This window comes from Mesorhizobium sp. AR07 (assembly GCF_024746815.1).
In the GTDB taxonomy this organism is placed as follows: domain Bacteria; phylum Pseudomonadota; class Alphaproteobacteria; order Rhizobiales; family Rhizobiaceae; genus Mesorhizobium.
Map to the genome: position 1 here is coordinate 332,312 of NZ_CP080525.1, position 53,808 is coordinate 386,119.

Sequence of the window (53,808 nt, forward strand, 5' to 3'; positions counted from 1 at the left end):
CTCAAGCCGTTCACGCTGGAGAGCGGCCTCTCCTGGCAGGATTCAGCCGACCGCACCTTCACCCGGTCGCGCGAGGAACTGGCCGAATGGATCGGCGCCCGTGCGTCCGCCGGCCGCATGGTGCCCAAGGGGTTCCCGAGGACGGGGAAGTTTGGGTGAAGCTTCCGATCTCCCCCCTCGAGGGGGAGATGCCCGGCAGGGCAGAGGGGGCGCTGTCCCTCAACCAATCATAACTAGGTATTTCTCCGAGTTCTCGGCTCCTCGCAGTCAACACCCAAGGCCGGCATTCCTTCGCGTCCCCCTCTGGCCTGCCGGCCATCTCCCCCTCGAGGGGGGAGATCGCAGCTTCACCATCACCATTTGGACTATCGTCACGATTGCTGCACTATATCAGTGCATAAGCAGGAAAGGTGTTTGGGAGAATTGGGCGTTTGAAGGAAACAACGATCCAGAAACCGGAACGGCAGCAGCGCCTGTTCGGCCTGTCGACGCCGCTGCGGTCGGCCGTCATTCCGCCGCTCTCGGCGGCGCGCTGGCTGCTGGTGCTGATCGTCGCCGCCGGCGTCTATTTCTTCCACGGCTTCCTGTTCCCGGTGCTGGCGGCGCTCGTCATCGCCTTCGCCAGCTGGCCGCTCTACCGGCGCCTGCTTGTCGCGGTTGGCGGCAACCGCACCATCGGCGCGACCTTTGCCATCCTGTTCATCCTCGCCTTCCTGGTGGTGCCGATCGCGCTCGCCGGCACCTACGCCATCAACGAGGTGCGCGAGTGGGTCGGCTGGGCGATCGAGACCAACCGGCACGGTGCCGTGACACCGCACTGGATCGCCACGATGCCTGTCGTCGGTGACTGGTTGAACGAGCAATGGACGACCAATTTTGGCCATCCCGGCGGCATTGGCGAACTGATCCAGCTGGTCAGCGGCGCCAACATCGGCAGCATCTATCGCGGTGTCCTGGCCGCCGGCGGCAGCGCTTTCGGCCTGCTCCTGACGCTGCTGTTCATGATGATCGCGCTGTTCTTCGCCTATCGCGACGGCGAGCACTTTGCCGGCCAGATCGATCGTCTCGGCGAACGCATCCTGCCGACCAGATGGGAGCGGATTTCGCGCGTCGTGCCGGCGACGATCTCTTCGACCGTGACCGGCATGACCGTCATCGCCATTGGCGAAGGCCTGGTGCTCGGCATTGCCTACTGGCTGGCCGGCGTGCCGTCGCCGGTGACGCTTGGCGCGCTGACCGGCGTCATGGCGCTTATCCCCGGCGGCGCACCGCTGTCCTTCACCCTGGTCTCGATCTATCTCGCTGCCAGCGGGTCGCCGATGGCCGGCCTGGCTCTGTTTATCTGGGGCGCGGTCGAACTGTTCATCGTCGACAAGACATTGCGCCCGAAGCTGGTCGGCGGGCCGATAAAGCTACCCTTCCTGCCGACCTTTTTCGGCCTGATCGGCGGCGTCAAGACCATGGGCTTTCTCGGCCTGTTCATCGGCCCGGTGCTGATGGCGCTGCTGGTCGCGATCTGGCGCGAATGGCTGCGCGAGGTGGAACTGACCGATGACATCGTGCCGGGCTCGCCGGCCGAAATCGAAGCCGGTCCGCAGATCGAGGTTCTGCCAGAACCCAGCGTGGGGAAGAAAGCCAACGCCTGATGTGCTGCCGTTTGCGAGCTGGCATCACCTGAATATCGAGATAGCTTAGACTGGATGATGCACCGCGAGGTCGGTGCGGCGCTTGCGTCCCTCGTGCAACTGCCAAAGCGAGTGCGCGATCAGCGTGACGATGAGGATCGCGCCGCCGATCAGACTGTTGCGGGTCGTTGTCTCGGCAAAGATCATCCAGACCCAGACCGGCGCCAGCACGGTTTCGAGCAGGTAGAACATCGCCACCTCCGGCCCTGAAATGTATTTCGGACCGTTGGCGAGACAGAAGAACGAGATCGGCATGATGACGGCGCCGTTGAAGATGATCCACCATGGCGCGTTGACATGGAAACCCTCGCCGGTGACCATGAAGGCCGCCAGTGCGAGCGGCAGAAGGACGCCGACCAGGGCCGTGAACCCCATATCCTTGCCGCTGGCGCGCGAGATGGTGATGGCCACGGCGACGAAGAAAGCCGAGCACAGCGCCATGAAATCGCCGAACAGGTGCCCGGTGCCGACCGAGCCGCCGACGATGACCAGCACGCCGAGGATCATGATCAGCATCGCCACGATCGTCACCAGCCGCGGTCTTTCCCCTAGGAATATCCAAGACAGCAACGCTGCGAACACGGTGTTGAAGGCCAGGATGAACACCAGGTTCGCGGTTGAAGTGTGATAGACGGCGGTGACGAAGGTGATCCCTGTCAGCCCATAGCATATCGCCACGACAAGGCCGGCCCAGCCGGGAATGAGCTGCGGGGCGTTCCGGCTCAGCGCGCGCCAGATCGACCAGATGATCATGGCCGCGAAGAAGGTGGTGCCGGTGCGCAGCAACATGATCGTCCATGCGCCACCGTCGGCAAGCCGGATCAGCGGAATGTCGACGGTCAGCGTCAGGCCGCCAATGGCGGTTATCAGAAGGCCCTTCTGGTGGTCGTGGTGGGAGGACATGCGGCTACTTTCGCAATGAACGCAGGTGGACCGGCGCAATGGCGCACTCTCCAGCCACACGGCCGAAAGACCAGCATCCCCTGCCTTGAAACAGTTTAAGCGTGGATCGTAGAAAAACTCAGCGTGAAACCGCTTCGTTGGTGTAGCGCTCCCAGCCTTTCGGGCCGAGATGCTCCTGCGGCATGAAGCGCATCTTATAATTCATCTTGCGCGAGCCGTTGACCCAGTAGCCGAGGTAGACATGGGGCAGGCCCATCGCCCGGGCCCGCGCGATGTGATCGAGGATCATGAACGTGCCGAGCGACCGTTCATCGAAATCGGGGTTGAAGTAGGAATAGACCATCGACAGGCCGTCGGCCATCTTGTCGGTGAGCGCCACCGCGATCAGTTCGCCCTGTCCCTTGCCGGTGATGAAAGTGTCGGGGCCGCGCCGCCGGTACTCGATCACCTTGGTGTCGACATGGGTATCCTCGACCATCATGGCGTAGTCGAGCACCGTCATGTCGGACATGCCGCCACGGCGGTGGCGAGCATCGAGGTAGCTGCGAAACAGCGAATATTGTTCGGTCGAGGGCTCGGCATTGTGCATGTAGCCGACGAGGTCGGAATTGTGCTGCAGCACCCGTTTCATGTTGCGGCTGGCAGCGAACTCCTGGGCGAGGATGCGTACCGAAACACAGGCGCGGCAGGTCTCGCATGCCGGCCTGTAGGCGATGTTCTGCGAGCGCCGGAAGCCACCTTGCGTCAACAGGTCGTTCATCTCCGCCGCCTTGTCGCCAACCAGGTGCGTGAACACCTTGCGCTCGAACTGGCCGTCGAGATAGGGGCACGGCGACGGCGCGGTCAGGAAGAACTGCGGCGACTGGGTCGGATGCTGCGTCATCGAGCCTTGGAAACACTCCTTCGAATCGCTCTACCTTTGGCGCGGACGGCGAAAAATTCAACAGGATTGTGCAGGCGTGGTTCACTCGACGCCTTCACATTTGCACTCGATCGGCTGTGACTGCCCCTGAGGGTGCCGTTTCAGCGGCCGGTGCGGCTGACGACCGTACCGAGCAGAAGGTCGTGCAGCGTGCGCTTGCGGTCGGAAAACAGCGTCACCAGCAGGACCAGTGGCGACAGGATGACGTTGCCGGCCCAGAACAGCACCGAATGGACGACGGCGGTGAGACCGTCGATCGGCCTGCCGTCGAGCCGGTCGAGCCGGATGCCCATCATCTTCATGCCCGTGGTGGCCTGGCGGGTACTGCCAAGCGTGTTCCAGATGTAGAGGATGGCGACGGCCGGCACCAGGACGCCGAACAGCATCCAGCCAAGACCGAGGGTCAACAGGCCGAGGAAGAACACCAGAATGGCGAAGGGAATCGTCAGCACTGCGACGATGATGTAGTCGATCACGAAGGCCAGGATGCGCCGCGTGCGCACGCCGTCATAGGCCCTGACATCGTCGAGCCTGGTGGTGATGATTTCGCCGTCGAGAACGCGCGCGTTCATGTCATTTCCTCGCAACAGCGCCCGACATAGGGTGCGGGCCGCTCAGCAATGAAATGGTGAAGGCCCGCGCCGGATTCAAGATCGGGCTCTTTGCGGCACGCAAGGCTCGAGCCGCGCGAGGCCTAATCCGAATCGGTTGAATTTGCGGTGTGGATGGCATTAGCTTGCTGCGGCGCAACAAAGCGCCCAGGGGCAGAGGGACGGGGCACTATGGACTACGACATGCTGGTCATCGGCAGCGGCCCCTCCGGCCGCCGCGCCGCGGTGCAGTCGGCCAAGCTCGGCAAATCGGCGCTGGTGGTCGACCGCGGGCGGCGTCTGGGCGGCGTTTCGGTGCATACCGGCACCATTCCGTCAAAAACGCTGCGCGAAACCGTGCTCAACCTCTCCGGCTGGCGCGAGCGCGGCTTTTATGGGCGCGGTTACCGGGTCAAGCAGGATATTTCCGTCGGCGATCTGGTCGAGCGCCTGCACAAGACGCTCGACCACGAGGTCGAGGTGCTGCAGCACCAGTTCATGCGCAACACGGTCAAGAGCGCGCGCGCCGACGTGAAGTTTCTTGGTCCCAACAAGGTCAGCCTGACGACGGACACCGGCGACTATAGCGAGGTCGGTTTTGCCAATGCGCTGATCGCGGTCGGCACAAGGCCACACCGGCCGCACGACGTGCCGTTCGACAAGACCCGGGTCTTCGACAGCGACGAGATGCTGGAACTCGACCGTCTGCCACGCACGCTGACGGTGATCGGCGCCGGCGTCATCGGGGTCGAATATGCGACGATCTTTTCCGCGCTCGACGTGCCGGTGACGCTGGTCGAGCCGCGCAACTCCATCCTCGATTTCGTCGACCGCGAGATCGTCGATGATTTCATCCACCAGATGCGCGATCGCGGCATGACGATCAGGCTCGGCAGCGCGGTGAAGGAAATCCGCTCCAAGCCGGAGGCCGCCGAGGTCGAACTGGCCGATGGCCGCACCATTCGCTCCGAGGTGGTGCTCTACGCCGCCGGTCGAACCGGCAATGTCGGCAGCCTGGGGCTGGATGTCGTCGGCATCGACGCCGACTCCCGAGGGCGTATCAAGGTCGATCCGCACACGTTCCAGACCAGCGTGCCCAACATCTACGCCGCAGGCGACGTCATCGGCTTTCCGAGCCTCGCCTCGACCTCGATGGAGCAGGGCAGGGTGGCCGCCTGCCACGCCTTCGGCGTGCCCCTGCCGCCGCCGCCGGAAACCTTTCCCTACGGCATCTATGCGGTGCCGGAGATTTCGACAGTCGGCCAGTCCGAGGAGCAGGTGCGTGAGAGTGGGGCAGCCTATGAGGTCGGCGTGGCGCGTTTTCGCGAGACCTCGCGCGGCCATATCATGGGCGTCAACACCGGCTTCCTGAAGCTGTTGTTCTCGATCGAGACGCGCCGCCTGCTCGGCGCGCATATCATCGGCGAGGGCGCCACCGAGCTCATCCACATCGGCCAGGCGGTGATCAATCTCGGCGGCACCGTCGACTTCTTCGTCAACAACACCTTCAACTACCCGACGCTGGCCGAAGCCTACAAGATCGCCGGGCTCGATGCCTGGAACCGGATGGGGCGAGGTTAGGCTAGTTGTTTGTTTCGCCGCAATTCCGAACGGAAAACCGTTTCACACTTTTCCTGGAATTGCTTCAGCCTTCCATCTGGCGAGCAGCGCCAGCATCATATCGGCGGAAGGCATCCGCAGCGCCGCCTCGAGACCGGCCAGATTGGCTGGGAATCGGCGCGGTGGACAAGTTCATTCGGCAGGTGCCGGCACCGCCTTCAGCCATTGCCTGACGATTGCCGCGTCCGCGCCACCGAATTCATGGCCCGAGGGAACGATCCGGGCGTCGAGTTCGGCTCGGTGCTGGCTGAGCAGCGTCACCAGCGCTGGAGCGAAGGGCGCATAGGTCAGGTCGGCGGCGCCGGCGATGATCAACACCCGCGCATTTGACAGATCCGTCGCCGGCACGTCATCGAGCACTGGCATCGGTCGCAGCAGCGCGGCGCGTTCGACAAGGCCCGGATGCAGCAGCATCAGGCTCGAGACGAGATTGGCGCCGTTCGAATAGCCGAGGAACGCCGTGCGGGAGAGATCGAGCCCGTGACGTGTCGTGGCGTCGGCGATGAAGCCTGCAAAGGCATCGGTTTCAGTGCGGATGCTCTGCTGTTCGAAGCGCGTCGGCGTGATGCGCGCGAACCAGCGGAAACCATCCTCCTGGACGAGGCGGCCGCGCACGGCGATCAACACGGCGCGCGGCGCGATCTCCCGTGCGAGCGGCACCAATGTCGTTTCGTCAACTCCAGATCCATGCAGCAGGAAGACGCATTCGCCGGTTGAAGCCGCCGGACTGAAAAGGCGGTAACGGAAGGCGAGATCACGCTGTAACGCACCATCTTGTGAGGTCTCTTCGGTCATGGCCTCATCCTTTTGATTTCATGGCGCTTCCGGTCATTTTTCTGGCTTCAAAACGCAATATTTTCAAGCTCCGCGAAAGTTGATCGAACCAAGCGCACTACAGCCCGTTTCTTCGCCGATATCATTCCGTGGGAGGAATCGAAGCGGTGCGCCGGGGGTCGCATTGCCAGCATGAACAACCAGCTTTGAGGCCTTTTGTCGATGACCACCCCAATTTCTCCCGATCGCGGCACGCGTATCGCGGACCGCGATACGCGCATCGACGTATTCCGCGCCCTCGCTTTGCTGACCATCTATGTCGACCACGTGCCGGGCACCGCCTTCGAATATCTGACCTACAAGAATTTCGGTTTTTCGGACGCGGCGGAGGTCTTCGTGCTGATCTCCGGCATCTCGGTCGCGCTTGCCTATGGCAAGAAGTTCCAGCCCGGAAGCCGGCTGCTGGCAACCTTGAAGATGTGGCGGCGCGCCAGCGTGCTCTATGCCGCCCACATCGTCACCACCATGGTGGTGATGGCGATCTTCTGCGCGGCCGCGGTGTTCGCCAGGCGACCGGAGCTCTTGACGATGATCAACATAGAGCCGTTGATCAAGGACACGCCGCAGGTGCTGATCGGCATCGTGACGCTCGGCCACCAGCTCGGCTACAACAACATCCTGCCGGTCTATGCGGTGCTGCTGTTGTTGGCGCCGGTCTTCCTGCTCTTCGTCAGCTACCGGCCACTGCCGACGCTGGCCGCATCCGGCGCGCTGTGGCTGATCGCCGGGATCTACCAGATCGCGCCGCCGAACTATCCCGAGCCCGGCTTCTGGTTTCTCAATCCGCTGTCGTGGCAGTTCCTCTTCAACATAGGCCTGGCCGGCGCACTGCATGTGCGTCGCGGCGGCGCCATCCCGGTCAATCGCTGGCTGGTTGGCGCGGCCCTGGCCTACACCGCTGCGGCGCTGGTCTGGGTGCATAGCCCGCTCTGGGGGCAGATCTCCTGGTTGGGTTTGCCGCCCGTGCTGACCGGCTTCGACAAGACGTTCCTGGCCCTGCCGAGGCTGCTGCATATCCTGGCGGTGAGCTACCTGGTCGTGGCGTTCCCGGCCATCTCGAACCTGTTTCGCACCGGGCGCGATCATCCGCTTGCCATATTGGGCAAACGATCGCTGCCGGTTTTCATTGCCGGCACGGTGCTGGCGCTGACGGCGCAAGTGCTGAAGCTGATCAATCCAGGCGGATTTGCCTATGACAGCCTGTTGATATCGGCCGGCATCGCCATACAGTTCGCGCTTGCCTACTATCTCGAATGGCTTTCGGGCCTGGGCTGGTCCGGGAAAAGCAGGCCGGTGCAAAACGCGGCACCCGCCGCCCGGGCATCCTTCGGCATATCGCCGATGACGGCACGAGCGAGCCGATGATGGGCGCGCCGCCGTCAGGCGGTTCAGGCGGGCGCGGGGCCGGATGAGGCCCGCACCACGAGGTCGACCGGCAGCAATCGCTGGCTGAGCGAACCGTCATTTTCGAGGATCGCCTTGACGGCAAGGCGGCCCATTTCGGCGATCGGCTGGGCGACCGTGGTCAGCGGCGGTTCGCAGACCTCGCCCTCCGGGACACCGTCGAAGCCGACGATCGAAACGTCGCCCGGGACAGCGATCTCATGCTGGCGCAGCCAGTCCAGCGCATGCAGGGCGATCCTGTCCGACATTGCCAGGATGGCGGTCGGCGTCTCAGCGCCAGCAAAAATATGATCGAGGCCGGCCCGGACACTTTTCTCGTCATTGAGGGTTTCATAGACCGGCACCTTCGAGACGTCGATGCCGAAGCGGGAGAGTTCCGCGAAGTAGCCACGCAGGCGGTCGCGCGTACCGGAGTAAAGGGCCTTCTCGACTTGCGCCTGCGTGGTCGGACCGAAGCCGGCGTCGGCGCAGGGCAGGGCAAGCACGGCAAAGCGACGATGCCCGAGCCCAGCCAGATGGCGCGCCGCCAGCCCTGCGCCGGCGATGTTGTCGACGCCGATCGCCGCGACCGCCTCGTCGTCCGAATCGAGATCGAGCGCGACAAAGGGCAGTTTGCGTTCGCGGGCCAGTTCGACCAGCCTTGAGCCGCCTTCGATGCAGAACACAATGAAGCCATCGACCAGCGCACTCTGGATGTTCCAGGCGAGCTGTTCATTGTTGGCGGCGGAGACCAGCGAGATCCCCGCACCGGTCGCGTCACAAGCCCTGGAGATGCTGGCCATCATTACCCGGGCGAAAGGGTCGTCGAAGAAATAGGACAAGGGTTCCGCGGTCGCGACACCGATGGCGTTGACCTTGCCGGCGCGCAGCAGCCGACCTTTGGGGTCTGGCCCGCCATATCCCATCGCCTCGGCTGCCGCCTTGACCCGTTCGCGGACCTCCTCGCGCACGATCTCCGGACGGGCGAACACGTTGGACGCGGTGCCGTGCGAGACTCCGGCCGCTTTGGCAATGTCTGCCAGCCGGACCGGTCTTGTCTTTCCAGAGCTCAATGGCGCCATCTTCGTCTCCTGAATTCATCCCATCTAACACTTTCGTTGGATCGGTTCAAATTTCGTCTTGATCGAAGGCCCGATGAGGTGTATCTTTGAATCGATCCAAGGGAATAACAGCCCCAATGATTGGATCGATTCAATCTTTGGAAAGGGAGATATGCCATGCATCCCGTCAATTATCTCTTCCAGGACGTTTATCGCAACGACTGGAGCATCGGTTCGACCATCGCGACGCAGAGGCGCCGCGACAGGATCAGCCCATGGGTTCGCGAGCTGCGGTTCCTCGTGGAGCGCAAGCGGAGTTGATCGGCACTGCCTTTTCGTGCTCATCGATTGGATCGATTCAAATCTTGAAAGGAGTGCACGTCATGCATCCTGTGAGCTACCTGTTCGAAGACATCTACCGCAACTACTGGGGCATCGCGCCGGCCTCCGAACCGGAGAGGCGTCGGCTGGCGAGGCTGCGGCGGCACAATCGCGAATTGCTCGTGCAGCCCGAGCGCCGGCAGGATTGATCGTCACACAAACGAGTTTGACAGGCAGAGGCTTGGCGTTGGTCTCGTGAATGACTTGATCCGGGCAGGGCGCCGAGAGGCGTCAGGAACGCGCGCGCGGCAGTGCCGAGGCAGCGATCACCAGCCAGCCGGCAATGAGCAAGGTGCCGCCGATCGGCGCCGACAGCGGGAACAGCCGCGAACCGAGGAAATCGCGGGCCAGCAGGTCGCCGCAGAACAACAGAAGCCCAACCAGCAGGATCAGGCTGCCGATGCGCAGCGTCCGGGTCGCGCCGAGCAATCCGGCGGCGAGGAAGACCGGCGCATGCATGAGCAGGAAGGATGCGGCGGTGCCGACGAAAGCGCCGCCCAGATGCGCCGCCGCGGCCGACAGCGCCACGCCGGCGGCGCCACAAAGGCCACCGGCCAGGACGAGGATGCGGCCACTGTTGCCGGAAGATTGCTCGGCCGTGCTCATGTCTGGGACTCCGGGACGTTCAAGGCATACAGCCCAATTCGGTCATAGCTTGCCGGCGTTGGCGAGCATGTCCTGCGCGCGGCGCGACTGTGCCAGCCAATTATACACCGCGCCGCCCGCCATCAAGACGGATGTGCCCAGAAACACCGAACGCATGCCGAAATGGCCGCCGGCAAAGCCGCCAAGCAAGGGGCCGGCGACCTGCCCGACATATTGGGCGGAGATCGAGAGCCCGAGCACATTGCCGCCGACGCCATCGGGAACATTGTGGCGGATGACGCTGGTGATGCAGGGCAAGAGCCCGCCCAGCGCCAGGCCCATCAGGAAGCGCAGGCCGATGAGTTGCCAGCTCTGCGTGACGAAGGCCTGCGGGATCAGCAGCAGGGCCGAGACGGCAAGCGCGCCGATGATGACGTTCCAATGGCCGATGCGGTCGGCGAGCTTGCCGAGGCGCGAGGCCGACAGGATGGCGCCGAGGGCTGCCGTCGACATCACGACGCCCGAGATCAGCGTGACGCGGCTCTGGTCTTCGATCAGCTGCTGCACATAGACGGTGATGATCGGCTCGATCGACATGGTGGCGAAACTCAAAAGCATGCCGGTTGCCAGCATGGCGACAACAGGCCGTTTGTCGGGAATTTGTGCCCAGCCGCCCTTTGGCTTCTGCTTCGATGACGCTTCTGGCGTTTTCGGTCGAGGATTCTCCTTGATCAGAAAGGTGGTCGCGAGGAAGGCCAGGAAGATGACGCCGCCCGACAGCAGGAAGGTGGCGCGGATGCCGATCAGCGGCGGCAACACGCCGCCAACCAGCGGGCCGACCAGCGCGCCAGCCGTGATGCCGGCCGACAGCAGGCCAAGTGCCCAGCCGGAGCGCTCCTTTGGCGTCTGCATGGCGACCAGGATGGTCGATCCGGAGGAATAGCCGCCGGCAAAGCCGATCAGCAGGCGCAGCAGCACCAGTTGCCAGACGCTCTGCACCATGCCGGTCAGCGACATGCATATGGCCATGCCGAAGCTGGCGCGAACCAGCATCACCTTGCGGCCGTAGCGGTCGCCGAGACGTCCCCAGAGCGGCGCCACCAGTGCCGCCGCGAAGAAGGTCGCGCCATAGGCGATCCCCGACCATTGCACGATCGCCGCGTGGCCTTGGGCGCCCAGCTGTTCGATGTAGAGCGGCAGGAAGGGCAAAAGCAGTGTCATGGCGACAAGCGTCGAGAACGACCCGGCAACGCACACGAACAGATTGCGCCGCCAGTGGATGTTGAAGGTACTGTCGGTCGTCGGGGTCTGCGGCATGTCATATGTCCTGTCCGAGCAAGGCCCGTATCGGCGGTTGCGGCGGATACCATTTTGGGATACCAAGCTGGTATCCGTCATGGACGCAAGCCTGGCCGCTGTCAATGCGACCCTCTCGAACGTGATCGGAAAACGCCGACGGCAAGCCGATCGCCGGCGAACCGCTGGAGAAACGGAAACGACCATGTCGCAGATGCAGAGCGTCGAAAAACAGCTTCGGCGGATGATCCTGGGCCTCGAGATCGGTCCCGGCGAGAAACTGACCGAGCGCTGGGTCGAAAGCCGTTTCGGCGCGTCGCGAACCCCTGTCAGGGCCGCGCTGCTGCGGCTGGAGACAGAGGGCCTGGTCGGCAGGGACGGCCGTGGCTGGACCGTGTCGCCGATCAACCTGGCCGAACTCGAGCAGATCGCCGTCTACCGGGAGGCGGTCGAGGTTGCGGCGCTTCGCCTGACATGTGCCTTGGCGGATCGGAGCGCCGTCGATGTCATCGAGGCGATGCTCGATTCCTGCGGCACCGACACGCCGCGTGAGGAATGGCATCGTGTCGGCATGGATTTTCACATCGAGCTGGCGCGGCTGTCAGGCAACGAATTCCTGTTCCGGGCGGTTCGCGATGCGATGACGCGCCTGTCGCGGGCCCGCTGGCTGGAGGTTCGCGACGAGGCGGCGCTTACTCGCGCCTGGGCTGAACATCGCGCCATTCTGGCCGCCACGCGCCTTGGCGATGCCGATGAAGCAGCGCGGCTGCTGTCGGCACACATCGTCGGCAGCCGCGATCGGCTGGTGACGTCGCTTGCCGACGATCGACGCGGTCTTCGGGCCAGGGGCTTCGCGGTCGTCGCCGCTTGAAGCGGTTTACGAGGCGGAGTAGTCGCTGCGCAAAAGGCAGGGTCTGGGCGCGACCTGCACTTTCGGCCTCGCTTCACGGACACTGATGGCGTAAGAGCGGCGATGGAAAACAACCGATTTGAAACACCCGTGACCGTCAAGTCAGTCGCGGCGGGAAGCACACAGCTCTTGCGTACGGCGCGTGAGGCTTCCGACTACCTTCTCAACAGTTGGCCCGGCAAGCGCAGCCCCAAGCATCGCGCGGCCCTGCAGGCCTGTCACGATGCGCTGGCTGGCGACAAGCCGGCGATGAACGCCAGGCGTGCCTTCATCGCGGCAGCGCGCGAAGTGGACGTCTTTGTCAGCGACAAGGCGCCGGCCTGACACAAGCGACACTCCGGGGCGACACTCCGGATTGAGGCACGGCCCGCATTTGCGGGCCTTTTGCCGTCACTTCGCCGCTTCGGTTTCAGTTTCGTCCTCAGGCTTCGACCGCTCGCGCGCGGCAACCTTGGCCGCCAGCTTTTCTGCCTTCTTGGCCGCCTTCTGGCGGTCGCGTTCCTTGCGTTCCTGATCGTAGTTTGGTGCTCTCGCCATATCGGCTCCTTTTCCACTGCTGGACCGGTTCGTCGTTTCACGGAAACGCGGAACCGCCCTATCTCTTTGTTTGACGCAATTCCCTAGGGAAAGCGCTATGCGCTTTTCCCAGGAAAACCGTTTCGCACTTTTCCTGGAATTGCTTTAGCGGCTCTGACCCTGCCTAGGAGCATTAGCCGTCAAACACAACAGCAGAAGCGATCGTGCCCGGCCGTTCGCGTCGATGATGGTCCAAGGCTTGCAAGATGCGCGGCACAATGATGTAGGGAGAGCCGGGCACCGGCGTATAGCGAACTGCCCGTTTGTTTTTAATCAAGTGACCAATGGCCACAACTGCACGAACGACGGCAAAGGTTTTCTACTATGCGCGAAATTTCGCGCGCGATGTCGTCCCCCAGCAATTGTTTCGCCGGCAGCTGGCGGGCCGGCTCGCAAAGGCCAGGCTCTCGGACGGCTCGGTTCGCCACAGGCTGAACTGCTACAACAAGCTGCAGGATGCCTTTACGCCCAGCCCTAATGCAGTGCGCCTCAGCAACCTGCCTTTTTACCCGACCATGTACTATTACGACCTGAAGGAATTTGCCCGCTACTTCGATCCGGCATTGCTCGTCGACGTGGAGTTCGGCGATGTTGCCGACGTGCCGAAAGTGCCTTCGATCGTCAAGGATCGACCGATCCGTGCGGACAACGGCAATGCGGTGATCATGAAGCTCGACAAGTTTCGGCACTTCCACATGCCTGCCGACGCAACCGCATTCGCCGACAAACTCCCGGCCGTGGTCTGGCGCGGCGATCTCAACAATCCGATAAGGACGAGGTTCCTGGAAGCCGTGCGCGAGTTGCCGTTCTGCGACGCCGGCTCACACAAGCAGGACACACCGGCCCAGTACAGCAGGCCTTATCTCGGCATCAGCCAGCAGCAGCGTTATCGCTACATCGTCTCGCTCGAAGGCAATGACGTGGCGACCAACCTCAAATGGATCATGAACTCGAACTCGCTGTGTCTGATGCCGCCACCGACATACGAGACATGGTTCGCGGAGAGGGAGCTCGAAGCGAACGTTCACTATGTTCCGCTTGAGGCGGATTTCTCAAACCTCGCGGAACGCGTGGCGTATTTCGAGCGGCACCCGACGCAAGCCGAGCGCATCATCACTGCCGCGAATGCCTATTGCAGGACATTCGCCCACGAGCAGGCCGAGCAGGCGATCTCGCTGCTCGTGCTCTACAAATACTTCGTGCTCAGCGGCCAGATGGAACCCGACGCCGAGGTCTGGCGCTATATCGTGGGTTAGAGCAATTCCAGGAAAAGTGTGAAACGCTTTTCCCGGGAAAAGCGCTTAGCCTTTCCCTTAGGAAATTGCGTCAAAACAAAGAGATAGAGCGGAGCCGCTCCAGAAGCCTGGCGGGCACCGCCCGGCGGGCTCCTTTTGGAAATCCGTGGTCACACGCCGCTGCGGTCAATCACCAGATCGGCGGCGCCAAAACGGTCCTTGGCCGTCAGTTGCTGGTGCCAGTAGGGATAGAGCAGGGGCGGCCGGCTGACCGCGTCGAGGCGGTCACGTTCCTCGCCGGTAAGCATCAGGCTTGCCGCCGCGATGTTGTCGCGGAACTGCGTTTCGGTCCTGCCGCCGATGACCAGCGAACTGACCGCCGGCCGGCCGAGCAGCCAGGCCAGTGCCACCTGAGCTGCCGACACGCCGCGCTGCGTGCCAATCTCGACAAGGACATCGACGATCCGCCAGAGCCGGTCCTCGTCGCGGATCGGCGGCTCGGACCAGCCCGCAAGTTGACGGGCGGTGGGGCTGTCGCGGCGGTATTTGCCGGACAGCAATCCGCCGGCGAGCGGGCTCCAGACCAGCACGCCCAACCCCTGGTCGACCGAAATCGGCAGCAATTCATATTCCGCCTCGCGCGCTTCCAGCGTGTAGTGGATCTGCTGGGTGACGAAGCGCGGCTGGTGATGGCTGTCGCTGATGCCGAGCGCCTTCATCACCTGCCAGCCGGAATAGTTGGAACAGCCGACATAGCGGACCTTGCCCTGGGCAACCAGCGTGTCGAGCGCGGCGATGGTTTCCTCGAGCGGTGTCACGCCGTCCCATTCGTGCAGGAAGTAGATGTCGATGACGTCGGTCTTCAACCGCTTCAGGCTCTTTTCGCATTCGCGGATCAGGTGATGGCGCGACAGGCCTTCATCGTTCGGACCGTTGCCGATCCGCATCCGCGCCTTGGACGCGATCAGCACGTCGCCCTTGCGCTTGCCGCCGAGCGCCTCGCCGATGATTTCTTCGGAAAGGCCGTTCGAATAGACATTGGCGGTGTCGATGACGTTGATGCCGGCATCGATGCAGAGATCGATCATCCGGCGTGCCTCGTCGAGGTCGGTCTTGCCGACAGCCGAAAACGCGCCGGCGCCGCCGAAGGTCATGGTGCCCATGGTCAATGTCGAAACTTTCAAGCCGGAACGGCCGAGGGTGCGGTATTCCATGTCAGTCCTCGCGATTGTTGTTGAAGGCAGCGCCCGGATGGGCCTGCCCCATTTGTAGGACAATTTGGACCGTTTGTCGCCATGCCACGACGACGGATCGATCATGCCTCGCCGGATTTGCAGCGGCGGCCATCACGCCCAGGCTTGCAATAAAACCGTCATTGCCGGCCTATATTGCAGTCGGCTCAGGTGTTGCCACTCCGGGGCGCAGGCCAGGGGTTTGGGGCGCCGGACGTGGATCGACAGGGCTTGCAAGCGGAGCAGCTGAAATGACCGAGCTAAAACAGAATTCTCCTGCCAAGGACTGGCTTGAAGCCGAACTCGCCGACACGCTCGACGAAGACTATGAGCTCGAAATGTCGGAGCCGGCGCTGTCGATGGAGATCGCCAAGATCTACAAGAACTCGCATCCGCCTTCGATCGACCGCATGCAGTATTTTCGCGACCTGATCAGCTTGCAGTCCGAGCTGATCAAGCTGCAGTCCTGGGTCGCCTACCACAAGAAGAAGCTGGTGGTGATCTTCGAAGGCCGCGACTCCGCCGGCAAGGGCGGCGTGATCAAGCGCATCACGCAGCGGCTCAATCCGCGCATCTGCCGCGTCGTCGCCCTTCCGGCCCCGACCGAGCGCGAGAAGTCGCAATGGTATTTCCAGCGCTATGTCCCGCATCTGCCGGCTGGCGGCGAGATCGTGCTGTTCGACCGCTCCTGGTACAACCGCTCGGGCGTCGAACGGGTGATGGGCTTTGCCGGACCGGCGCAGGTGGAAGAATTCTTCCACGACGTGCCGGAGTTCGAGCGCATGCTGGTCCGCTCGGGCATCACGGTGGTCAAATACTGGTTCTCGATCACCGACGAGGAACAGCAGATGCGCTTCCTGATGCGCATCCACGATCCGATGAAGCAGTGGAAGCTGTCGCCGATGGACCTGCAGTCGCGCGTGCGGTGGGAACAGTACACGAAGGCCAAGGAAGAGACCTTCGCCCGCACCAATATTCCCGAGGCGCCCTGGTTCATCGTCGAGGGCAACGACAAGAAGCGGGCGCGGCTGAACTGCATCGACCACCTGCTCAAACAGATGCCGTATGAAGAGGTGCCGCACGAGGAGATCATGCTGCCCGAGCGCGTCTTCAATCCCGAATACGAGCGCCAGACGCTGCCGCGCGAGCTTTATGTTCCGGAGAAGTATTGAGGTAGGGTTCCCTTCTCCCCGTCCCTATACGGGGAGAAGGTGCCGGCAGGCGGATGAGGGGCGGCGCCGGCTTCGACAGTTGAGCCAGCATAAGTCGCAGCATGAGCGACACTTGTTCCTCCGCCATATTGCCATCGATGGCGCTCCCGGAACCACAATATTCGGCCGGTTGCGTCGCCCCTCATTGCCATGCCGGGAATTTCTTCCCGTATAGTGACGGGGAGAAAGGGGCCTGCACCAAGGCTTTCGCTAATCGCCATGGTCGCAGACATGATGTTCACGCCATTTCCTAAGCGCGCTCGATCACCACATGAGTAGCGAGCGGCGTGGCAACCTGCTCGCTGCAGAGGTAGCCGAGCCTGGGCATGTCGAGGCCTGCAAATAGGTTCTCGCCCGCGCCGAGCAGCACCGGCGAGATCGCCAGATGCATCTCGTCGATCAGTTTCTCCTGAAGATATTGCTGGATGGTGGCGACGCCACCGCCGACCCGCACGTCCTTGCCGCCGGCCGCCGCCTTCGCTTGCTCAAGCGCCGAATGGATGCCGTCGGTGACGAAGTAGAAGGTCGTGCCGCCCTCCATGACGAGCGGTTCGCGCTTGTGGTGGGTCAGCACGAAAACCGGCACATGGTAGGGCGGATTATCACCCCACCAACCCTTCCAGCTACCGTCAAGCCAGTCGCCTCGGATCGGCCCGAACATGTTGCGGCCAAGGATCCAGGCGCCGACATTCTCGAAGCTGCGCGCTGCAAAGTCCTCATCAGTGCCGGTCGCACCGCCTTCCCCGCCGAACATCTTGCGGAAGGTGCGGGTGCTGAAGGCCCATTTGTGCAGGGCCGGACCGCCGACACCGAGCGGATTTTGCAGATCCTGATCGGGACCGGCGCCGTAGCCGTCGAGCGATAGGGTGAAAGCATTGACGCGAAGTTTGGACATGAGAGCCGCCTCCATAACTGGTTGTGTTCGCAATCGGTTTTTTGTAGCAAACTGATTGCGAATTGCAAGCGGTGTTTTCAAGCCGAACGAACTCAAGGCGGTTGGTCAAACGACCCTCGCTCTGGTTCCCCGGCGGAAGCCGGAAATTGTCATGGATGTCGAGGCGGATCGCCGCGACCGGCGATCGGCAGGAAGAGAAATTATCCCTTCAGCATCTTCGCCACTTCGGGCGCGAAATAGGTGAGGATACCGTCGCAGCCGGCGCGCTTGAAGGCAAGTAGGCTCTCCAGCATCGCCTTTTCGCCATCGATCCAGCCATTGGCGGCGGCAGCCTTGATCATCGAATATTCGCCCGACACCTGGTAGGCGAAGGTCGGCATCTGGAATTCGTCCTTCAGCCGCCGGATGATGTCGAGATAGGGCAGGCCGGGCTTGACCATCAGCATGTCGGCGCCTTCGGCGATGTCCTGTTCGGCCTCGCGCACCGCCTCGTCGGAATTGGCGTGGTCGATGTAGTAGGTCTTCTTGTCGCCCTTGAGCAGGCCGGCGGTGCCGACCGCCTCGCGGTAGGGGCCGTAGAAGGCCGAGGCGAATTTGGTGGCGTAGGACATGATCGCCACGTCCTGAAAACCGTTGGCGTCAAGCGCGTCGCGGATGGCGCCGATGCGGCCGTCCATCATGTCGGAGGGCGCGATGATGTCGGCGCCGGCCGCCGCCTGGATGACGGCCGCGGCGGTCACCTGTTCCACCGTCTCGTCGTTGACGATGATGCCGTCGCGCAGGATGCCGTCATGGCCATGGCTGGTGAACGGGTCGAGCGCGGCATCGGTGATGATGCCGATCTCAGGCACCGCGTCCTTTATCGCGCGGGTGGCGCGGTTGATGACGTTATCGGGGTCGAGGATGTGCGAGCCGGTCTGGTCGCGCAGCGCGATGTCGACATTGGGGAAGGTGGCGAGTGCGGGAATGCCGAGCCTTGCCGCACGCTCTGCCTCCTTGACGGCGAGATCGATCGACAGGCGGAAGACGCCCGGCATGGCGGCGATCGGCTCGCGCACATTTTTGCCGTCGACGACGAAGATCGGCCAGATCAGATCGTCGACCGTAAGCCGGTTCTCCTGCACGAGACGGCGTGACCAGTCTGCCTTGCGCATGCGGCGCAAACGGCGGCTGCCGGTGATGTCGTCGACGCTGCGCGCGCCGGCTGGCTTTGCTGGCGTGAATTTGTTCATCGCCGTCGGGGTGAATTTGTTCATCGCCAAAACTCCGGGTCGGCGACTTTTACCACGAGCCCTTGCCGCTGACCAATGCGACACGTTTGTGCCAGGCTGGAATCAAGGTTGCCCATTGCCCGACAGAACCTGCGCCGCGCCGCGCATGGCGACGCGGAAAGCCTCGTCGAAGGAAACGCCACGCACTTGCCATGCGTAGGTCTTGCCGCCCGTCGCCAACCGCCAGTCGGCGATCCAGCCCAACTCCTTGTCGCTCCAGACGATACTGCCGGAAAGCGCCTGATCGGCGCCCGCCTTTTTCGCAACAGTATCCAGCTTCGCCAAGTCGGCGTCGCGCAGCGTCCTGTCGTCCAACCCGGCCTGCGACAGCAGCGCCGCCGTTGGGAATGTCACCTGCATGGCCAGCGGCGCGGCGGCATTGCTGAAGGATTCACGCATAAGCGTGCCGCGCTCGCCATCGGCATCGAGCGCGAAATGCCGGATGCCTTGCTCGGTCGACAGGAACACCGCCAGCCGTACCCGCTCCGCCAGCCAGGGCTTGCTGCCAAGCGAAATCAGAACCGGGTCGATCGTCGCCGGGGTGTATTGGCAATAGAGGTCGTGCGGCCGGTCGTGCGTGCCTTGTTCGTCATGCACCGGGATGCCTTCCATGCGATCGCGGTAACGGAAACCCGTGACGAAGCTGCCGGCCTTGTCGCGCAGCGCCGTCATCTGAGGTTTCGCCAGCAGGCGCTGGTCGCCGGACACCCGGACCAGAACCGCATCGAGGCAGATCTTGAAGCCTGCCTGGCGGTTCGGCTCGACTTGACCGGTGACGATGGTCTGGGATCTGTAGAGATCCTCGACATCAGCCGCCCTGGCCGGACCATTGGCGGCGCAGATGGCCAGCAGGCTACCCAGAACAAGGGCAAGGCGCAAAAACCGCGGCATGGCTCACCGTCCGCTTCGAAACCCGTCATCGACTGAGGGCGGCCATGCAAGGTCAGGGCCGGTTCTGAAGAACGATACGTTGTTGGTGAAAATGCTGACCGGTGCAAGCCTGATCATACGTCCATCCGGATGTTCGATCTGGGCCACGTTGTCGATGAACCACGCGTTCCAGTCTGCTTCGGGGCCGAGATATTTGTGAAGGAGTCGCTTGAAGCGGTCTGGCGACATCGGTTCGACGGTGGCGGCGCCGCGCAGCCCGAGGTGCAGCAAGATGCCGGCATTGTTGTCGAAGTGAACAATTTCCACCGTGCAGCGCGGGTCTCTCTGGAGATGCTTTACCGCGCTTCCATCCGATGATCCGAGAAGCCAGATCGCGCCGTCTTCTCAGATGAACCATACCGGCGCGTTGCGCGGCGCGCCGTCCGCGCCGACGGTCGCCAAATTCGCCATCAACGGGCGGCTTAGAACATCGTCCGGGTCGAACTCTTGCGTCATCGCCAAATTGTCTCCCGGCGCTCCGGTTACAAGGGTCAAGCATTCACCCTCGAGCCAAACAGACGGATAGCCGTGCTGTCGCCGGCAAATTTGCACCCATTTGGCCGCAACGCAAAGGACGGTCTCTTTCCACTCCCGAGATCCAAACAGACGCATGATGGCCGGGCCTGGCATTGACGCACCCATGCGCCACGCTTTAGCACTCCAGTCCCGGCGGCGCGGGGGAGGGGATTCTTTCACGATGGATTTTGGCGGCGGCGACGAGATCCGCTTCGAGCATCTGGGCCGGGCCGGCGTCGTCACGTTGACGCGGCCGCAGGCGCTCAATGCCCTGACGCACCGCATGGTCAAGGCGCTGGGCGCCGCTCTCACCGCCTGGGAGAATGACCAAGGCGTCGATGTCATCGTCGTCAAGGCTGAAGGCAGGGCGTTTTCGGCGGGTGGCGACATCCTGCATGTCTATGAGGCCGGCCGGGCGGGAAAGCCGCCGGTCGAGTTCTTCGCCGACGAATACCGGCTCAATGCCCGCATCAACAGCTTCAGGAAACCCTATGTTGCGCTGATCGACGGCATCGTCATGGGCGGTGGCGTCGGCATCTCCTTCCATGGCTCGCACCGGGTGATGACCGAGAATGCCCAGTTCGCCATGCCGGAGGTCGGCATCGGCTTTTTCCCGGATGTCGGCGCCAGCCATTTGCTGCCTGACCTCGGCGGCTCCTTCGGCATGTATCTGGCGCTGACCGGCAATCGCATCCGCTATGGCGATGCGCTGTGGTCGGGGCTGGCCACACATACCATCAAGGCCGAGGACCAGGGTGGCTTCCTCGACCGGCTGACGCTGACCGGCGATCCGGAATCGGTGCTGCGCGGATTTTTCGTTCAGGCCAGGCAGGAGACCGACAGGCCGACGCTGGAGGCGATCGTCCGTCATTTTTCGCAACCATCGCTCAAGGCCGTCATCGACAGCCTGGAACGGGCGGCGGGCGACGATGCGTTCGCGGCAAAGGCACTGGCGACGATCCGCACGCGCTCTCCGACCAGCCTGCGCGTCGCCTGGCGCGAGATCAGCGCCGGGCTGACACTGTCGATGGACGCCTGCATGAAGATGGAGTTCCGCATCCTCAACCGGATGCTGGCCGGCCATGATTTCTACGAAGGCATCCGCGCCGTCATCATCGACAAGGATTCGAAACCGCAATGGCGGCCGGCGAGCCTGGATGCGGTCAGCGAGGCGGATGTCGACGTCTATTTCGCCCCGCTTGGCGAGCGGGAGCTCGACCTGTGAGCGAGGTGACCTCGAGACGCGTCGTCCTGCAGCCCTCAGGGGTGGAGGTGATCTTCGCCTGGTTCCAGCGGGTGATCGCCGGCTACTGCCTGCTGTTCGGCATTCTCTACTGGATCAAGCTGATCGGCTTCTATCCAGGCTCGCTCTGGCGTTTCGACCTGATGCCGGTGCACTGGCAGGTGGCGGCGGTGGTGCTCGCCGTGTTCTTTCCCTTCGCCGCCGCCGGTCTGTGGATGCTGGCGTCCTGGGGGCCGGTGATCTGGTTCATCTGCGCGGTAACCGAGATCGTGATGTATGCCGGTTTCCCCGATCTTTTCGGCCACCGACCGCTCATCGTCATCTCGCATACGGCGGTGGCGCTGCTCTACATCGTCTTTCGCGTCGTCATCTACCTGCAGAAACGACCGGTACGGCACTAAGCCCTTGGGCGCATTGGCGACCTGGCGGCTGCCTGGATTCGAGCCCGCGATTGTTGGCTAAATCTTTAGGTTAATTATCCTTGCTCGGGTGACCGTTCGTTAAGCCTCTTTCGAAACCTGTTACCGGTAAGCTCTTGTTAGCCCTAGCGTTTAAGTCGAATTTTATGAGTATTCGATAGTGTCGCGATCAAGGTGAAAAACAAAAAATCACCAGGGCGACAAACGAGAGGCAAAGACAATGATCAATTCGCGTCCGGCGGCGAAGACCGCCAACGTATCCGACGACCGCCGCGAGGCTATCCGCTCGCTGTACATGGAATCGCTGCAGCTTGTTGAGCGGCTGCACCGCCGCTTGCTTGACGTGATCAAGGACGAATTCGACCGCAACGGCCGTTCCGACATCAATGCCATCCAGGCGCTGCTGCTGTTCAACATCGGCAATTCGGAGCTGACCGCCGGCGAGCTGCGCTCGCGTGGCTACTATCTCGGCTCGAACGTCTCCTACAATCTGAAGAAGCTGGTCGATCTCGGCTTCATCAACCACCAGCGCTCGCGCATCGACCGCCGTTCGGTCCGTGTTTCGCTGACGCCGAAGGGCAACGAGGTGGCTGATGTCGTCGCCGGTCTTTATGAGCGCCATGTCGGTTCGATCGAGCAGGTCGGCGGCATCAACACCGACGAGTTCAAGCAGATGAACCGTGCTCTGCAGCGGCTCGACCGCTTCTGGAACGACACCATCGCCTACCGGATGTAAGGCGCATCCGCCGCATCGAATCTGGCCCGCGCCAAAGAAGCGCGGCCGAAATATCGACCTTCAGTCAGGGCCGGTGCCGAAAGGTATCGGCCTTTTCTTTTGGTTTGCCGCAGTCATGTGGCGGCTTCCGATCCCCGATCGATGCCGAAAAAGCACGGGCCTTTCATTTCGCCGCGTCGGTCGGGCCAAATTCGGCCGCAAGCCACGTTGCCGCCATATTCCAATGGAACCGAGGATGCCGGTGATGCTGTGGTCAAGGCCGTGCGTTCACCCGGAACCTGTATCGTGCCTCGATCGTTGATGGCCGAACTGATACGGACCATGGTTGGCCAATTGTTAAGATTGCCAACTTTAGAGTGCGGGCAAGATCGCCCTTATAACCGAACGCAGCAGATCGAACGCGACAAGAATGTCTGGAACGTCCATGAGAACCAGCCGCCGCTTTTTCCTTTCCGGAGCCTCCGCGCTCGCAGCCGCGATAGTCGCCGGCCGCGCCAATGCGCAGGATGTGATCGGTGACATTCTGAAATCGTCATCGCGCGGCAATTGGGACGATCAGTTCGACGCCCGCGCCAGCGAAGGTGCCAAGGTGGCCTCGACGCTGCCGATCTTCAGCCCGCAGACGGTTGCCTTCACCGAACAGGCGGTAGCGCAGTATCAGAACATTGCCGGGCAAGGCGGCTGGCAGCCGGTTCCCGACACCAAGAAGCTCCAGCTCGGCGTCGACGATCCCGATGTCGTGCCGTTGCGCAAGCGCCTGATGGTTTCGGGCGACCTGTCGCAGAGCGCCGGCATTTCGACGGCCTTCGATTCCTATGTCGACTCGGCGGTGAAGCGCTTCCAGTTGCGTCACGGCCTGCCCGCCGACGGCTCCATGGGCAAATACACCTACTTGGCGATAAATGTTTCAGCGCAGATCCGGCTTGGCCAGTTGCAGACCAATCTGCAGCGGCTGAAGGAGAAGGCCGGCACGCTTGGCAGCCGCTATGTGCTGGTCGACATTCCGGCGGCGCAGGTCGAAGCGGTCGAGAACGACCGCGTCGTGCTTCGCCACACCGCGATCGTCGGCAAGATCGATCGCCAGACGCCGATCGTCAATTCCAAGATCAACGAGATCATCGTCAATCCGTACTGGAACGCGCCGGTCTCGATCGTGCGCAAGGATATCATTCCGCTGATGCGGAAGAATCCCGACTATCTGAAGGACAGCCATATCCGCCTGTTCGCGCCTGACGGCAGCGAGGTCAATCCGCTCAATGTCGACTGGTCGACCGACGACGCCGCCAAGTACCGCTTCCGCCAGGACCCCGGCGCGGGCAACGCGATGGCCTCGGTCAAGATCAATTTCCCGAGCCCCGACGGCGTCTATATGCACGACACCCCGCAGCAGAGCCTGTTCGGCAAGATGATGCGCTTCGATTCCTCGGGCTGCGTGCGCGTGCAGAACGTGCGCGACCTCGTCACCTGGATCCTGCGCGACACGCCCGGCTGGGACCGCCAGCATTTCGAGGCGGCGATCAAGACCGGCGAAAACACGCCGATCCAGGTCACCAATCCGGTGCCGGTCCACTTCCTCTACCTCTCGGCCTGGTCGACAGGCCCGGGCGTCGTGCAGTTCCGCGACGACGTCTATGCGCTCGATGGTGCCAACGAACTGCAGATCACCTCGTCGCTTTAAGGAGCTGATTATTTTACAAAAAAGGCCGCCCAGTCGAGGCGGCCTTTTGGTTGCGGGGGTTCCGTTGCGCTTTTCGCGGGAGGGGCGGCTGGACGGATCGGCCGGCTTTGCGCATGGTCGGGGGACAAGTCTGGAACCGGACCATGCAAGTTGCCGTCTTCATTTTGGTTGTGCTCGCCTTCGTCGCCGTTTCCGGCGCACTGGTGCGCCTGGTTCGGGTGCCGTTGCCGGTGCTGCAGATTGCCATAGGGGCCGCGGTCGCCTGGCCGGTGCGCGGCATCCATGTCGAGATCGACCCGGAACTGTTCCTGCTGGTGTTCATTCCGCCGCTGCTGTTCGGCGATGCCTACGGCGCACCGAAGCGCGAACTGATGGCGCTGCGCGGGCCGATACTGGACCTCGCCATCGGGCTGGTGTTCTTCACCATCGTCGGCTTCGGCTATGCCTTGCACTGGCTGGTGCCGAGCATCCCGCTGCTCGTCGCTTTCGCGCTCGCCGCGGTGCTGTCGCCGACCGATGCGGTCGCTGTGTCCTCGATCGTCGACAGGAACCTGGTTCCGGCGCGGCTGATGTACATTCTCGAAGGCGAGTCGCTGCTCAACGACGCTTCGGGGTTGGTCATGTTCCGCTTCGCCGTGGCCGCGGTGCTGACCGGCAGCTTTTCCTTCACTGCTGCATCTCTAAGCTTCCTTTATGCCGTCGCCGCCGGCATCCTCATCGGTGTGGCGGCGCTGTTCGTCGCCGCCAAGGTGCTGCAATTGCTCAACCGCATCGGCGGCGTGCCGGCCGAGGCGCAGGTGCTGGTGATGATCCTGCTGCCCTTCATCGCCTATCTCGGCGCCGAACACATCGGCGCTTCCGGCGTCCTGGCGGCGGTCACCGCCGGCCTGCTGACCGGCGGCTCCGGCGTGTTTCGCTTCCTCGGCGTTTCGGCGCGCATGCAGACGATGTCGCTATGGACGACGCTTTCCTTTGTTTTCAACGGCGCTCTCTTCATCGTGCTCGGGCTGCAGCTTCCCGACATCATCCGCCACGTGCCGCCGGAACTCATGAGCCTGCATCCGGTCATCCAGCCGATCGCGACCGTGATTGCGCTGACGCTGTGCCTGATTGCGCTGCGCTTTCTGTGGATCTGGGTCGGCGACATCGCGGCTGGCATCGCGGCGCGTTTGGGCAAGCGCAAGGCGGAGCCGTTCGGGCTGCGCCTGCGGCTCGCCGGTTCGGTGGCCGGTGTGCGCGGTGCCATCACGCTGGCCGGCATCCTGTCGCAACCGCTCGCCATGCCGGACGGTTCGCCGTTTCCGGCGCGCGACCTGGTGATCTTCCTGGCTGCCGGCGTCATCATCTGCTCGCTGGTCTTCGCCAGCATCGCCTTGCCGACGATCGCCCGCGGGCTGGTCGAGCCTGGCGAGGATGCCAGTGCCGCCGAGGAACGCCTGGCGCGTGTCGGCGCCGCCAAGGCGGCCATCGCCCGCATAGAGAGCATCGCCGGAGCTGGTGACGACGACGGAGGCGAGGTGCCCGGCGCCCGGCTGGCCGCCGCCGACAACATCGTCGCCGGCTATCGGCGCCGCATCGCCGCCTCCGACGAAGCCGATGAAGCGCGCGCCGAGGCCCGCGAAGCCGGGCGGCTGGAACTCGAAATGCGACTTGCCGGCATCGAGGCCGAACGCACGGCCGTGCGCGACATGTTCCGCAGCGGCCAGATCAACGACCATACGTCGCAGGCGCTGTTTACCGAGATCACGCTCACCGAGGCCTTGCTGAAAGGCCGCAAGGCACGGAAATAGCCGCCTCGTCGCCTCGTTGGCGCAATCCGGCCAGCAAATTTCGCGCCGCAAACGTGGCGGGGTGAAAACAACTGTGTTAATGGCGCGGCGAATGCATGTCGCCCAAAAGTGTGCAGCGGTTTTGGGACAACGAGATGCATAAATCAAACTTGCCCCCGAACCCCAAGGATTTCAGGCCATGGCAACAGCAGCGGCAGTGTCGAACAAATTCGAATCCTTCTTCGAAACCACGCTGGCCGATGCCGATCCGGAGATTTTCGGCGCCATCCGCAACGAACTCGGTCGCCAGCGTCACGAGATCGAGCTGATCGCCTCTGAAAACATCGTCTCGCGCGCCGTGCTCGAGGCGCAGGGCTCGATCATGACCAACAAATATGCCGAGGGCTATCCGGGCAAGCGCTACTATGGCGGCTGCCAATTCGTCGACGTGGCCGAGGAACTGGCCATCGAGCGCGCGAAAAAGCTGTTCGGCTGCAATTTCGCCAACGTGCAGCCGAATTCCGGCAGCCAGATGAACCAGGCCGTGTTTCTGGCGCTCTTGCAGCCCGGCGACACTTTCATGGGCCTCGACCTCAATTCGGGTGGGCATCTGACCCACGGTTCGCCGGTCAACATGAGCGGCAAATGGTTCAAGGTCGTGTCCTACGGCGTGCGCCAGGACGATCATCTGCTCGACATGGACGCCATCGAGAAGACCGCGCATGAAACCAAGCCGAAGCTGATCCTGGCCGGCGGCACCGCCTATTCGCGCGTCTGGGACTGGAAGCGTTTTCGCGAGATCGCCGACGCGGTCGGCGCCTATCTGATGGTCGACATGGCCCACATCGCCGGCCTCGTCGCCGGCGGCGTGCATCCGTCGCCGCTGCCGCACGCCCATGTGGTGACGACCACCACGCACAAGTCGCTGCGCGGTCCGCGCGGCGGCATGATCCTGTGCAATGACGAGGACATCGCCAAGAAGATGAATTCGGCGGTGTTCCCCGGCCTGCAGGGCGGGCCGCTGATGCATGTCATCGCCGCCAAGGCGGTGGCCTTCGGCGAGGCGCTGAAGCCGAGCTTCAAGGTCTATGCCGAGAGCGTCGCCGCCAACGCCAAGGCGCTCGCCTCCAGCCTCAAGGAAACCGGCCTCGATATCGTCTCCGGCGGCACCGACAACCATCTGATGCTGGTCGACCTGCGCCCCAAGAACGCCACTGGCAAGCGCGCCGAGGCGGCACTCGGCCGCGCCAACATCACCTGCAACAAGAACGGCATTCCGTTCGACCCGGAAAAGCCTTTCGTCACATCGGGCGTGCGCCTCGGCACCCCGGCCGGCACCACGCGCGGCTTCGGCCAGGCCGAGTTCCGCGAGATCGGCAAGCTGATCGCCGAAGTTCTGGATGGTCTCAAGGTGGCCAATTCCGACGAGGGCAATGCCGCTGTCGAAGCGGCGGTCAAGGCCAAGGTGATGGCGCTGACCGATCGTTTTCCGCTCTATCCCTATCTCGGCTGACGGGACAGGAGGTCTCATCACCTTGCCGCGACGACAGGCGCCGTCGCGGCAAGGCTGCGACGGGAGTCTTGATGATGCGAATCGTTCGTCTCGCCGACCTTGCCGCCGCGGGCGTCCTGGTCGCTTTGATTGCCTTGCCGTTCTCCGGCATCGCCTTGGCGCAAACTGTCCCCGCTCAGCCCGCGCCCACGCAAGCCGCGCCCGCGGCGTCCGCGCAGGCAGAACCCAAGCTTGAAACCTTCGGCAGATGGTCGACCCTGGTCGACGCGGTCGACACCGGTCAGGATATCCGCAAGACCTGCGCTGCCTCGACCGCCTTTATCGGCGCCGGCGGCGAGAGCGGTACCCTGACGCTCATCATCTCGAACGGCGATGCACTGCCGCCGAATGCCTATCCCTCCCTGACCATCGCCGTCGACAACAAGGATTTGCCGACCGGCAAATCGGTCGCGGCCACCTTTGGCGATGACAAGGGTCACGTTGCCGCAAAACTCCATTCCGATGCCGCCATCAACGGCCGGCTCAGCTGGACCGTGGACAATCAGGCCAAGACCAGCCTGGCGCTCTTACGCGTCATGCGCCGGGCAGCGGCACTGGATGTCACCTTTGGCGACGCGCCGGTTGGAAGCATCTCCATGGACGGCTTCTCCAAGGCCTATCGCAGCCTCGGCGCGTCGTGCGGGTTTCCGACCGCCGACGTCGCTCCCTGACGGCATCGGCACGCTGTCCCGCCGCCTGGCGAGGCTGGCAATCTTGCTTGCGCCCCGCTATCTCTCAGGGGAAGGGCTCTGAGGGGCGAGGGGCTGTTGCCGATACTTTGCCATCGTTGCAAAAACCTCTAAGCCTTTTGCTTCACCAGATTCGCCAACCAAAGGCTTCTCCATGCGCTGTCCCTATTGCCAGTCAGAAGATACGCAGGTGAAGGATTCGCGTCCCGCCGAAGATGGCGCGGCGATCCGCCGGCGGCGTGTCTGCCCCGATTGTGGCGGCCGCTTCACCACCTTCGAACGCGTGCAGTTGCGCGACCTCGTCGTGGTCAAGAAATCCGGCCGCAAAGTGCCGTTCGACCGCGACAAGCTGCTGCGCTCGGTGGAGATCGCGGTTCGCAAGCGCAATGTCGATCCAGAGCGCATCGACCGCGCGGTGACCGGCATCGTGCGCCAGCTCGAAAGCTCCGGCGAGACCGAAGTGGCCTCCGGCGAGGTCGGCAAGCTGGTCATGGAAGCACTGAAGTCGCTCGATGACGTCGCCTATGTCCGCTTCGCCTCGGTCTACCGCAATTTTCGCGAGGCCAAGGATTTCCACGAGCTGCTGGGCGAGCTCAAGGGCGACGAAACCAAAGGCGAAGAGGACGCCAGCTGAGCATGACTGCAGGCGACAGACAGGCCGCCCTTGATCGCCGTTTCATGGCGGCCGCACTCAGGCTGTCGCGCAAGCATGCCGGGCGAACCGCGACCAACCCTTCCGTGGGCACGCTGATCGTGCGCGATGACGGCGCCGGGCCGATGATCGTCGGCACCGGGGTCACCGCTGTCGGCGGCCGGCCGCATGCCGAGACCGAGGCGCTGGCCGAGGCCGGCGAACTGGCGCGCGGCGCCACCGCCTATGTCACGCTGGAACCTTGCGCCCACCATGGCCGCACGCCGCCTTGCGCCAATGCGCTGGTCAATGCCGGTGTCGCGCGCGTCGTCGGCGCCGCCAGCGATCCCGATCCGCGCGTGTCCGGCAAGGGCTACGCGATCCTGCGCGCCGCCGGTGTCGAAGTGGTCGAAAAGGTGTTGGCGGCGGAAGCCGCCGAGCAGATGGCCGGCTATCTGATTCGATCGTTGAGAAAACGCCCCGAAGTGATTCTCAAGCTTGCGCTTTCCAGCGATGGCAAGATCGGCAGGGAAGGTGGGGGACAGGTGTCGATCACCGGCGATGTCGCCCGTCGCGAGGTGTATCTGATGCGGGCCGAGGCCGACGGCATACTGGTCGGCATCGGCACGGCACTTGAAGATGATCCTGCTCTGACGGTGCGCTTGCCGGGGCTGGAGAACCGCTCGCCGGCGCGCATCGTGCTCGACCGCCAGATCAGGTTGCCGGAGGCCTCGAAGCTGGTTTCGGGCGTGGACCGGGTGCCGCTCTATGTCGCCGCGTGCCTGGAGGCCGATCCACAGCGACGGACCATGCTGGAACGCGCCGGCGTGCGCTTCATCGGCACCGAAACGCATGAGGGCGGCGTCGCGCTGCCGGAACTGCTCGAGGATCTCGCCGCGCTCGGCATGGCCAGTGTTCTGGTCGAGGGCGGCGCCAAGGTGGCGAGCGCTTTCCTGGCCGACGGGTTGGTCGACCGCATCGTGCTGTTCCAGGGGCTGGAAGCGATCGGTCGTGACGGCATTGCATCGCCCATCGATGCCGACCATATCCCGGCAGGATTTCGCAAGCTTCGCGACATGCGTTTTGGCGAAGACAGCTACGCCGAATGGATCAGAGACATTTAGACCATGATCCCGAAAAGTGGGAACCGATTTTCGGACAAGATCATAGACAAACCTAGGGATCAACACCGATGTTTACCGGAATTGTCACCGATGTTGGCACTGTCGCGGCCGTCAAGCCGCTGCGGGAAGGGGTGGGGCTGCGCATCGACACGGTCTATGACCCCGAAACCATCGCCATCGGCGCGTCGATCTCCTGCGGCGGCGTCTGCCTGACGGTCACCGCCTTGCCACAACGTGGCTCGAACGCGCGCTGGTTCGAGGTCGAGGCCTGGGAAGAGGCGCTCAGGCTGACGACGGCGATGGGCTGGAAATCGGGCACCCGGATCAATCTGGAGCGGGCGCTGAAGATCGGCGACGAACTCGGCGGTCACATCGTTTCGGGCCATGTCGACGGCATGGCAGATATCGTCGAGCGCAAGGATGAGGGCGATGCGGTGCGTTTTACCCTCGAAGCACCGCGCGATCTGGCGAGGTTCATTGCACCGAAGGGCTCGGTCGCGCTCGACGGCACTTCGCTCACTGTCAACAAGGTTGAGGGCACGCGCTTCGACGTGCTTTTGATCCACCACTCGTTGACCGTGACCACCTGGGGCGAGCGCCAGGTCGGCGACCGCGTCAATCTCGAGATCGACACGATGGCCCGCTACGCGGCGCGGCTACTGGAGGCCGCGAAAGAGGGGCTTTGAGGTCTCCTGTCGCCAATCCCTTCTCAACGACGATCTTGAAATTCCCGGCCATTGGCCGTACATTGTTGTCAGGAGAACGATGATGGCCCCACCTGCCTTGAATACGTCTCGCGGCCGTGTCCGTGGCGAGCGTCTGGAAACACGGGTCACGGCTGATCAGAAGACTCTTATCGAACAGGCCGCCGCACTTCAGGGCCGGACGGTGACGGATTTCGTGCTGACCAGTGTGCAGGAAGCTGCTCGACGGGCCATCGAGGAACACCAGCGCCTCGATCTGTCTGTCCGCGACAGTCAGGCCTTCGTCGATGCTCTGATCAATCCCCGGCCCGTCAATGACCGCCTGCGCGATACTGTGAGCCGGTATCGCCGGGCCACCGGCGCCTGACAGGGTGGGTGGGTCGATTGCGGAAGTCTCGCGGGTTGAGGTGCTTGGCCCGCAGCATGACAGGACATCGTTTGAGAGTGTTGTCGAGCCGCTCGATCGCTACTTCAGAATGCAGGCTGGACAAGATGCCCGCAAGAACATGGCGGCTCCCTTCGTTCTGGTTCTACAGGACGGAGCCATTGCCGGCTACTACACCCTGTCATCGACTGCCGTGAATGTCGGCGAATGGCCGGCTCAGACCATCCGCAAACTGCCGCGCTATCCGCTCATTCCCGCAACGTTGCTCGGACGCCTGGCCGTCGATCGCCGCCAGCAGGGCAAGGGCTACGGCCGCTATCTCCTGGCCGATGCCTTGTTCCGCTCGCTCGGCAGCGAGATCGCCTCCTTCGCCGTCATCGTCGATGCCAAGGACGAGAATGCCCGCCGCTTCTATGAGAGGGAAAGTTTCTTGCCGTTCCCGGACCAGCCGATGAAGCTGTTCCTGCCGATGGCCGATGTTGCCGAGCTCTTCAGATGACAAAAAAGAGCATCTTCGCTTGCGATCAAACGGGCTTCGGCCTAAGTCACCCGCTCCGCCGGAGACGTGACGCAAAATGCCCAGGAACAAGAAACTCAAGCTGCTGATCATTGAAGCCCGCTTCTATGACGATCTGGCGGATGCGCTGCTCGACGGTGCCAAGGCCGCGCTCGATGAAGCCGGGGCCAAATACGACGTCGTCACCGTGCCTGGCGCGCTGGAAATTCCGGCTGTGATCTCCTTTACGCTCGATGCCGCCGAAGGCGAGGGGACCGACTATGATGGCTATGTCGCGCTTGGCACCGTGATCCGCGGCGAGACGCACCACTTTGACATCGTCGCCAACGAATCCGCGCGCGCGCTGATGGACCTTTCGGTGCAGGAATCGATCTGCATCGGCAACGGCATCCTGACCACCGAGAATGACGAGCAGGCTTGGACGCGCGCCCGGCGCACCGAAGGCGACAAGGGTGGCTTTGCAGCGCGTGCCGCCCTCACCATGATCACTGTCAAGAAACGGCTCGGAGCCTGACTGGCGTGACGCAATCCGGAGACAAGGACCGCCCACCGGTACGCCAGGCCAACAAGCGCGGCGCTGCCCGTTTGGCCGCCGTGCAGGCGCTCTACCAGATGGACGTCGCCGGCAGCGGCGTCTTCGAGATCACCGCCGAATACGAGGCCTTTCGTCTTGGCAAGGAAGTCGACGGCGCGCTGTATCGCGAGGCCGACGCGCAATGGTTTCGCGCCATTCTCGCTGGGGTCGTCGAAAACCAGAAAACCGTCGATCCGATCATCCGCCAGGCGCTGACCGAGGACTGGCCGCTGTCGAGGCTCGATTCGACGCTGCGCGCCATCCTGCGTGCCGGCGTCTATGAACTGATGAAGCGCGACGATGTCCCTGTCGCCGTCATCGTTTCCGAATATGTCGACATCGCCAAGGCCTTCTACGAGGAAGACGAGCCGAAGCTGGTCAACGCCGTGCTCGACCGTGTGTCACGCCGGGTGCGTGGCGAGGGGCGCGGCAAGGACGCATCATGACAGCAATCGCCGTCGAGGCGGGCAGGGAGGCGCGTCGCACCGCCCTGATCCTCGCCGCTTCGCAGGCGATCATCGGCTCGGCGGCACCCATCGCCATCTCCATGGGTGCGCTGGCCGGCCAATATCTGCTTGGGCCCGACAAGTCGCTGGCGACGGCACCGGTCACCGGCTTCAACATCGGCGTGGCGCTCGGCGCGCTGCCGGCAGCGGCCATCATCCGTCACATGGGCCAGCGCGGCGGCTTCATGACCGGCACGATCGTCACCGCGCTTGGCGGCCTGGTCGCCACATCAGCGCTTTTCCACGGCAGCTTCTGGCTGTTTGCTTTCGGCTTGGCTGTCATCGGCGTCGGCGGCGCCTTCGTCCAGCAGTTCCGTTTTGCCGCCGCCGACAATGCGCCGCCGCAGTTCAAGGCGCGCGCCATCTCCTTCGTGCTGGCCGGTGGCATCGTCACCGCCATTCTCGGGCCGCAGATCGTCATCTTCACCCGCGAATCGTTCGCGCCGGTGATGTTTGCCGGTTCGTTCGCCGCGATCTTGCCGCTGGCCGCGGTCGGCGCCGTCATCCTGTCGTTCCTGCGCCTGCCGGCGAAGGCAACCGGCAAGGCGGAAATCGCCGACAGCGACGCCAGGCCATTGGCCGAAATCGTTACCCGCCCGCGCTTCGTCGCGGCGCTGTTCTGCGCGGTCGGCAGCTACGCGCTGATGAGCTTCGTCATGACTGGCGCCCCGCTGGCCATGGTCGGTTGTGGACTGTCGGAGAACGACGCGACGCTCGGCATCTCCTGGCACGTCATGGCGATGTTCGCGCCGAGCTTCTTCACCGGCTCGCTGATCCATCGCTTCGGCGCCGAGCGCATCGTCGCCACCGGCCTGATCCTGCTGATGGGTTGCGCCATTGTCGCGCTGTCAGGTTTGGCGCTGTGGCAGTTCTGGACGGCACTGATCCTGCTTGGCCTTGGCTGGAATTTCGGCTTCATCGGCGCCACCGCGATGGTGGCGGCCAGTTACCGGCCGTCGGAAAAGGGCAAGGTGCAGGGCTTCCATGACTTCGTCCTGTTCGGCTCCGTCGCCTGCGCGTCGCTGATGTCGGGCATGGTCTACAACGCCTGGGGCTGGGAGATGCTGAACTGGATGATCTTCCCGGTCACCGTTCTGTGCTTCGTCGCGCTTGGCGCACTCAAGCTGACGGGCCTGCGCAAAGCCCATGCCTGACGCCGGTCGGCGCTTGCCTGGCGCGGCGCTGTCAGCATGGTGTCGGCCCAACCTGCCTCGCCTGAACAAAATTATTGCGTCTGTGCCCATTGTTATGAAACCGTGTACCCCGACTGGCCGCTGAAGCCATGCTCATATGCGGCCGCCGCATTCCGGTTCACAGCAAGGGGTTTTCACCATGTTTTCAGTCAAGGTTCTGGCCAGCGCGGCATTGGCGCTCGGCATCACGGCGGCCTCCGCCAGCGCCCAGGTGGTTGTCTCCTCGAAGATCGACACCGAGGGCGGCGTGCTGGGCAACATCATCCAGCTCGTTCTCAACGCCAACAACATCAAGACCACCGACCGCATCCAGCTCGGCGGCACGCCGGTGGTGCGCAAGGCGATCACCGCTGGCGAGATTGACATCTATCCCGAATACACCGGCAACGCCGCCTTCTTCTTCGAGAAGGCCGACGACCCGGTCTGGAAGGATGCCGCCAAGGCCTATGAGGCGGCCAAGAAGCTCGACTACGACGCCAACAAGATCGTCTGGCTGTCACCGTCACCGGCCAACAACACCTGGGCGATCGCGCTGCGCAAGGAGGTTGCCGAGACCAACAAGCTCGCCACGCTCACCGACTTCGGCAAATATGTTGCGGGCGGTGGCCCGGTGGTGCTGGCGGCCTCCGCCGAGTTTGTCAATTCGGCGGCCGCACTTCCGGCATTCCAGACCACCTATGGCTTCAAGCTGAAGCCGGACCAGCTGATCACGCTCTCCGGCGGTGACACGGCGGCAACCATCGCCGCGGCCGCCAACCAGACCAGTGGGGCGAATGCCGCCATGGTCTACGGCACCGATGGCGGCATCGCGCCGTCCGGTCTGGTCGTGCTCGACGACGACAAGGGCGTGCAGCCGGTCTACCAGCCGGCGCCGATCATCCGTGAATCCGTGCTCAAGCAACATCCCGAGATCGAGACGCTGCTGAAGCCGGTCTTCGCCAAGCTCGACCTCGTCACCCTGCAGGAGCTGAACGGTCGCGTGCAGGTCGGCGGCGAGCCGGTCAAGGGCGTCGCCGAGGACTTTTTGAAGAAGAATGGGTTCTTGAAGTAGCAAGCGTTAGACTGAGACGCCGGTGCGAAGCGCGCCCCTCTGGCCTGCCGGCCATCTCCCCCTCATGGGGGGAGATCGGCAGCGGCGGCGCCGGCACTCACCTTGCACCGCTGAAAATTGGCGAAGGCCGTCGGGACATCTGATCTCCCCCCTTGAGGGGGAGATGGCCGGCAGGCCAGAGGGGGGCGCCTCGCGCAGAGGTTACATCAGCGCAGCCGCATCTCTCCCAAGGTCCACCTCCTCGCACAGATGTGCATCATCATGATCATCCGGTTCGACAAACTCGGTGTGGTCATCGCCGTGATCGCAGCCTATGCGGCCTTTGCCGCGCCCTTTGCCACATTCCGCGCGAACCGCATCGTTCCCGGCCAGGCGCGCTCGATTCTCGAGGCGCTGCCGGCAACGACCGGGACGCTGCTGCTCGTCGTCGTGGTCGCTGCGGCACTCATCGCGCTGTTCAAGACGCCGCTTGTCCTGCGCCTTGCCGCCAGCGTGGTGGCGCTTGCCGCGCTGGCGCTGTTGATCGGCGTCGCCGGCACGTTTCTGACGCCGGCCGGCAACACCTTTGCGAGGGTTTCGCCAGCCTCCGGTTTCTGGATACTCATCTTTGCCTTCACGCTTCTGCTGGCCGATGTACTGACGCGGCTGAACCTGTCGCCACTGGCGCGGGTTGGTGTGCTTGTCGTCGCGGCTTTGGCGATCGGCCTGCTGTTGATGTCGGGAAGCTGGGACAATCTGTCGATCCTGAAGGAATATTTCAACCGCGCCGACAGTTTCTGGGCGGAGGGATCAAAGCATGTGACGCTGGCGCTCGGTTCGCTGCTTGCTGCCGTGATCGTCGGCCTGCCGCTTGGCATCCTTTGCCATCGCGTCGAAAGGCTACGCGCCGGCGTGCTCAACGTCCTCAACATCATCCAGACCATTCCCTCGATCGCGCTGTTCGGCCTGCTGATCGCGCCGCTCGGCTGGGTCGCCACACATGTGCCGGGAGCCGCCGCGCTTGGCATTCGCGGCATCGGCACGGCGCCGGCTTTCGTCGCTCTGTTCCTCTATTCGCTGCTGCCGGTGGTGGCCAACACCGTGGTCGGGCTCGCCGGCGTGCCGCGCGCCGCCAACGACGCGGCGCGCGGCATGGGCATGACCGACAGGCAGCGCCTGTTCGGCGTCGAGTTTCCGCTGGCCTTCCCGGTGATCCTCACCGGCATCCGCATCGTTTTGGTGCAGAATATCGGCTTGGCCACCATTGCCGCACTCATCGGCGGCGGCGGTTTCGGCGTGTTCGTCTTCCAGGGCGTTGGCCAGACGGCGATGGATCTGGTGCTGCTCGGCGCCGTGCCGACCGTCGCGCTCGCCTTTGCCGCCGCCATCATTCTCGATGCGGCGATCGAAATGACCGCCACCAAGCGCAGGGTTGAAACGGCATGATCGAGATCGAAGGCATTACCAAGCGCTATGACGCGACAACGGTGGTCGATGACGTCTCGATGGTCATCGAGCCGCGCACGGTTTGCGTCATTGTCGGCACATCGGGTTCCGGCAAGACGACGCTGCTGCGCATGATCAACCGGCTGGTCGAGCCGACCGCTGGCATCATCAAGCTCGACGGCGCCGACAATCGCTCTGTCCCCGGCTACGAACTGCGCCGCAGCATCGGCTATGCCATCCAGGGCCACGGCCTGTTTCCGCATCGCACGGTGGCGCAGAACATCGCCACCGTGCCGGTGCTGCTTGGCTGGGACAAGGCCCGCATCAAGGCGCGTGTCGACGAGTTGATGACGCTCTACCAGCTTGATCCCGAAGCCTTCGGCCCGCGCTATCCGCACGAATTGTCAGGCGGCCAGCAGCAGCGCGTCGGCGTCGCCCGCGCGCTCGCTGCCGAGCCCAACGTGCTGTTGATGGACGAACCGTTCGGCGCGCTCGACCCGATCATCCGCACCAAGGCGCAGGAGGATCTGCTGGCGATCCAGAAGCGCTTCGGCACCACCATCATCCTCGTTACCCACGACATGGAAGAAGCCGTGCACATGGGCGACAAGATCGCCGTCATGGATGCCGGCAAGCTTGTGCAATACGCCAGGCCTGCCGAGATCCTGGCGAAGCCGGCCAGCGCCTTCGTCGAGACCCTGGTCGGCGCCAGCGAAAGGCCGTTCCGGTTGCTGTCGCTCGGCCGGGTGCGTGATGCGGTTGAGAAAGGCGCCGCCGAAGGCGAGGCGATATCAGGCGATGCCAGCCAGCGCGATGCGCTGGCCGAGTTGCTGTGGTCGGGCCGGCCCGCATTGCCGGTAAAGGCCGCCGACGGCAAGTCGATCGGTCGCGTCACGGTCGACGGTTTGGTCAAACGTGCGGCGAGGCCGGCATGAAAGCCTGGCTGCCGGCGCTGCTGCGGCTTGCCCTTGTGGTGCTGCTCGTCGCCTTCCTCACCAACCCGGGATGGTTCGAGCCGCTGCTGAAGCCGCTGACCGAGAACAATGCGCCGGTGATCTACAATCAGGGCAGTCTGCTGACGCTGACCTTGCTGCATTTGCGCACCGTGCTGATCGCTACAGTGGCCGCGACCATCGTCGCGGTGGCGCTGGCCATCCTGGTCACGAGGCCGGCCGGCGCCGAGTTCCTGCCGCTGTCGCGCAGCCTGGTCAATATCGGCCAGACCTTCCCGCCGGTGGCGGTGCTGGCGCTCGCCGTGCCAGCCGTCGGCTTTGGTGAAAAGCCGACGCTGATCGCGTTGTTTCTCTACGGCCTGCTGCCGATTTTCGAGAACGCCCTGACAGGACTGACGACGCTGCCGGCCAATGTCATGGAGGCGGCGCGCGGCGCCGGCATGACCGGCTGGCAACGGCTCACCAAGGTCGAATTGCCGCTCAGCGCGCCGATCATTCTCGGCGGCATCAGGCTGTCGGTTGTCATCGGCCTTGCCACCGCCACCATCGGCTCGACCGTTGCCGCCAAGACGCTTGGCGAGGTGATCATCGCCGGTCTGTTGTCCAACAACCTCGCCTTCATCCTGCAAGGCGGGCTGATCGTGGCAGCACTCGCCGTGCTGATCTATGACGGGCTGTCGGCGATCGAGCGCTACACGGCGCGACGCATGGGCAGGGAGGCAGAGTAGCACACCTTGGGCCAGGACCGATTTCAATCGATCCAATAGGGCAATGCCGACGGTGGCGATCTCGTGGCCTATGCCTTTTGGGCGAAAGCCGGGCAAAAACTGAACAATATCTTGACGTTCGCAGCCCTGTTTCGCATACACCGCTGCGAAGAGGCGGATTCCGTGCGCGGCATCCGGTCTTTGTCTCAACGGCCCAGGGAGGGGTTCTTTTGGGCCATCAATCGAGGAAAATCCGGCAATGACAATTATTTCCGCCGTCATCGCCTGCGGCCTGCTTTCAATCCTTTACGCCATTTGGGCGACACGTTCGGTCCTCGCGGCCGATCAGGGCAATGCACGCATGCAGGAAATCTCCGCCGCCATCCGCGAAGGCGCGCAGGCCTATCTGGCGCGCCAGTACACCACCATCGCCATGGTCGGCGTGGTCGTGCTGCTGCTCGCCTGGTGGTTGCTTTCCATCACCGCCGCGATCGGCTTCCTGATCGGCGCCGTTCTGTCCGGCGCCGCCGGCTTCATCGGCATGCACGTTTCGGTGCGGGCCAATGTGCGCACCGCGCAGGCGGCGTCCAACAGCCTCGCCGCCGGTCTCGACATCGCCTTCAAATCGGGCGCCATCACCGGTATGCTGGTCGCTGGCCTGGCGTTGCTCGGCGTGTCGATCTACTACCTCATCCTCACCCATTTCATGGGCCTTCAGCCCAATGACCGCATCGTCATCGACTCGCTGGTTTCGCTTGGCTTCGGCGCATCGCTGATCTCGATCTTCGCCCGTCTCGGCGGCGGTATCTTCACCAAGGGCGCCGACGTCGGCGGCGATCTTGTCGGCAAGGTCGAAGCCGGCATTCCCGAAGATGATCCGCGCAACCCGGCCACCATCGCCGACAATGTCGGCGACAATGTCGGCGACTGCGCCGGCATGGCCGCCGACCTGTTCGAAACCTATGCGGTGACCGTCGTCGCCACCATGGTCCTCGGCGCCATCTTCTTCGGCGGCACCGCTGTCCTCGGCGCCGTGATGCTCTATCCGCTCGCCATCTGCGGCGCCTGCATCCTGACCTCGATCGTCGGCACCTTCTTCGTCAAGCTCGGCTCCAACGGTTCGATCATGGGCGCTCTCTACAAGGGCCTGATCGTCACCGGTCTCCTGTCCATCGTAGGCCTCGGCGTCGCCACCTCGGCAACGTTGGGCTGGGGCGAGATCGGCACCGTTGCCGGCATGGCCATCACCGGCAAGAACCTGTTCATCTGCGGCCTGATCGGCCTCGTGGTGACCGGTCTCATCGTGGTGATCACCGAATACTACACCGGCACCAATAAGCGGCCGGTCAACTCCATCGCCCAGGCGTCGGTGACCGGTCACGGCACCAACGTCATCCAGGGCCTCGCGGTCTCGCTGGAATCGACGGCACTGCCGGCGATCGTCATCGTCGGCGGCATCATCTCGACCTATCAGCTCGCCGGCCTCTACGGCACGGCGATCGCGGTCACGACGATGCTTGGCCTTGCCGGCATGATCGTTGCGCTCGACGCCTTCGGCCCGGTCACCGACAATGCCGGCGGTATTGCCGAAATGGCCGGCCTGCCCAAGGAAGTGCGCCACTCCACCGACGCGCTCGACGCGGTCGGCAACACCACCAAGGCGGTGACCAAGGGCTACGCCATCGGTTCGGCCGGTCTCGGCGCGCTGGTGCTGTTCGCCGCCTATTCGAACGACCTGAAGTTCTTTGCCGCCAATGGCGACAAGTATCCCTACTTCCAGGGCATGGGTGAAATCTCCTTCGATCTCTCCAACCCCTACGTCGTCGCCGGCCTGATCTTCGGCGGCCTGATCCCGTATCTGTTCGGCGGTATCGCCATGACGGCTGTCGGCCGTGCGGCGGGTGCCATCGTCGAGGAGGTGCGCAAGCAGTTCCGCGAGGATCCGGGCATCATGGCCGGCACCTCCAAGCCGAACTATGCGCGTGCGGTCGACCTGCTGACCAAGGCGGCGATCCGGGAAATGATCATCCCGTCGCTGCTGCCTGTGCTGGCGCCGCTCGTCGTCTATTTCGGCGTGCTGCTGATCTCGGGTTCAAAGGCGTCCGCCTTTGCCGCCCTCGGCGCCTCGCTGCTCGGCGTCATCGTCAACGGCCTGTTCGTCGCCATCTCGATGACCTCGGGCGGCGGCGCCTGGGACAATGCGAAAAAGTCCTTCGAGGACGGCTTTGTCGACAAGGACGGCGTCAAGCATCTCAAGGGTTCCGAAGCGCACAAGGCCTCGGTGACCGGCGACACGGTCGGCGATCCCTACAAGGACACCGCCGGTCCGGCCGTCAACCCGGCGATCAAGATCACCAACATCGTCGCGCTGCTGCTGCTGGCCGTGCTGGCGCACGGCTGAGCAAAGCATTCGCTCGAAAACAAAACCCGCGGGAGCAATCCCGCGGTTTTTTTGTCGAAGCGATGACAATTTCGACCGTTCAGCGCTTTTCTCCGCCCCGGTCCTCGCTGCGTTCGCGCAAGCAATCTCGTCCAGGCCCCGGCTTGCGGTTCGGCAACCGTAGCCCACCCCATTTGCCGGCAAGCGTGCCGCCGGCCTTGCGTTGACCGATCCCCCACAACAAAAACCCGCAGGATTGCTCCTGCGGGCTTTTGGTCGCCTGAGATGGTGCTGTCTTCCTTCGGGAAAACAGTCGGAAGATCAGGGCGTGCCACCGCCTGGGATTCCTGGGGCCAGCTTGCTGGCGCCATTGATGATCTGGCTGAGGAAGTTCTGGTCCTTGCCGCCGGTCGGCGTGGTGCGCGAGATGAAGTCGAACACCTTGCCGTCCTTCAAGCCGTAATTGGCGATCTGGGTGACGCGACCGTCGGCGCCGAAATAGACCGCCAGCACATGCTGGTCAATGAGTCTCGGCTTGTCGAAGGCGACGTAGCGCTTGCGCGTCTGCGAAATGTAATAAAACGCCTCGTTGTCGAACGTCGCCGTGGTTGACGGCGTTCCCAGAGACAGGATCACCTGCTCGCGGCTGGAGCCGACGGGCACCGAATCGATGGCCTGCTGGTCGATGACATACCCTTGCGTCAGTGTCTCGCTCGGGTTGAGGTCGCCGATCATCTTGTTGGTGTGGCATGCCGAAAGCGCCGAGACGACGAGCAGCAGCGAGATCGCGCCAGCGGGCCTGGACGAGAAGGTCGACTTGAAATTCAGCGCGCGCAACAACAATTCTCCATTACATCGCCGCAACTTGCGCTGGGCCGCAAAACCGGTAAACCAGCTTGCTTGCCGATGCAACAAGGCCACTTCAACAAACGGTCCCGGGAGACCATCCCCAATGTTCCAGCGCCTTTTTGGCCGCGAACGCCAAGCCAACCGCGCCATCACCGAGGCGCTTTACGCACAAATCGTGGCGGCGGCGCGGCAGACCGTGTTTTATTCCCACTGGAATGTGCCCGATACGCCGCTTGGCCGTTTCGAGATGGTGTCGTTGCACATGTTCCTGTTCCAGCACCGCTTGCGCGGCGAGGACGGTGTGGCGCAAGAGGTCGCCCAGGTGCTGATCGACGAGTTCTTCCTCGATGTCGATCATTCGCTGCGGGAATTGGGCATTGGCGACGTCGGCGTGCCGAAACGCATGAAAAAGCTGGCAAAGATGTTTTATGGCCGAACCGCCGCCTATGACGACGCGCTGGAGAGGAACGACCATGACGGGCTCACCACAGCCCTTGCCCGCAACGTCCGGCCCGACGCCGGCACCTGGCCGGAAGCGGCACTGCTGGCCAGCTATGTCACCGACGCCCGCGATCGGCTGGCCGAGCAGCCATCCGAATCGATTGTCTCAGGCACGGTGGCGTTTCCCGTCGCCAATGGAGGTTGAGGGATGAAACATGCTGACCCGCAAAGCCCGGTGTCCTTGCGCGCAAACGTTGCCCGTTTGCCGCACAAGGGTTTGCCGGTGGTGATCGAGGCCGATGCCGCGCAGCGCGCGGCGCTGGCCGAGGAGCACGAACTGCTTTCGGTGGAAGCCTACCGCGCCGAGCTGCTGGTGACGCCATGGAAGCGCAACGGCGTGAAGGTCAGCGGTCGCGTCGAAGCCGACATCACCCAGGCCTGCATCGTCACGCTCGACCCTGTCGAGGCTCACATCGACGAGGCGATCGAAGCGCTGTTGCTGCCCGAGGACTCCAAACTCGGGCGGCAGGGTTTCGACGCCGGCGGCGAGATCCTGCTCGACGCCGACGGTCCCGACGCTCCCGAAACATTTTCCGGCGATACGATCGACGTCGGGGCGCTCGCCGAACAGTTCTTCGGACTGGCGATCGATCCTTATCCGCGCAAGCAGGGCGCCTCACTGGATGGCGGCGGCGAGATCGAACAGGCGGAGAATGAATTTCAGCAAAAACTGCGATCCCTGCTGGGAAAATCCTGAAAACCTCGCCCGCGACGGAAAAGTCGGTTGTGCGGCAGCCCAAAACCGTTATTTTCGCCGAACCTTCGCGATCACTAAAGCGACCTGCCGCCAAACCGTGAGATGAATACCGAGTGATCAGGATTTCCATCGATGCCATGGGCGGCGATCACGGACCAGCCGTGGTCATTCCAGCGCTCATGACGGTCGCGACCCGCCGTCCCGACATCCGCTTCGTCATCTACGGACGTGAGGAAGTCGTGCGCCCGGAACTCGCCAAATTTCCCAAACTGGCCGAGGTCAGCGAGTTCTTCCACTGCGAGATAGCAGTCAGGATGGACGACAAGCCGAGCCAGGCGCTGCGCCACGGCCGCTGGAAGTCGTCGATGTGGAAGGCCGTCGAAGCGGTCAAGGCCGGCACGGCGGACGCCTGCATTTCCGCCGGCAACACCGGCGCGCTGATGGCGATGTCGAAATTCTGCCTGCGCACCATGGCGACCATCGATCGCCCGGCCATCGCTGCACTTTGGCCGACATTGCGCGGCGAAAGCGTGGTGCTGGATGTCGGCGCCACCATCGGCGCCGACGCGCACCAGCTGATTGATTTTGCCATTCTCGGCACCGGCATGGCGCGCTCGGTCTTCGGCATTGCCCGGCCCAGCGTAGGCCTGCTCAATGTCGGCGTCGAGGAGATCAAGGGCCAGGAAGAGGTCAAGGAGGCAGGGCGCATACTGCGCGAAGCCAATATGGCCTCGATGAACTATCACGGTTTCGTCGAGGGCGACGACATCGGCAAGGGCGTGGTCGACGTTGTCGTCACCGAAGGCTTTGCCGGCAACATCGCCTTGAAGACGGCGGAAGGCACGGTGCGCCAGATCGCCGGCTACCTGCGCGCGGCGATGAGCCGGACCTTGATGGCCAGGATCGGCTATATCTTCGCCAGGGGCGCCTTCGATCGCCTGCGCGAAAAGATGGATGTCGGCCGTTCCAACGGCGGCGTCTTCCTGGGGCTGAACGGCATCGTGGTGAAAAGCCACGGGGGTGCGGATTCGGACGGCTTCGCCGCGGCGATCGAGCTTGGCTATGACATGGTGCGCAACAATCTGCTCGACCGCATCGAGGCCGACCTCGACCTGTTTCACGCGCGCAACCCGCATGCCCTGACATCTAGGAAATCCGACGTCGTTAGCGACGCGAAGGAATAGGAAAGAGCTTTGATCAGATCAGTCGTGCGCGGCACGGGCGCCGCGCTGCCCCGCCGAATCATGAAGAATGCCGATTTCGAAGGCATGGTCGAAACCTCCGACGAGTGGATCGCCCAGCGCACCGGCATCCGCCAGCGCCATATCGCGGGGGATGACGAGACGACGGCTTCGCTGGGTGAAGCGGCGGCGCGCGCGGCACTCGCCAATGCCGGCCTGACGGCCGCCGACATCGATGTGATCGTGCTGGCGACCTCGACGCCCAACAACACCTTTCCGGCCACCGCCGTGGATATTCAGAGCCGGCTCGGCATGCATCACGGCTTTGCCTTCGACATGCAGGCGGTCTGCTCCGGCTTCGTCTACGCCGTGACCACCGCCGACCTCTACATCCGTGGCGGCCTGGCCAAGCGCGTCCTGGTGATCGGCTCGGAAACATTCTCGCGCATCCTCGACTGGAGCGACCGCTCGACCTGTGTGCTGTTCGGCGACGGCGCCGGCGCTCTGGTCCTGGAAGCAGGCGAGGGTGCTGGCTCGATCGCCGACCGCGGCGTTCTGGCGGCCAGCCTGCGCTCCGACGGTACGCACAAGGACAAGCTTTTCGTCGACGGCGGGCCGTCGACCACCGGCACGGTCGGCCATCTCAGGATGGAGGGCCGCGAAGTCTTCAAGCATGCGGTGGGCATGATCACCGACGTCATCGAGGCGACATTTTCACAAGCCGGTATATCGGCCGATGATCTCGACTGGTTCGTGCCGCACCAGGCCAATAAACGAATTATTGACGCTTCCGCCAAGAAGCTCGGGATAGCGGAGCAAAAGGTGGTGGTGACGGTCGATTTGCACGGTAACACCTCGGCTGCTTCCGTGCCGCTGGCGCTTTCGGTGGCCGTCGCCGACGGTCGCATCAAGAAGGGCGATCTGGTGCTCCTGGAGGCGATGGGCGGCGGCTTCACCTGGGGCGCTGTTCTGGTTCGCTGGTAAGTGCCGAACGGTCCGGTTTCGGTCCTTGACCTTGCCGGATCAATTACTTAGGCTCTACCGCTGTTGTGCAGATTTTATGCTTTGAACTGATGGGACGGTCGCATGGGGGGAAAGACACTTACGCGCGCCGACCTTGCCGAGGCCGTTTACCGAAAGGTAGGCCTGTCGCGTACTGAATCAGCCGAACTTGTCGAAGCGGTGCTTGACGAAATCTGCGAAGCGATCGTCCGTGGCGAGACGGTGAAGCTGTCGTCCTTCGCGACATTCCACGTCCGCTCCAAGAACGAGCGCATTGGCCGCAACCCCAAGACCGGCGAAGAAGTGCCGATCCTGCCGCGCCGGGTGATGACCTTCAAGTCGTCGAACGTGCTGAAGAGCCGTATCTTGCGGTCCCATCAAAGCGGCAAGGCCAAAGGCGGCAAGTAGCCCCGTTCACCTGCGCGTCCGGTCACTTGCGCGGTTGAAAACCGGCGCTGCTATTACGCCGGGCTTGAATATTGCTTTACAAACCGCTGAAATAAGACCCGATTCGGCAGGTAGGCCGGATCGTCGTCCAGCGTGAGGATTCGCCCATGGACAAGAGCCCGGACGCCTTCCGGACCATCAGCGAGGTCGCCGAAGATCTCGATCTGCCGCAGCATGTGCTGCGCTTCTGGGAAACGCGTTTCAACCAGATCAAGCCGATGAAGCGCGGTGGCGGTCGTCGTTACTACCGGCCGCAGGATGTCGAACTGATCAAGGGCATCCGCCACATGCTCTATGACCAGGGTTACACCATCAAGGGCGTGCAGAAGCTGTTGCGCGAGAATGGCAATCATTTCCTGGTCGCCATCGGCAATGGCGACATGGCGGCCGTCGAGGCGATCTCGCAGCGAAGGCAGGCCGATCAGGTGCCGCTGACGCCGGCAGCCCAGCCGCGCGGCATGGATGATGAACTGGTCGGCCAGCCGCGCGTCAAACCCAGCCGCCGCTTTTTCGGCCTGGGCAAGAGCGACGAGGATGGTCCGGTGCAGCCGGACGCGTCGAAACTCTCGCGCGACAATCGCGCGCTGCTGCAGGAGGCGCTGTTCGACCTCCTGGAATGCAAGCGCCTGCTCGACCAGGTGCGCTGACCGCTCCGCACGGAGCGACGCCAGAGCGGTTCGTCGTTTCAAGCAAACGCAGAACCGCTCCATCTCTTTGTTTGACGCAATTCCCCGAGGGAAAGCGCTAAGTGCTTTTACCCGAGGGAAAGCGCTAAGTGCTTTTCCCGGGAAAACCGTTTCACACTTTTCCTGGGATTGCTCCCAGCGTCTCGAAAAACCGGAACCCGCCTTGGGGTGACGCGTTACGTTTCCTTCTGCAAGTGAAGGAAACACGTCATGGCATCATTTTCGACCCTCTCGGATATCGACCTCGACAAGCAGGTCGCGGCTCTCAGCAAGGAATTGGCCGGCTTGAGGAAGGCCGTGGCCAAGCGGGGCGGCACCTATTACGAAGACGGTCGTGATGCCGCGCTCGACACCTATTCCGATCTTGCTGGGCGTCTGCGGGATGCAGTGCCGGCCATCCGCAAACAGGGCAGGGTGATCGAGAAATCGGCCCGCGACCATCCGGCGGCGGCTGCCGCGGTTGGCCTTGTGGTGGTCGGTCTTGTGGCCAGCCTGCTGTTCAGCCGGCGCTAGCTCTCAGGGATACGCCGTCACAGGGATACCTTGGCCTTGTTGGCCAAGCCTGATCCGGTGCAACGCGCCGGTCGCAAACATCCCTTGCCGTATGGCAATCTGTTGAAAGGTTTCGCCAGCGTGGCGGTGTCGGATTTTGCGCCGAAGTCTGAACACGCGCGGTGGTTTTGAAAGCGCCTGAATCGTGTCGCGCTTTGTATCGCATTGCCAAGAAGAGACCAGCCTTGAACAAGAAGCCAAGGCCGGTCTTCTCGTTGGCAGTCTGCTATGCTTAGTAGGTCTTCTTCACGTGGTGGTGGTGATGAACGTGGTGGCGGTGATGAACGGGGTGGTGGTGGCGATGATAGTGATGACGATGATGCTTTGCCATCGGGGCCGCATCCGCGCTCGTCGCGCCGATCACCGGCATCGTGAAAGCGAGTGCAACTGCAAGCCCGAGGGCCGAGAGGAGGGACTTCTTCATGGATCGTTTTCCTTCTTTAGCAGGCAGGTCGATGATCCGATCGCCGCGAATGGGATTACGCTCCTGAATTTTTTCGTCAGTATTTCCCGATTGTAGAATTTTGTTTCTGGACTGTTTCTGCGGAATCCAAGCTTCCACCATCATCATCGCCAGGCCGAAAAGCTGCGCACTACCCCTCTTCTGCCTACATCGGCGGAACCACCCCATTGTTTCCGACCACGACGCGGCCGGAACTCAACGTGCCATCGCCGTCATGCTGAGCGGTGACGAAGACCGTCGCACCTGGCTTGAGGTCGGTCGGCGTCGCCGGCGCGAAGGTCACGACAGGCGTATTGTCGGGTATCGAAATCTTCTTTGTCTGGCCATTGTCATAGGACAGCGTGACGGCTCGACCGCTTACATCGGTGACGTCGGCGACGGTGCCGTTGGTCATGCGGCTGTTTGGCTGCAGGTCCCAGGGGCGATCGCCCTCGCCAGTGCCTTTCAGCGCGGCCGGAAAGACCACCACTTCCAGTGCGCCACTGCCGCCATCCGCCTTCGATACGGAGACGATGCCGAGGAAATCGCCTTGCTTGATGTCCTTGACGGATGCGTTGGCGACGCCCGAGATCTTCCAGCCGGCATTGAGCTTGATCGCGGAGGTATCGCCCTGGCGGGTTTTCACGGTGAGCAGCGAGCGCTCGAAACTGACCACCGTGCCGCGCACGCGCAGCGTGTCCGCTCGAGCGCTGCCCACACCGGCAACGGAAAGGCTGGAAATCGTGCCGAGCACGACCATGAGTGTCTTCAACTTCATTGCAGAGATCCTTCCGGGAACGGCCGGCTGAAACCGGATGGCTTTCATGCCAGCGACTCGGGGATAACGAATGAGCGGGGCGAAACTGCCGGGCAAGACGACGATTGGACGGTCAAAAGAACTTGATCGAGGCGCGGGACTGCCGCGCCAGGCGCCCGGTTCACGATAGCGTGACGCTCCGTTTGGCGCTTGGCAAATCGCCGGCGAGCGGGCATCTTCCCGATCGTCTCAGGCAACACCATCATTTGATCAAACGCTTTCAGCCCATGGAGTTGCCAATGCCCCACAATGCAAAAAGCGATGCCCTCTCCGACGCCAGCGGCAGCGGGTCAGATTACAGCACCCTCAGAGCAATGCGAGAGACCCGCGGTTACAGTGTGGAAAAGCTTTCCCTGACCTGCGGTCTGGCAGCCAACGAGATTGAGGATATCGAGAGCGGCAAGGTGACCGATCCGTCGAAGCTGCGTCGTATTGCGTCCGCGCTTCGGCTTCCGCAGGAGACTTTCCTTGCTTCTGCCGTGCCGACGCCGGCCGCACAAGGTCGATCCCTGACATAAGGATCAGCACCAGGCATGCTCGAGAACCCGCCAAGGCGCACTTGGCGGGTTTGTTTGTTGGTGCCGCGGCCTTCCCGCCGCAGCTTGGGGCTTGCCGATTTGCGCGCCGCACGTGTTTATACGCGCGGCGGCTCAATCCGCCGTCCACCAAATCCTGAACCGTGGGTCTTCGATATGAGCCTGGAATCCGTTCGTGCCTTCTTTGCCGCCCGCGCGCCCGATATCGATGTCATCGTGACGGAAGCGAGTTCGGCGACGGTGGCACTGGCGGCTGAGGCGCATGGCGTGCTGCCGGCGCAGATCGCCAAGACGATCTGCCTGCGCGTAGGCGAGTGCACCATGCTGGTCGTGACCAGCGGCATCGCCAGGCTGGACAACCGCAAGTTCAAGGACCAGTTCGGCGGCAAGCCGCGCATGCTCGACGCCGCGGAGGTTGTCGAAGCAACCAGTCACCCGGTCGGCGGTGTCTGCCCGTTCGGCCTGCCGGCGCCGCTGCCGGTCTATTGCGACGCGTCGTTGCGCGACTTCGGCGAGGTCGTGCCCGCCGCCGGCGCCACCAACGCCGCCGTGCGGATTGCGCCGCAGCGCATGATCGATCTCACCGGCGCTGAGTGGATCGATGTGTGCCAGGGGTAGGTTACGACCCGGCATTGCAGGGTTCGCCTGCGCCCGCGATCGCACCAGCACGATCGTCGCCGAATTTCGGTTGACCCGAGCAGGGTTATCACGATACATCGCGACCGGTCCGGAGTGTAGCGCAGCCCGGTAGCGCACTTGACTGGGGGTCAAGGGGTCGTCGGTTCGAATCCGGCCACTCCGACCATTAATAAAACAAGGACTTACCCCCAAAAGTCCGTTCTCGTTTTTCTTCGTTTTTCCAGCCGAGGTAACGCGAGGGGTAATTCCCCTCCCAGCTCGCGTTCCTGTGACTATCGGCAAGTCCACGCGACATGGACGCGACATATTGGGGAGGTTTTCAGATGAGCACCGGCATCGTCCTTAAGGGCATTCCAATTATATTAGGGATGGCGTATATAAATGTCTGCGCTTCTGCGCTCATTTCTAAAGGGGGAAACAATCATGCAGAATGGAAAAACGCTTCAACTAGCGCTTCTGGCTTGTATATCGCTTTTTCTCACAGACGCCGCATTAGCGAAAGATGCCTACAAGACACCTTGTAGGGCGGACGCCAGGCGGGTGTGTCACATGGACAATGATGTCAAGGCGCAAGGCTGCCTTAAACAGCACCTCAGCGAACTCACACCGGTTTGCAAGGCTTTTATCACCAAGAAATGAAAAGCCTACGGTGGGGCGCGCGTCAAACGGATCGACTGCCGCGCCACACAGCACCCCACCAGTGCGCGTCGCCGCTGATCGCAGTTCTAAAGCGGCGATGGCCCCTGAGCCTCCTGGCGCATTTCTGAGAGCCGGATAAGCCTCTCCAATGCCCGCTGATGCGCTCCTGCACGGAAGCGCTTCACGGCCTCCTGCTTCTCGCGCTCCCCGGTAGACCTCGGGCAAAGGCTGCCAGTCGGCGGTCGCCGTTCTCATGGTCCATTGAGGCCGCCGATATCCCCAGTGCTTACGGCGCGTGAAGCCGCGCCCGGGACGCTCGGTCAATTGGCTGTCGAGCCGGGCGTACGGTTGCGGCAGGATTGACGACCAGCCCACGCAGGCGCGATCCTCGCCACGGCCAGCACAGTGAGGGCTTTGGGCGATGCGAATGATTTGGGCCGCCGTTACAATGGCAGTGCTTGTGCTGTCCGGCTGTGATGACCGCCCAGGCGGTTGGTCCGCGATTGTCTATCCGGATCGATCCGACCGCACAAAATTCGTTGTGACGCCGCACTTCACAAGCGCGTCATATTGCCTGGAAAATGCAAAAGAAAAGCTGAACGAGATTCAGATCAATGGCGGCGGCGACTATGAATGCGGCTATGATTGTGAGGAATACGGAGATCCTCACCGGAGGAATGTCTGCGCGAAATACCGCAAGTAGGTTCGCCAGTGGGGACCAGCCCGCTGCCGGGACTTATTTGGGGTAGCAGCGGGCTGTTGGGTTTAGCACCCCAATGAGCAGCGAAGGGCAGCATGAGTCGCTGCTCCCGGGCACCCTATGAGAGTGGGCACGGGCGCGCGACTTACGGATTCGTAAAGAAAGTCCCTTCCTCCTAAAGGGCGCCCTTGCGGGGCGTAGCTTGCGCCAGGACCCAATTGGTGTCCTGTCAGGCGGCAGGTCGGTTCAATCTTGTTGTCGGTCATCATCATGGAGCAGCGACTGGCAGCCCCACCCACCGTGGGCAACAGCACCGGGCTATATCCATCTGCTTATGTGAGTGCCCGCCTTCTGGAATTCACGCATGATTTCGAGTTCGATGGCGCGGGTCATTCGCGCTTCGGAACTCCTCATGTAGAGAGAGTGGAACTCAACATAGGCGGCAAAGAGGTCACGATGGATCCCGGAACGGATCATATCGTCAAGGATCTCGTACTCCGCCCCCTCAACGTCCAGCTTCAGAACCACCACTTCGTACTGCCTGCGTTTGGCTCGGATCATTTGCGACAGCGAAAACGTTTCGACAAGCTCGTGCGCAAATCGCTGAGATTGATACAGACTTCCGTTGTGGCTGGGGAATATCGAGCAACCTTCATGCGTGGGGTTCGCCTGGTCCGCAGGGGGGCCGAACAGTTCGACGTAACCATCTTTCACGCTCGCCGCCTTTGCGACAATCTCCATTGCCCCTTTGTCGGAGCGCAACGCCTCAAGGTGCGGCAGGCAATGCCTGTTGGGCTCGATTAGAACGTAATCGTAGCGGTCAGGTGTGTAGTGCCGCGAAAAGAATTTATACCCTTGGCCGACGTTCGATCCACAATCGATGAACAAACCGCGATTTCGATTCGCCTCATTGAGTTTGGACAGTGCCTGCCTTGCATCGCCCGCCACGCGACGACAGAGTATCTGCGACCTGATTGGTTCGCTCAGCGATGATACCGACAATTGGAGGAACCGACCCAATCCCTCGGTTCTCAACACATTTGCTGATCGTCTGATTGTCCCGACCGCTTTGTGGCTGTCGAATGCTGCCCCCTCCAGCGGTTGAGGGGGCAGTCCAATTCGCTTCCGTTGGGCGTCTGCGAAGGCAATCGCCTGACGCTCTCGCTTAAACTCATGAAACGTCTCTCGGCCGTCCTCGCATAGGCGGACAAACCACCCGCCAAAACCCTTTGAAAGTTCAACACAGGTTTCGAAGCGATCATCGTCATACCGGGGAACAGGCACACCATTCCTCCATGTCAGCAGAAAACTCGATGCCACCTCATATTAGCTTGTCGTGATGAACGTGCCGTGACAGCGGCGACTGGGCCGGGCACGTCGTAGCTAGATTACAGGTCACCAGGAGTGCTTTGCCGGCGTCCGTCACAGCACGGTCACCGTTGTTGTCTATGTTAGTCATGCCTAATAGATAGACAGCATTGGACTAGCCAGTTCGACCCAAATGGCCGTCTACCCAAATGGCCGTCTACGTCGACACTATGCGAGCCGGGCTCGGCCGCCCTGTCATGTGCCACATGTGGGCGGACTCTCTCGATGAATTATGTGCGATGGCGGACAAGATCGGTGTCCAACGGAAGTGGCTCCAGCAGCCTTCCAAAGGGTTGGACACTATCGCGTCCGATCGGTTTGGCCCGGCAGAGCATATGGCAAAATTGAACGGCGACGCGAGGATGCTCGGGACGGTAGTCAGCAGTCGCGCTTTGAGACAAGGCAAAGCCCGGTAGAACCTTCTTGCAAAGGAAGCATTCTGTGGTTTCGTCCGAAGAGGAGATGCAAATGCCGACCTATCTTGTCGAGGAGATCGAACTCAACAAAGTGACCGCGGTGCACACAGTCGATGCACACAGCCCTTTCAGGGCCGCAGCGTTTGCGGTCGGCGCTGAAGTTACCGTGCGGGTATGGGAAAGAAACTGGATTCGCGTAACGGACGAAAATCGGGGAAGGATATATGCGTTCAGTCTCGCCTTCTCCCCACTCAAAAGCGACAGGTTGAGCTCTGACGCAAAGAGATCTGGCGCTGCGTCAAGCTGATGTGCGTGGTTCAGAAATGAAATGCCAATTTGGTGTGGGCGGCATGGCCTGATGCAACAGCCGCTGGTGCCTGTATTCGAGCGCGATTGCGCCCCAGATCAGGCCGAGCAGCAGATAGAGATGGCGCCAGTGGTCGATGTCGATGAAGGTGCCGAGGCCGATATTGCCGATAAAGGCGACATAGGCGCACAACAGGTAGGGTTGCCACGGCCGGTCGCGCAGCAATATGCGGAATCCGGCTGATATCGTCCAGGCGACAAGCGTCAGGAACGACACGAAGCCGAGCCAGCCGTAGTCCATCAGCATCTTCAGCCAGATGTCGTGGGTGTCTTCGCCGAAAATTGTGCCGAAGACCAGCGGGCCGATGCCGAACGGATGCTCGAGCGCCATCTGGAAGCCGATTGCGTAACGGGCGAAGCGGCCGAGGCGGGCGGTGTCGTAGCTCTGTTCGAGATGAGCGCGGTTGGAGAACATTTCCGACACGCCGGGTAGCTGCATGATGACGATCATGGCGACGACCAGCAGTGACAGCGCGGCGATCGTCATCACCACGACACGCAGCCGGAACATGCCGCTGGCGCTCTGCAGGAACAGGCAGCCGGTGAGCAGGACGGCCGAGACTGCGAACATGCCCCAGGCGCCGCGCGAAAAGGAGAAGAAGATGCCGGCGGTGATGATCAGCAGCGGCACCGCCAGCAGCGGCATGCGCGAGACCGGCCCGGTCAAAAGCAGATAGAGCAGATAAATGCCGGGCAGCACCAGGAACGGTCCGAATACATTCGGGTCCTGGAAGACGCCGGCGGCGCGGTCGTATTTGGTGAACATTTCCGCGCCCGGAAAAGCGTGGAAATAGCCGGCAATGCCGAGCAGAGAGGTGATTACCGCCGACACGACATAGGCGAAGAAGATCAGCCGGTAGAGGCTGGGTTGTACAGCGGTCACCGAAGCGAAGAACACCGCGGTGAAGGCGAGAAACAGCGAGACGGAGAGATAGAGCGGCGTGTTGGCCAGATCGGCCATCTGCGTCATCGAGATCATGCCGCCGATGTTCATCGTCACCAGCAGCACCAGGAGCGGCATTGCGGCGCGCGACACCCGGAGGCCAAACAGAGCCCAGATGGTGATCAGCCCCGCCATGTAGAGTTCATAAGGCGCAGGCTCGCTGATGACGAAGCCGGACAGGAATATGCCGACGAAGATTGCGGCCGAGGAAATCAACGCGATCAGCTTGGCGTTGACCGCGGCCTGCGGCAGCTCGTGGGAAATCGCGCTCAATAGGCGTTTTCCGTGTTCAGCAGCCGGATCGGCGTCAGGAACAGAATCCGCAAGTCGAACAGCAGCGACCAGTTCTCGATGTAATAGAGGTCGTACTCTGTCCGCATGCGGATCTTCTCGTTGGTGTCCATCTCGCCGCGCCAGCCATTGATCTGCGCCCAGCCGGTGACGCCGGGCTTGACCTTGTGGCGCGCGAAATAACCGTCGACCACTTCGTTGTAGAGAAGGTTGTGCGATTGCGCGGCGATAGCGTGCGGGCGCGGGCCGACCAGCGACAGCGAACCCAGCAGCGCGTTGAAGAACTGCGGCAGTTCGTCGATCGAAGTCTTGCGGATGAAGCGGCCGATGCGGGTGACGCGCGGATCGTTCTTGGTCACGGTCTGCTTGGCGGTCGGGTCGGCCTTGTCCGTATACATCGAACGGAACTTGTAGACCTCGATGATCTCGTTGTTGAAGCCGTGCCGCTTCTGGTGAAACAGCAC

At 62.7% G+C, this 53,808-nt stretch carries 63 protein-coding genes and 1 tRNA gene (2 of these 64 only partly in view); 45 read left to right on the top strand and 19 right to left on the bottom strand.

Annotated features, from left to right (window positions below; all coding sequences use genetic code 11):
- Together parC and BPNPMPFG_RS01705 are read left to right on the top strand one after the other, a co-directional pair.
- A protein-coding gene (gene parC / locus BPNPMPFG_RS01700) for a DNA topoisomerase IV subunit A (protein WP_258592960.1) crosses the window boundary here: on the top strand, positions 1 to 159 show its 3' portion. The gene continues 2,094 nt to the left of window position 1, outside the view; only the last 159 of its 2,253 coding nucleotides appear in the window; its start codon lies off the left edge, out of view; the stop codon is at positions 157 to 159.
- A gap of 272 nt (positions 160 to 431) precedes the next feature.
- Positions 432 to 1,646, top strand: coding sequence for an AI-2E family transporter (locus tag BPNPMPFG_RS01705; protein ID WP_258592961.1), 1,215 nt, complete (start codon positions 432 to 434; stop codon positions 1,644 to 1,646).
- 45 nt (positions 1,647 to 1,691) lie between these two features.
- Here BPNPMPFG_RS01705 and BPNPMPFG_RS01710 read toward each other — a convergent pair whose 3' ends face one another.
- The 3 genes from BPNPMPFG_RS01710 to BPNPMPFG_RS01720 all read right to left on the bottom strand — a co-directional run bounded on the left by BPNPMPFG_RS01710 (position 1,692) and on the right by BPNPMPFG_RS01720 (position 4,082).
- Positions 1,692 to 2,588 (bottom strand): DMT family transporter, encoded by an 897-nt coding sequence (locus BPNPMPFG_RS01710; RefSeq protein WP_258592962.1) that lies wholly within the window; start codon positions 2,586 to 2,588, stop codon positions 1,692 to 1,694.
- 118 nt (positions 2,589 to 2,706) lie between these two features.
- Entirely contained in the window at positions 2,707 to 3,471 is a 765-nt protein-coding gene (locus BPNPMPFG_RS01715; protein ID WP_258592963.1) for an arginyltransferase, read from the bottom strand.
- A gap of 140 nt (positions 3,472 to 3,611) precedes the next feature.
- Positions 3,612 to 4,082 (bottom strand): RDD family protein, encoded by a 471-nt coding sequence (locus BPNPMPFG_RS01720; protein WP_258592964.1) that lies wholly within the window; start codon positions 4,080 to 4,082, stop codon positions 3,612 to 3,614.
- Positions 4,083 to 4,292: 210 nt separating this feature from the next.
- On the opposite strand from BPNPMPFG_RS01720, the gene sthA reads away from it, so the two are divergent.
- Complete coding sequence (sthA, locus tag BPNPMPFG_RS01725; protein WP_258592965.1) at positions 4,293 to 5,681, top strand: Si-specific NAD(P)(+) transhydrogenase; 1,389 nt, start codon at positions 4,293 to 4,295, stop codon at positions 5,679 to 5,681.
- Between the two features lie 171 nt (positions 5,682 to 5,852).
- On the opposite strand, the gene BPNPMPFG_RS01730 is transcribed toward sthA, so the two are convergent.
- Complete coding sequence (locus tag BPNPMPFG_RS01730) at positions 5,853 to 6,515, bottom strand: alpha/beta hydrolase (RefSeq protein WP_258592966.1); 663 nt, start codon at positions 6,513 to 6,515, stop codon at positions 5,853 to 5,855.
- Between the two features lie 201 nt (positions 6,516 to 6,716).
- On the opposite strand from BPNPMPFG_RS01730, the gene BPNPMPFG_RS01735 reads away from it, so the two are divergent.
- Positions 6,717 to 7,919: an OpgC family protein gene (locus tag BPNPMPFG_RS01735; protein ID WP_258592967.1), complete on the top strand. Its 1,203-nt coding sequence runs from the start codon at positions 6,717 to 6,719 to the stop codon at positions 7,917 to 7,919.
- A 23-nt stretch (positions 7,920 to 7,942) separates the two neighbouring features.
- On the opposite strand, the gene BPNPMPFG_RS01740 is transcribed toward BPNPMPFG_RS01735, so the two are convergent.
- On the bottom strand, positions 7,943 to 9,019 hold the full coding sequence (locus BPNPMPFG_RS01740; RefSeq protein ID WP_258592968.1) for a LacI family DNA-binding transcriptional regulator: 1,077 nt from the start codon (positions 9,017 to 9,019) through the stop codon (positions 7,943 to 7,945).
- Positions 9,020 to 9,175: 156 nt separating this feature from the next.
- On the opposite strand from BPNPMPFG_RS01740, the gene BPNPMPFG_RS01745 reads away from it, so the two are divergent.
- Positions 9,176 to 9,319 carry a hypothetical protein gene (locus tag BPNPMPFG_RS01745; RefSeq protein WP_258592969.1) on the top strand — a complete coding sequence of 48 codons (144 nt, stop codon included), beginning with the start codon at positions 9,176 to 9,178 and terminating at the stop codon, positions 9,317 to 9,319.
- A 62-nt stretch (positions 9,320 to 9,381) separates the two neighbouring features.
- A complete protein-coding gene (locus BPNPMPFG_RS01750) occupies positions 9,382 to 9,528 on the top strand; it encodes a hypothetical protein (protein ID WP_258592970.1) in 147 nt (48 codons plus the stop codon).
- Between the two features lie 82 nt (positions 9,529 to 9,610).
- Here the strand turns inward: BPNPMPFG_RS01750 and BPNPMPFG_RS01755 are convergent, their stop codons facing one another.
- Together BPNPMPFG_RS01755 and BPNPMPFG_RS01760 are read right to left on the bottom strand one after the other, a co-directional pair.
- Positions 9,611 to 9,985 carry a DUF423 domain-containing protein gene (locus BPNPMPFG_RS01755; protein ID WP_258592971.1) on the bottom strand — a complete coding sequence of 125 codons (375 nt, stop codon included), beginning with the start codon at positions 9,983 to 9,985 and terminating at the stop codon, positions 9,611 to 9,613.
- 42 nt (positions 9,986 to 10,027) lie between these two features.
- Positions 10,028 to 11,281 (bottom strand): multidrug efflux MFS transporter, encoded by a 1,254-nt coding sequence (locus BPNPMPFG_RS01760; protein ID WP_258592972.1) that lies wholly within the window; start codon positions 11,279 to 11,281, stop codon positions 10,028 to 10,030.
- Positions 11,282 to 11,465: 184 nt separating this feature from the next.
- On the opposite strand from BPNPMPFG_RS01760, the gene BPNPMPFG_RS01765 reads away from it, so the two are divergent.
- Positions 11,466 to 12,131 (top strand): GntR family transcriptional regulator, encoded by a 666-nt coding sequence (locus tag BPNPMPFG_RS01765; RefSeq protein ID WP_258592973.1) that lies wholly within the window; start codon positions 11,466 to 11,468, stop codon positions 12,129 to 12,131.
- 129 nt (positions 12,132 to 12,260) lie between these two features.
- Complete coding sequence (locus BPNPMPFG_RS01770) at positions 12,261 to 12,494, top strand: DUF982 domain-containing protein (protein ID WP_244506945.1); 234 nt, start codon at positions 12,261 to 12,263, stop codon at positions 12,492 to 12,494.
- 66 nt (positions 12,495 to 12,560) lie between these two features.
- Here BPNPMPFG_RS01770 and BPNPMPFG_RS01775 read toward each other — a convergent pair whose 3' ends face one another.
- Complete coding sequence (locus BPNPMPFG_RS01775; RefSeq protein WP_258592974.1) at positions 12,561 to 12,707, bottom strand: hypothetical protein; 147 nt, start codon at positions 12,705 to 12,707, stop codon at positions 12,561 to 12,563.
- 323 nt (positions 12,708 to 13,030) lie between these two features.
- Between BPNPMPFG_RS01775 and BPNPMPFG_RS01780 the strand changes: the two genes are divergently transcribed.
- A complete protein-coding gene (locus BPNPMPFG_RS01780) occupies positions 13,031 to 14,002 on the top strand; it encodes a glycosyltransferase family 90 protein (protein ID WP_258592975.1) in 972 nt (323 codons plus the stop codon).
- A 149-nt stretch (positions 14,003 to 14,151) separates the two neighbouring features.
- Here the strand turns inward: BPNPMPFG_RS01780 and BPNPMPFG_RS01785 are convergent, their stop codons facing one another.
- Entirely contained in the window at positions 14,152 to 15,195 is a 1,044-nt protein-coding gene (locus BPNPMPFG_RS01785) for an aldo/keto reductase (RefSeq protein ID WP_258592976.1), read from the bottom strand.
- A 269-nt stretch (positions 15,196 to 15,464) separates the two neighbouring features.
- On the opposite strand from BPNPMPFG_RS01785, the gene ppk2 reads away from it, so the two are divergent.
- On the top strand, positions 15,465 to 16,385 hold the full coding sequence (gene ppk2 / locus BPNPMPFG_RS01790) for a polyphosphate kinase 2 (protein WP_258592977.1): 921 nt from the start codon (positions 15,465 to 15,467) through the stop codon (positions 16,383 to 16,385).
- 289 nt (positions 16,386 to 16,674) lie between these two features.
- Here ppk2 and BPNPMPFG_RS01795 read toward each other — a convergent pair whose 3' ends face one another.
- From BPNPMPFG_RS01795 to BPNPMPFG_RS01810, 4 genes are all read right to left on the bottom strand, one after another.
- Positions 16,675 to 17,319, bottom strand: a complete 645-nt coding sequence (locus tag BPNPMPFG_RS01795) for a dihydrofolate reductase family protein (RefSeq protein ID WP_258592978.1) — start codon at positions 17,317 to 17,319, stop codon at positions 16,675 to 16,677.
- 200 nt (positions 17,320 to 17,519) lie between these two features.
- Positions 17,520 to 18,551, bottom strand: a complete 1,032-nt coding sequence (gene hemB, locus BPNPMPFG_RS01800) for a porphobilinogen synthase (RefSeq protein WP_258597033.1) — start codon at positions 18,549 to 18,551, stop codon at positions 17,520 to 17,522.
- Positions 18,552 to 18,653: 102 nt separating this feature from the next.
- Positions 18,654 to 19,481, bottom strand: a complete 828-nt coding sequence (locus BPNPMPFG_RS01805) for a DUF8605 domain-containing protein (protein WP_258592979.1) — start codon at positions 19,479 to 19,481, stop codon at positions 18,654 to 18,656.
- A 3-nt stretch (positions 19,482 to 19,484) separates the two neighbouring features.
- Positions 19,485 to 19,751 carry a hypothetical protein gene (locus tag BPNPMPFG_RS01810; protein ID WP_258592980.1) on the bottom strand — a complete coding sequence of 89 codons (267 nt, stop codon included), beginning with the start codon at positions 19,749 to 19,751 and terminating at the stop codon, positions 19,485 to 19,487.
- Positions 19,752 to 20,217: 466 nt separating this feature from the next.
- On the opposite strand from BPNPMPFG_RS01810, the gene BPNPMPFG_RS01815 reads away from it, so the two are divergent.
- The 20 genes from BPNPMPFG_RS01815 to BPNPMPFG_RS01910 all read left to right on the top strand — a co-directional run bounded on the left by BPNPMPFG_RS01815 (position 20,218) and on the right by BPNPMPFG_RS01910 (position 40,293).
- The gene (locus BPNPMPFG_RS01815; protein WP_258592981.1) at positions 20,218 to 21,261 is read left to right on the top strand and encodes an enoyl-CoA hydratase/isomerase family protein; all 1,044 of its coding nucleotides are present in this window, start codon (positions 20,218 to 20,220) and stop codon (positions 21,259 to 21,261) included.
- Positions 21,258 to 21,680 (top strand): DUF6163 family protein, encoded by a 423-nt coding sequence (locus BPNPMPFG_RS01820; RefSeq protein ID WP_258592982.1) that lies wholly within the window; start codon positions 21,258 to 21,260, stop codon positions 21,678 to 21,680. Before BPNPMPFG_RS01815 ends, BPNPMPFG_RS01820 begins: the two co-directional genes overlap by 4 nt.
- A 238-nt stretch (positions 21,681 to 21,918) precedes the next feature.
- Positions 21,919 to 22,434, top strand: a complete 516-nt coding sequence (gene ldtR / locus BPNPMPFG_RS01825) for a transcriptional regulator LdtR (protein ID WP_013896002.1) — start codon at positions 21,919 to 21,921, stop codon at positions 22,432 to 22,434.
- A 424-nt stretch (positions 22,435 to 22,858) separates the two neighbouring features.
- A complete protein-coding gene (locus BPNPMPFG_RS01830) occupies positions 22,859 to 24,112 on the top strand; it encodes a L,D-transpeptidase family protein (RefSeq protein ID WP_258592983.1) in 1,254 nt (417 codons plus the stop codon).
- 143 nt (positions 24,113 to 24,255) lie between these two features.
- The gene (locus BPNPMPFG_RS01835; protein WP_258592984.1) at positions 24,256 to 25,902 is read left to right on the top strand and encodes a Na+/H+ antiporter; all 1,647 of its coding nucleotides are present in this window, start codon (positions 24,256 to 24,258) and stop codon (positions 25,900 to 25,902) included.
- 178 nt (positions 25,903 to 26,080) lie between these two features.
- Positions 26,081 to 27,394, top strand: a complete 1,314-nt coding sequence (gene glyA, locus BPNPMPFG_RS01840; protein ID WP_258592985.1) for a serine hydroxymethyltransferase — start codon at positions 26,081 to 26,083, stop codon at positions 27,392 to 27,394.
- 74 nt (positions 27,395 to 27,468) lie between these two features.
- Complete coding sequence (locus BPNPMPFG_RS01845) at positions 27,469 to 28,104, top strand: hypothetical protein (protein WP_413776895.1); 636 nt, start codon at positions 27,469 to 27,471, stop codon at positions 28,102 to 28,104.
- A gap of 172 nt (positions 28,105 to 28,276) precedes the next feature.
- Positions 28,277 to 28,756: a transcriptional regulator NrdR gene (gene nrdR, locus BPNPMPFG_RS01850; RefSeq protein WP_258592987.1), complete on the top strand. Its 480-nt coding sequence runs from the start codon at positions 28,277 to 28,279 to the stop codon at positions 28,754 to 28,756.
- Positions 28,757 to 28,758: 2 nt separating this feature from the next.
- Complete coding sequence (gene ribD, locus BPNPMPFG_RS01855) at positions 28,759 to 29,877, top strand: bifunctional diaminohydroxyphosphoribosylaminopyrimidine deaminase/5-amino-6-(5-phosphoribosylamino)uracil reductase RibD (RefSeq protein ID WP_258592988.1); 1,119 nt, start codon at positions 28,759 to 28,761, stop codon at positions 29,875 to 29,877.
- A 68-nt stretch (positions 29,878 to 29,945) separates the two neighbouring features.
- A complete protein-coding gene (locus tag BPNPMPFG_RS01860; RefSeq protein WP_258592989.1) occupies positions 29,946 to 30,563 on the top strand; it encodes a riboflavin synthase in 618 nt (205 codons plus the stop codon).
- An 82-nt stretch (positions 30,564 to 30,645) separates the two neighbouring features.
- Entirely contained in the window at positions 30,646 to 30,948 is a 303-nt protein-coding gene (locus BPNPMPFG_RS01865) for a type II toxin-antitoxin system TacA family antitoxin (protein WP_258592990.1), read from the top strand.
- A 4-nt stretch (positions 30,949 to 30,952) separates the two neighbouring features.
- Positions 30,953 to 31,465, top strand: coding sequence for a GNAT family N-acetyltransferase (locus BPNPMPFG_RS01870; protein ID WP_258592991.1), 513 nt, complete (start codon positions 30,953 to 30,955; stop codon positions 31,463 to 31,465).
- Between the two features lie 76 nt (positions 31,466 to 31,541).
- Positions 31,542 to 31,997 (top strand): 6,7-dimethyl-8-ribityllumazine synthase, encoded by a 456-nt coding sequence (locus BPNPMPFG_RS01875; RefSeq protein WP_258592992.1) that lies wholly within the window; start codon positions 31,542 to 31,544, stop codon positions 31,995 to 31,997.
- A gap of 98 nt (positions 31,998 to 32,095) precedes the next feature.
- Positions 32,096 to 32,503, top strand: a complete 408-nt coding sequence (gene nusB, locus BPNPMPFG_RS01880; protein ID WP_413776896.1) for a transcription antitermination factor NusB — start codon at positions 32,096 to 32,098, stop codon at positions 32,501 to 32,503.
- Positions 32,500 to 33,717: an MFS transporter gene (locus BPNPMPFG_RS01885; protein ID WP_258592994.1), complete on the top strand. Its 1,218-nt coding sequence runs from the start codon at positions 32,500 to 32,502 to the stop codon at positions 33,715 to 33,717. Before nusB ends, BPNPMPFG_RS01885 begins: the two co-directional genes overlap by 4 nt.
- A gap of 178 nt (positions 33,718 to 33,895) precedes the next feature.
- Positions 33,896 to 34,807 (top strand): glycine betaine ABC transporter substrate-binding protein OsmF, encoded by a 912-nt coding sequence (gene osmF / locus BPNPMPFG_RS01890; protein WP_258592995.1) that lies wholly within the window; start codon positions 33,896 to 33,898, stop codon positions 34,805 to 34,807.
- Between the two features lie 261 nt (positions 34,808 to 35,068).
- Positions 35,069 to 36,232, top strand: a complete 1,164-nt coding sequence (locus tag BPNPMPFG_RS01895) for an ABC transporter permease (RefSeq protein WP_258592996.1) — start codon at positions 35,069 to 35,071, stop codon at positions 36,230 to 36,232.
- On the top strand, positions 36,229 to 37,167 hold the full coding sequence (locus BPNPMPFG_RS01900) for an ABC transporter ATP-binding protein (protein ID WP_258592997.1): 939 nt from the start codon (positions 36,229 to 36,231) through the stop codon (positions 37,165 to 37,167). Before BPNPMPFG_RS01895 ends, BPNPMPFG_RS01900 begins: the two co-directional genes overlap by 4 nt.
- Positions 37,164 to 37,913: an ABC transporter permease gene (locus BPNPMPFG_RS01905; protein ID WP_258592998.1), complete on the top strand. Its 750-nt coding sequence runs from the start codon at positions 37,164 to 37,166 to the stop codon at positions 37,911 to 37,913. The genes BPNPMPFG_RS01900 and BPNPMPFG_RS01905 overlap by 4 nt, the downstream gene beginning before the upstream one ends.
- A gap of 238 nt (positions 37,914 to 38,151) precedes the next feature.
- A complete protein-coding gene (locus BPNPMPFG_RS01910) occupies positions 38,152 to 40,293 on the top strand; it encodes a sodium-translocating pyrophosphatase (RefSeq protein ID WP_258592999.1) in 2,142 nt (713 codons plus the stop codon).
- Between the two features lie 300 nt (positions 40,294 to 40,593).
- On the opposite strand, the gene BPNPMPFG_RS01915 is transcribed toward BPNPMPFG_RS01910, so the two are convergent.
- On the bottom strand, positions 40,594 to 41,109 hold the full coding sequence (locus BPNPMPFG_RS01915) for an outer membrane protein assembly factor BamE (RefSeq protein WP_258593000.1): 516 nt from the start codon (positions 41,107 to 41,109) through the stop codon (positions 40,594 to 40,596).
- A gap of 115 nt (positions 41,110 to 41,224) precedes the next feature.
- Between BPNPMPFG_RS01915 and BPNPMPFG_RS01920 the strand changes: the two genes are divergently transcribed.
- The 8 genes from BPNPMPFG_RS01920 (at position 41,225) to BPNPMPFG_RS01955 (ending at position 46,319) form a co-directional block, all read left to right on the top strand.
- On the top strand, positions 41,225 to 41,767 hold the full coding sequence (locus BPNPMPFG_RS01920; protein WP_258593001.1) for a ubiquinol-cytochrome C chaperone family protein: 543 nt from the start codon (positions 41,225 to 41,227) through the stop codon (positions 41,765 to 41,767).
- A gap of 3 nt (positions 41,768 to 41,770) precedes the next feature.
- A complete protein-coding gene (locus BPNPMPFG_RS01925) occupies positions 41,771 to 42,319 on the top strand; it encodes a YceD family protein (RefSeq protein ID WP_258593002.1) in 549 nt (182 codons plus the stop codon).
- A 113-nt stretch (positions 42,320 to 42,432) separates the two neighbouring features.
- Complete coding sequence (plsX, locus tag BPNPMPFG_RS01930; RefSeq protein WP_258593003.1) at positions 42,433 to 43,503, top strand: phosphate acyltransferase PlsX; 1,071 nt, start codon at positions 42,433 to 42,435, stop codon at positions 43,501 to 43,503.
- A 9-nt stretch (positions 43,504 to 43,512) separates the two neighbouring features.
- Positions 43,513 to 44,484, top strand: coding sequence for a beta-ketoacyl-ACP synthase III (locus tag BPNPMPFG_RS01935; protein ID WP_258593004.1), 972 nt, complete (start codon positions 43,513 to 43,515; stop codon positions 44,482 to 44,484).
- A 102-nt stretch (positions 44,485 to 44,586) separates the two neighbouring features.
- A complete protein-coding gene (locus tag BPNPMPFG_RS01940) occupies positions 44,587 to 44,910 on the top strand; it encodes an integration host factor subunit alpha (protein ID WP_111545727.1) in 324 nt (107 codons plus the stop codon).
- A gap of 146 nt (positions 44,911 to 45,056) precedes the next feature.
- The gene (locus BPNPMPFG_RS01945; RefSeq protein ID WP_023810244.1) at positions 45,057 to 45,596 is read left to right on the top strand and encodes a MerR family transcriptional regulator; all 540 of its coding nucleotides are present in this window, start codon (positions 45,057 to 45,059) and stop codon (positions 45,594 to 45,596) included.
- Positions 45,597 to 45,845: 249 nt separating this feature from the next.
- Positions 45,846 to 46,148 (top strand): MDR/zinc-dependent alcohol dehydrogenase-like family protein, encoded by a 303-nt coding sequence (locus tag BPNPMPFG_RS01950; RefSeq protein WP_258593005.1) that lies wholly within the window; start codon positions 45,846 to 45,848, stop codon positions 46,146 to 46,148.
- A gap of 39 nt (positions 46,149 to 46,187) precedes the next feature.
- On the top strand, positions 46,188 to 46,319 hold the full coding sequence (locus tag BPNPMPFG_RS01955; RefSeq protein WP_258593006.1) for a hypothetical protein: 132 nt from the start codon (positions 46,188 to 46,190) through the stop codon (positions 46,317 to 46,319).
- Positions 46,320 to 46,419: 100 nt separating this feature from the next.
- Here the strand turns inward: BPNPMPFG_RS01955 and BPNPMPFG_RS01960 are convergent, their stop codons facing one another.
- Positions 46,420 to 46,758, bottom strand: coding sequence for a hypothetical protein (locus tag BPNPMPFG_RS01960; RefSeq protein WP_258593007.1), 339 nt, complete (start codon positions 46,756 to 46,758; stop codon positions 46,420 to 46,422).
- A 37-nt stretch (positions 46,759 to 46,795) separates the two neighbouring features.
- Complete coding sequence (locus BPNPMPFG_RS01965) at positions 46,796 to 47,407, bottom strand: hypothetical protein (RefSeq protein WP_258593008.1); 612 nt, start codon at positions 47,405 to 47,407, stop codon at positions 46,796 to 46,798.
- Positions 47,408 to 47,511: 104 nt separating this feature from the next.
- Here BPNPMPFG_RS01965 and BPNPMPFG_RS43085 point away from each other — a divergent pair, with 104 nt between their 5' ends.
- The 5 genes from BPNPMPFG_RS43085 to BPNPMPFG_RS01990 all read left to right on the top strand — a co-directional run bounded on the left by BPNPMPFG_RS43085 (position 47,512) and on the right by BPNPMPFG_RS01990 (position 49,963).
- Positions 47,512 to 47,964: a helix-turn-helix domain-containing protein gene (locus tag BPNPMPFG_RS43085; RefSeq protein WP_413776825.1), complete on the top strand. Its 453-nt coding sequence runs from the start codon at positions 47,512 to 47,514 to the stop codon at positions 47,962 to 47,964.
- Between the two features lie 174 nt (positions 47,965 to 48,138).
- Complete coding sequence (locus tag BPNPMPFG_RS01975; RefSeq protein WP_258593009.1) at positions 48,139 to 48,600, top strand: YbaK/EbsC family protein; 462 nt, start codon at positions 48,139 to 48,141, stop codon at positions 48,598 to 48,600.
- Positions 48,601 to 48,710: 110 nt separating this feature from the next.
- Positions 48,711 to 48,787, top strand: a tRNA-Pro gene (locus tag BPNPMPFG_RS01980).
- Between the two features lie 215 nt (positions 48,788 to 49,002).
- Entirely contained in the window at positions 49,003 to 49,260 is a 258-nt protein-coding gene (locus tag BPNPMPFG_RS01985; RefSeq protein WP_258593010.1) for a hypothetical protein, read from the top strand.
- Positions 49,261 to 49,687: 427 nt separating this feature from the next.
- Positions 49,688 to 49,963, top strand: a complete 276-nt coding sequence (locus BPNPMPFG_RS01990) for a hypothetical protein (protein ID WP_258593011.1) — start codon at positions 49,688 to 49,690, stop codon at positions 49,961 to 49,963.
- A 315-nt stretch (positions 49,964 to 50,278) separates the two neighbouring features.
- On the opposite strand, the gene BPNPMPFG_RS01995 is transcribed toward BPNPMPFG_RS01990, so the two are convergent.
- A complete protein-coding gene (locus BPNPMPFG_RS01995; protein ID WP_258593012.1) occupies positions 50,279 to 51,244 on the bottom strand; it encodes an FkbM family methyltransferase in 966 nt (321 codons plus the stop codon).
- A gap of 290 nt (positions 51,245 to 51,534) precedes the next feature.
- On the opposite strand from BPNPMPFG_RS01995, the gene BPNPMPFG_RS43090 reads away from it, so the two are divergent.
- Positions 51,535 to 51,744 (top strand): DUF4031 domain-containing protein, encoded by a 210-nt coding sequence (locus BPNPMPFG_RS43090; protein ID WP_413776897.1) that lies wholly within the window; start codon positions 51,535 to 51,537, stop codon positions 51,742 to 51,744.
- A gap of 52 nt (positions 51,745 to 51,796) precedes the next feature.
- Positions 51,797 to 52,051, top strand: a complete 255-nt coding sequence (locus BPNPMPFG_RS02000; protein WP_258593013.1) for a hypothetical protein — start codon at positions 51,797 to 51,799, stop codon at positions 52,049 to 52,051.
- Here the strand turns inward: BPNPMPFG_RS02000 and BPNPMPFG_RS02005 are convergent.
- Both BPNPMPFG_RS02005 and BPNPMPFG_RS02010 read right to left on the bottom strand, forming a co-directional pair.
- Entirely contained in the window at positions 52,043 to 53,326 is a 1,284-nt protein-coding gene (locus BPNPMPFG_RS02005; protein ID WP_258593014.1) for an O-antigen ligase family protein, read from the bottom strand. The genes BPNPMPFG_RS02000 and BPNPMPFG_RS02005 overlap by 9 nt on opposite strands.
- A protein-coding gene (locus BPNPMPFG_RS02010) for an undecaprenyl-phosphate glucose phosphotransferase (RefSeq protein WP_258593015.1) crosses the window boundary here: on the bottom strand, positions 53,323 to 53,808 show its end. Its footprint extends 1,044 nt past the window's final position; the window shows 486 of its 1,530 coding nt (coding positions 1,045-1,530); its start codon lies off the right edge, out of view; its stop codon occupies positions 53,323 to 53,325. Before BPNPMPFG_RS02010 ends, BPNPMPFG_RS02005 begins: the two co-directional genes overlap by 4 nt.

Bases quoted from the DNA above. Each gene is read 5' to 3' on its own strand.
- BPNPMPFG_RS01710 (WP_258592962.1), bottom strand. From the start codon at position 2,588: ATGTCCTCCCACCACGACCACCAGAAGGGCCTTCTGATAACCGCCATT.
- BPNPMPFG_RS01715 (WP_258592963.1), bottom strand. From the start codon at position 3,471: ATGACGCAGCATCCGACCCAGTCGCCGCAGTTCTTCCTGACCGCGCCG.
- BPNPMPFG_RS01720 (WP_258592964.1), bottom strand. From the start codon at position 4,082: ATGAACGCGCGCGTTCTCGACGGCGAAATCATCACCACCAGGCTCGAC.
- sthA (WP_258592965.1), top strand. From the start codon at position 4,293: ATGGACTACGACATGCTGGTCATCGGCAGCGGCCCCTCCGGCCGCCGC.
- BPNPMPFG_RS01730 (WP_258592966.1), bottom strand. From the start codon at position 6,515: ATGACCGAAGAGACCTCACAAGATGGTGCGTTACAGCGTGATCTCGCC.
- BPNPMPFG_RS01735 (WP_258592967.1), top strand. From the start codon at position 6,717: ATGACCACCCCAATTTCTCCCGATCGCGGCACGCGTATCGCGGACCGC.
- BPNPMPFG_RS01740 (WP_258592968.1), bottom strand. From the start codon at position 9,019: ATGGCGCCATTGAGCTCTGGAAAGACAAGACCGGTCCGGCTGGCAGAC.
- BPNPMPFG_RS01745 (WP_258592969.1), top strand. From the start codon at position 9,176: ATGCATCCCGTCAATTATCTCTTCCAGGACGTTTATCGCAACGACTGG.
- BPNPMPFG_RS01750 (WP_258592970.1), top strand. From the start codon at position 9,382: ATGCATCCTGTGAGCTACCTGTTCGAAGACATCTACCGCAACTACTGG.
- BPNPMPFG_RS01755 (WP_258592971.1), bottom strand. From the start codon at position 9,985: ATGAGCACGGCCGAGCAATCTTCCGGCAACAGTGGCCGCATCCTCGTC.
- BPNPMPFG_RS01760 (WP_258592972.1), bottom strand. From the start codon at position 11,281: ATGCCGCAGACCCCGACGACCGACAGTACCTTCAACATCCACTGGCGG.
- BPNPMPFG_RS01765 (WP_258592973.1), top strand. From the start codon at position 11,466: ATGTCGCAGATGCAGAGCGTCGAAAAACAGCTTCGGCGGATGATCCTG.
- BPNPMPFG_RS01775 (WP_258592974.1), bottom strand. From the start codon at position 12,707: ATGGCGAGAGCACCAAACTACGATCAGGAACGCAAGGAACGCGACCGC.
- BPNPMPFG_RS01780 (WP_258592975.1), top strand. From the start codon at position 13,031: ATGGCCACAACTGCACGAACGACGGCAAAGGTTTTCTACTATGCGCGA.
- BPNPMPFG_RS01785 (WP_258592976.1), bottom strand. From the start codon at position 15,195: ATGGAATACCGCACCCTCGGCCGTTCCGGCTTGAAAGTTTCGACATTG.
- ppk2 (WP_258592977.1), top strand. From the start codon at position 15,465: ATGACCGAGCTAAAACAGAATTCTCCTGCCAAGGACTGGCTTGAAGCC.
- BPNPMPFG_RS01795 (WP_258592978.1), bottom strand. From the start codon at position 17,319: ATGTCCAAACTTCGCGTCAATGCTTTCACCCTATCGCTCGACGGCTAC.
- hemB (WP_258597033.1), bottom strand. From the start codon at position 18,551: ATGAACAAATTCACGCCAGCAAAGCCAGCCGGCGCGCGCAGCGTCGAC.
- BPNPMPFG_RS01805 (WP_258592979.1), bottom strand. From the start codon at position 19,481: ATGCCGCGGTTTTTGCGCCTTGCCCTTGTTCTGGGTAGCCTGCTGGCC.
- BPNPMPFG_RS01815 (WP_258592981.1), top strand. From the start codon at position 20,218: ATGGATTTTGGCGGCGGCGACGAGATCCGCTTCGAGCATCTGGGCCGG.
- ldtR (WP_013896002.1), top strand. From the start codon at position 21,919: ATGATCAATTCGCGTCCGGCGGCGAAGACCGCCAACGTATCCGACGAC.
- BPNPMPFG_RS01830 (WP_258592983.1), top strand. From the start codon at position 22,859: ATGAGAACCAGCCGCCGCTTTTTCCTTTCCGGAGCCTCCGCGCTCGCA.
- BPNPMPFG_RS01835 (WP_258592984.1), top strand. From the start codon at position 24,256: ATGCAAGTTGCCGTCTTCATTTTGGTTGTGCTCGCCTTCGTCGCCGTT.
- glyA (WP_258592985.1), top strand. From the start codon at position 26,081: ATGGCAACAGCAGCGGCAGTGTCGAACAAATTCGAATCCTTCTTCGAA.
- BPNPMPFG_RS01845 (WP_413776895.1), top strand. From the start codon at position 27,469: ATGCGAATCGTTCGTCTCGCCGACCTTGCCGCCGCGGGCGTCCTGGTC.
- nrdR (WP_258592987.1), top strand. From the start codon at position 28,277: ATGCGCTGTCCCTATTGCCAGTCAGAAGATACGCAGGTGAAGGATTCG.
- ribD (WP_258592988.1), top strand. From the start codon at position 28,759: ATGACTGCAGGCGACAGACAGGCCGCCCTTGATCGCCGTTTCATGGCG.
- BPNPMPFG_RS01860 (WP_258592989.1), top strand. From the start codon at position 29,946: ATGTTTACCGGAATTGTCACCGATGTTGGCACTGTCGCGGCCGTCAAG.
- BPNPMPFG_RS01865 (WP_258592990.1), top strand. From the start codon at position 30,646: ATGGCCCCACCTGCCTTGAATACGTCTCGCGGCCGTGTCCGTGGCGAG.
- BPNPMPFG_RS01875 (WP_258592992.1), top strand. From the start codon at position 31,542: ATGCCCAGGAACAAGAAACTCAAGCTGCTGATCATTGAAGCCCGCTTC.
- nusB (WP_413776896.1), top strand. From the start codon at position 32,096: ATGGACGTCGCCGGCAGCGGCGTCTTCGAGATCACCGCCGAATACGAG.
- BPNPMPFG_RS01885 (WP_258592994.1), top strand. From the start codon at position 32,500: ATGACAGCAATCGCCGTCGAGGCGGGCAGGGAGGCGCGTCGCACCGCC.
- osmF (WP_258592995.1), top strand. From the start codon at position 33,896: ATGTTTTCAGTCAAGGTTCTGGCCAGCGCGGCATTGGCGCTCGGCATC.
- BPNPMPFG_RS01895 (WP_258592996.1), top strand. From the start codon at position 35,069: ATGATCATCCGGTTCGACAAACTCGGTGTGGTCATCGCCGTGATCGCA.
- BPNPMPFG_RS01900 (WP_258592997.1), top strand. From the start codon at position 36,229: ATGATCGAGATCGAAGGCATTACCAAGCGCTATGACGCGACAACGGTG.
- BPNPMPFG_RS01905 (WP_258592998.1), top strand. From the start codon at position 37,164: ATGAAAGCCTGGCTGCCGGCGCTGCTGCGGCTTGCCCTTGTGGTGCTG.
- BPNPMPFG_RS01910 (WP_258592999.1), top strand. From the start codon at position 38,152: ATGACAATTATTTCCGCCGTCATCGCCTGCGGCCTGCTTTCAATCCTT.
- BPNPMPFG_RS01920 (WP_258593001.1), top strand. From the start codon at position 41,225: ATGTTCCAGCGCCTTTTTGGCCGCGAACGCCAAGCCAACCGCGCCATC.
- BPNPMPFG_RS01925 (WP_258593002.1), top strand. From the start codon at position 41,771: ATGAAACATGCTGACCCGCAAAGCCCGGTGTCCTTGCGCGCAAACGTT.
- BPNPMPFG_RS01940 (WP_111545727.1), top strand. From the start codon at position 44,587: ATGGGGGGAAAGACACTTACGCGCGCCGACCTTGCCGAGGCCGTTTAC.
- BPNPMPFG_RS01945 (WP_023810244.1), top strand. From the start codon at position 45,057: ATGGACAAGAGCCCGGACGCCTTCCGGACCATCAGCGAGGTCGCCGAA.
- BPNPMPFG_RS01950 (WP_258593005.1), top strand. From the start codon at position 45,846: ATGGCATCATTTTCGACCCTCTCGGATATCGACCTCGACAAGCAGGTC.
- BPNPMPFG_RS01960 (WP_258593007.1), bottom strand. From the start codon at position 46,758: ATGATGATGGTGGAAGCTTGGATTCCGCAGAAACAGTCCAGAAACAAA.
- BPNPMPFG_RS01965 (WP_258593008.1), bottom strand. From the start codon at position 47,407: ATGAAGTTGAAGACACTCATGGTCGTGCTCGGCACGATTTCCAGCCTT.
- BPNPMPFG_RS01975 (WP_258593009.1), top strand. From the start codon at position 48,139: ATGAGCCTGGAATCCGTTCGTGCCTTCTTTGCCGCCCGCGCGCCCGAT.
- BPNPMPFG_RS01985 (WP_258593010.1), top strand. From the start codon at position 49,003: ATGTCTGCGCTTCTGCGCTCATTTCTAAAGGGGGAAACAATCATGCAG.
- BPNPMPFG_RS01990 (WP_258593011.1), top strand. From the start codon at position 49,688: ATGATTTGGGCCGCCGTTACAATGGCAGTGCTTGTGCTGTCCGGCTGT.
- BPNPMPFG_RS43090 (WP_413776897.1), top strand. From the start codon at position 51,535: ATGTGGGCGGACTCTCTCGATGAATTATGTGCGATGGCGGACAAGATC.
- BPNPMPFG_RS02000 (WP_258593013.1), top strand. From the start codon at position 51,797: ATGCCGACCTATCTTGTCGAGGAGATCGAACTCAACAAAGTGACCGCG.